50 protein-coding genes (1 of these 50 only partly in view) are annotated in these 56,544 nt (G+C 67.3%); 22 read left to right on the top strand and 28 right to left on the bottom strand.

The annotated features are described in order from the left end of the window. From U5A56_RS34470 to U5A56_RS34435, 8 genes are all read right to left on the bottom strand, one after another. Window positions 1–254 carry the 5' portion of a DUF3022 domain-containing protein gene (locus tag U5A56_RS34470; RefSeq protein ID WP_044848245.1) on the bottom strand. Its footprint begins 109 nt before the window's first position, so the window shows 254 of its 363 coding nt (coding positions 1–254); it begins with the start codon at window positions 252–254; its stop codon lies off the left edge, out of view. Window positions 255–267: 13 nt separating this feature from the next. Next, window positions 268–1,056, bottom strand: a complete 789-nt coding sequence (locus U5A56_RS34465) for a YhfC family intramembrane metalloprotease (protein ID WP_321927013.1) — start codon at window positions 1,054–1,056, stop codon at window positions 268–270. 54 nt (window positions 1,057–1,110) lie between these two features. Beyond that, entirely contained in the window at window positions 1,111–2,154 is a 1,044-nt protein-coding gene (locus U5A56_RS34460) for a LacI family DNA-binding transcriptional regulator (RefSeq protein ID WP_124485442.1), read from the bottom strand. A gap of 322 nt (window positions 2,155–2,476) precedes the next feature. Next, window positions 2,477–3,442, bottom strand: a complete 966-nt coding sequence (locus tag U5A56_RS34455) for an NAD(P)-dependent oxidoreductase (protein ID WP_044848268.1) — start codon at window positions 3,440–3,442, stop codon at window positions 2,477–2,479. A gap of 5 nt (window positions 3,443–3,447) precedes the next feature. Then, a complete protein-coding gene (locus U5A56_RS34450; protein WP_044848248.1) occupies window positions 3,448–4,728 on the bottom strand; it encodes an MFS transporter in 1,281 nt (426 codons plus the stop codon). A 165-nt stretch (window positions 4,729–4,893) separates the two neighbouring features. After that, window positions 4,894–5,886 carry a sugar kinase gene (locus U5A56_RS34445; protein ID WP_321927010.1) on the bottom strand — a complete coding sequence of 331 codons (993 nt, stop codon included), beginning with the start codon at window positions 5,884–5,886 and terminating at the stop codon, window positions 4,894–4,896. A gap of 28 nt (window positions 5,887–5,914) precedes the next feature. Continuing rightward, window positions 5,915–6,679 carry a sugar phosphate isomerase/epimerase gene (locus U5A56_RS34440; protein WP_321927008.1) on the bottom strand — a complete coding sequence of 255 codons (765 nt, stop codon included), beginning with the start codon at window positions 6,677–6,679 and terminating at the stop codon, window positions 5,915–5,917. Between the two features lie 162 nt (window positions 6,680–6,841). Next, window positions 6,842–7,735, bottom strand: a complete 894-nt coding sequence (locus tag U5A56_RS34435) for a LysR family transcriptional regulator (RefSeq protein WP_321812178.1) — start codon at window positions 7,733–7,735, stop codon at window positions 6,842–6,844. 111 nt (window positions 7,736–7,846) lie between these two features. Here U5A56_RS34435 and U5A56_RS34430 point away from each other — a divergent pair, with 111 nt between their 5' ends. Both U5A56_RS34430 and U5A56_RS34425 read left to right on the top strand, forming a co-directional pair. Then, complete coding sequence (locus U5A56_RS34430; RefSeq protein WP_321927006.1) at window positions 7,847–8,923, top strand: YeiH family protein; 1,077 nt, start codon at window positions 7,847–7,849, stop codon at window positions 8,921–8,923. Window positions 8,924–9,038: 115 nt separating this feature from the next. After that, the gene (locus U5A56_RS34425) at window positions 9,039–10,772 is read left to right on the top strand and encodes a ClcB-like voltage-gated chloride channel protein (RefSeq protein ID WP_321812180.1); all 1,734 of its coding nucleotides are present in this window, start codon (window positions 9,039–9,041) and stop codon (window positions 10,770–10,772) included. A gap of 106 nt (window positions 10,773–10,878) precedes the next feature. On the opposite strand, the gene U5A56_RS34420 is transcribed toward U5A56_RS34425, so the two are convergent. Continuing rightward, window positions 10,879–11,499, bottom strand: coding sequence for a TetR/AcrR family transcriptional regulator (locus U5A56_RS34420; RefSeq protein WP_321927005.1), 621 nt, complete (start codon window positions 11,497–11,499; stop codon window positions 10,879–10,881). A gap of 191 nt (window positions 11,500–11,690) precedes the next feature. On the opposite strand from U5A56_RS34420, the gene U5A56_RS34415 reads away from it, so the two are divergent. The 4 genes from U5A56_RS34415 to U5A56_RS34400 all read left to right on the top strand — a co-directional run bounded on the left by U5A56_RS34415 (window position 11,691) and on the right by U5A56_RS34400 (window position 18,713). Further along, window positions 11,691–12,800, top strand: coding sequence for an efflux RND transporter periplasmic adaptor subunit (locus tag U5A56_RS34415; RefSeq protein WP_321927004.1), 1,110 nt, complete (start codon window positions 11,691–11,693; stop codon window positions 12,798–12,800). Beyond that, the gene (locus U5A56_RS34410) at window positions 12,797–15,946 is read left to right on the top strand and encodes an efflux RND transporter permease subunit (RefSeq protein WP_321927002.1); all 3,150 of its coding nucleotides are present in this window, start codon (window positions 12,797–12,799) and stop codon (window positions 15,944–15,946) included. The genes U5A56_RS34415 and U5A56_RS34410 overlap by 4 nt, the downstream gene beginning before the upstream one ends. A 2-nt stretch (window positions 15,947–15,948) precedes the next feature. Next, a complete protein-coding gene (locus U5A56_RS34405; RefSeq protein WP_321927000.1) occupies window positions 15,949–17,556 on the top strand; it encodes an efflux transporter outer membrane subunit in 1,608 nt (535 codons plus the stop codon). A 128-nt stretch (window positions 17,557–17,684) separates the two neighbouring features. Next, on the top strand, window positions 17,685–18,713 hold the full coding sequence (locus U5A56_RS34400) for a MerR family transcriptional regulator (protein ID WP_321926999.1): 1,029 nt from the start codon (window positions 17,685–17,687) through the stop codon (window positions 18,711–18,713). 55 nt (window positions 18,714–18,768) lie between these two features. Here the strand turns inward: U5A56_RS34400 and U5A56_RS34395 are convergent, their stop codons facing one another. After that, window positions 18,769–20,166, bottom strand: a complete 1,398-nt coding sequence (locus U5A56_RS34395; RefSeq protein WP_321926997.1) for a sigma-54 interaction domain-containing protein — start codon at window positions 20,164–20,166, stop codon at window positions 18,769–18,771. Between the two features lie 249 nt (window positions 20,167–20,415). Here U5A56_RS34395 and U5A56_RS34390 point away from each other — a divergent pair, with 249 nt between their 5' ends. From U5A56_RS34390 to U5A56_RS34380, 3 genes are read left to right on the top strand one after another with little or no spacing between them, the layout of a single operon-like run. Beyond that, window positions 20,416–21,300, top strand: coding sequence for an MBL fold metallo-hydrolase (locus tag U5A56_RS34390; RefSeq protein WP_044848260.1), 885 nt, complete (start codon window positions 20,416–20,418; stop codon window positions 21,298–21,300). Between the two features lie 28 nt (window positions 21,301–21,328). Beyond that, complete coding sequence (locus U5A56_RS34385) at window positions 21,329–23,008, top strand: TIGR01244 family sulfur transferase (RefSeq protein WP_321926995.1); 1,680 nt, start codon at window positions 21,329–21,331, stop codon at window positions 23,006–23,008. 18 nt (window positions 23,009–23,026) lie between these two features. Beyond that, entirely contained in the window at window positions 23,027–23,833 is an 807-nt protein-coding gene (locus U5A56_RS34380) for a sulfite exporter TauE/SafE family protein (protein WP_044848262.1), read from the top strand. Between the two features lie 104 nt (window positions 23,834–23,937). Here U5A56_RS34380 and U5A56_RS34375 read toward each other — a convergent pair whose 3' ends face one another. From U5A56_RS34375 to U5A56_RS34360, 4 genes are all read right to left on the bottom strand, one after another. After that, a complete protein-coding gene (locus tag U5A56_RS34375) occupies window positions 23,938–24,759 on the bottom strand; it encodes an ABC transporter permease subunit (protein ID WP_321926993.1) in 822 nt (273 codons plus the stop codon). Further along, window positions 24,756–25,685 carry an ABC transporter permease subunit gene (locus tag U5A56_RS34370; protein WP_044848264.1) on the bottom strand — a complete coding sequence of 310 codons (930 nt, stop codon included), beginning with the start codon at window positions 25,683–25,685 and terminating at the stop codon, window positions 24,756–24,758. Before U5A56_RS34370 ends, U5A56_RS34375 begins: the two co-directional genes overlap by 4 nt. After that, window positions 25,682–26,842: an ABC transporter ATP-binding protein gene (locus tag U5A56_RS34365; RefSeq protein ID WP_321926991.1), complete on the bottom strand. Its 1,161-nt coding sequence runs from the start codon at window positions 26,840–26,842 to the stop codon at window positions 25,682–25,684. Before U5A56_RS34365 ends, U5A56_RS34370 begins: the two co-directional genes overlap by 4 nt. A gap of 86 nt (window positions 26,843–26,928) precedes the next feature. Next, a complete protein-coding gene (locus tag U5A56_RS34360) occupies window positions 26,929–28,023 on the bottom strand; it encodes a polyamine ABC transporter substrate-binding protein (protein ID WP_124485422.1) in 1,095 nt (364 codons plus the stop codon). A gap of 554 nt (window positions 28,024–28,577) precedes the next feature. Between U5A56_RS34360 and U5A56_RS34355 the strand changes: the two genes are divergently transcribed. Beyond that, window positions 28,578–28,781: a DUF1289 domain-containing protein gene (locus U5A56_RS34355; RefSeq protein WP_027784516.1), complete on the top strand. Its 204-nt coding sequence runs from the start codon at window positions 28,578–28,580 to the stop codon at window positions 28,779–28,781. Window positions 28,782–28,856: 75 nt separating this feature from the next. Here U5A56_RS34355 and U5A56_RS34350 read toward each other — a convergent pair whose 3' ends face one another. From U5A56_RS34350 to U5A56_RS34340, 3 genes are all read right to left on the bottom strand, one after another. Beyond that, window positions 28,857–29,498 carry an OmpW/AlkL family protein gene (locus U5A56_RS34350; protein ID WP_044848916.1) on the bottom strand — a complete coding sequence of 214 codons (642 nt, stop codon included), beginning with the start codon at window positions 29,496–29,498 and terminating at the stop codon, window positions 28,857–28,859. 65 nt (window positions 29,499–29,563) lie between these two features. After that, window positions 29,564–30,754 carry a nitronate monooxygenase family protein gene (locus U5A56_RS34345; RefSeq protein WP_321926988.1) on the bottom strand — a complete coding sequence of 397 codons (1,191 nt, stop codon included), beginning with the start codon at window positions 30,752–30,754 and terminating at the stop codon, window positions 29,564–29,566. A gap of 128 nt (window positions 30,755–30,882) precedes the next feature. Further along, window positions 30,883–32,319 carry an aldehyde dehydrogenase family protein gene (locus tag U5A56_RS34340; RefSeq protein WP_321926986.1) on the bottom strand — a complete coding sequence of 479 codons (1,437 nt, stop codon included), beginning with the start codon at window positions 32,317–32,319 and terminating at the stop codon, window positions 30,883–30,885. 268 nt (window positions 32,320–32,587) lie between these two features. Between U5A56_RS34340 and U5A56_RS34335 the strand changes: the two genes are divergently transcribed. Next, window positions 32,588–32,953 carry a hypothetical protein gene (locus tag U5A56_RS34335; protein ID WP_044848913.1) on the top strand — a complete coding sequence of 122 codons (366 nt, stop codon included), beginning with the start codon at window positions 32,588–32,590 and terminating at the stop codon, window positions 32,951–32,953. A 250-nt stretch (window positions 32,954–33,203) separates the two neighbouring features. Here U5A56_RS34335 and U5A56_RS34330 read toward each other — a convergent pair whose 3' ends face one another. Both U5A56_RS34330 and U5A56_RS34325 read right to left on the bottom strand, forming a co-directional pair. Beyond that, the gene (locus U5A56_RS34330; RefSeq protein ID WP_044848912.1) at window positions 33,204–34,796 is read right to left on the bottom strand and encodes an ABC-F family ATPase; all 1,593 of its coding nucleotides are present in this window, start codon (window positions 34,794–34,796) and stop codon (window positions 33,204–33,206) included. A 133-nt stretch (window positions 34,797–34,929) separates the two neighbouring features. After that, window positions 34,930–37,236, bottom strand: coding sequence for an AsmA family protein (locus U5A56_RS34325; protein ID WP_044848911.1), 2,307 nt, complete (start codon window positions 37,234–37,236; stop codon window positions 34,930–34,932). 152 nt (window positions 37,237–37,388) lie between these two features. Here U5A56_RS34325 and U5A56_RS34320 point away from each other — a divergent pair, with 152 nt between their 5' ends. Further along, complete coding sequence (locus U5A56_RS34320; protein WP_321926983.1) at window positions 37,389–38,090, top strand: ATP-binding cassette domain-containing protein; 702 nt, start codon at window positions 37,389–37,391, stop codon at window positions 38,088–38,090. Then, entirely contained in the window at window positions 38,087–38,890 is an 804-nt protein-coding gene (locus U5A56_RS34315) for an ABC transporter permease (protein ID WP_321926982.1), read from the top strand. Before U5A56_RS34320 ends, U5A56_RS34315 begins: the two co-directional genes overlap by 4 nt. Window positions 38,891–38,932: 42 nt before the next feature. On the opposite strand, the gene U5A56_RS34310 is transcribed toward U5A56_RS34315, so the two are convergent. The 3 genes from U5A56_RS34310 to U5A56_RS34300 form a co-directional block, all read right to left on the bottom strand. After that, window positions 38,933–39,406: a PliI family lysozyme inhibitor of I-type lysozyme gene (locus tag U5A56_RS34310; protein ID WP_124485416.1), complete on the bottom strand. Its 474-nt coding sequence runs from the start codon at window positions 39,404–39,406 to the stop codon at window positions 38,933–38,935. Window positions 39,407–39,658: 252 nt separating this feature from the next. After that, on the bottom strand, window positions 39,659–40,210 hold the full coding sequence (locus U5A56_RS34305; protein WP_321926979.1) for a DUF6013 family protein: 552 nt from the start codon (window positions 40,208–40,210) through the stop codon (window positions 39,659–39,661). Between the two features lie 261 nt (window positions 40,211–40,471). After that, window positions 40,472–41,488, bottom strand: a complete 1,017-nt coding sequence (locus tag U5A56_RS34300; protein WP_321926978.1) for a zinc-binding alcohol dehydrogenase family protein — start codon at window positions 41,486–41,488, stop codon at window positions 40,472–40,474. A gap of 123 nt (window positions 41,489–41,611) precedes the next feature. Between U5A56_RS34300 and U5A56_RS34295 the strand changes: the two genes are divergently transcribed. After that, window positions 41,612–42,559, top strand: a complete 948-nt coding sequence (locus tag U5A56_RS34295; RefSeq protein WP_321926976.1) for a LysR family transcriptional regulator — start codon at window positions 41,612–41,614, stop codon at window positions 42,557–42,559. Window positions 42,560–42,774: 215 nt separating this feature from the next. Then, window positions 42,775–43,620 carry a phosphoserine phosphatase SerB gene (gene serB, locus U5A56_RS34290; protein ID WP_321926974.1) on the top strand — a complete coding sequence of 282 codons (846 nt, stop codon included), beginning with the start codon at window positions 42,775–42,777 and terminating at the stop codon, window positions 43,618–43,620. A gap of 88 nt (window positions 43,621–43,708) precedes the next feature. Here the strand turns inward: serB and U5A56_RS34285 are convergent, their stop codons facing one another. The 4 genes from U5A56_RS34285 to rimO all read right to left on the bottom strand — a co-directional run bounded on the left by U5A56_RS34285 (window position 43,709) and on the right by rimO (window position 48,048). Next, complete coding sequence (locus U5A56_RS34285; protein WP_321926972.1) at window positions 43,709–44,890, bottom strand: cystathionine beta-lyase; 1,182 nt, start codon at window positions 44,888–44,890, stop codon at window positions 43,709–43,711. Between the two features lie 117 nt (window positions 44,891–45,007). Then, on the bottom strand, window positions 45,008–45,550 hold the full coding sequence (locus tag U5A56_RS34280; protein WP_321926970.1) for a hypothetical protein: 543 nt from the start codon (window positions 45,548–45,550) through the stop codon (window positions 45,008–45,010). A 206-nt stretch (window positions 45,551–45,756) separates the two neighbouring features. Further along, window positions 45,757–46,683, bottom strand: coding sequence for a sugar kinase (locus tag U5A56_RS34275; RefSeq protein ID WP_321926968.1), 927 nt, complete (start codon window positions 46,681–46,683; stop codon window positions 45,757–45,759). Between the two features lie 3 nt (window positions 46,684–46,686). Continuing rightward, window positions 46,687–48,048 carry a 30S ribosomal protein S12 methylthiotransferase RimO gene (gene rimO, locus U5A56_RS34270; protein ID WP_044848901.1) on the bottom strand — a complete coding sequence of 454 codons (1,362 nt, stop codon included), beginning with the start codon at window positions 48,046–48,048 and terminating at the stop codon, window positions 46,687–46,689. Window positions 48,049–48,573: 525 nt separating this feature from the next. Between rimO and U5A56_RS34265 the strand changes: the two genes are divergently transcribed. The 7 genes from U5A56_RS34265 (at window position 48,574) to U5A56_RS34235 (ending at window position 54,636) form a co-directional block, all read left to right on the top strand. Beyond that, a complete protein-coding gene (locus tag U5A56_RS34265) occupies window positions 48,574–48,828 on the top strand; it encodes a hypothetical protein (RefSeq protein WP_321926966.1) in 255 nt (84 codons plus the stop codon). An 11-nt stretch (window positions 48,829–48,839) separates the two neighbouring features. Then, window positions 48,840–49,226, top strand: a complete 387-nt coding sequence (locus tag U5A56_RS34260) for a hypothetical protein (RefSeq protein ID WP_321927018.1) — start codon at window positions 48,840–48,842, stop codon at window positions 49,224–49,226. 90 nt (window positions 49,227–49,316) lie between these two features. Further along, complete coding sequence (locus tag U5A56_RS34255; protein WP_321926964.1) at window positions 49,317–50,111, top strand: SDR family oxidoreductase; 795 nt, start codon at window positions 49,317–49,319, stop codon at window positions 50,109–50,111. 372 nt (window positions 50,112–50,483) lie between these two features. Continuing rightward, entirely contained in the window at window positions 50,484–51,263 is a 780-nt protein-coding gene (locus tag U5A56_RS34250; protein WP_321926962.1) for a GntR family transcriptional regulator, read from the top strand. A gap of 286 nt (window positions 51,264–51,549) precedes the next feature. Next, the gene (locus U5A56_RS34245; RefSeq protein WP_321926960.1) at window positions 51,550–52,521 is read left to right on the top strand and encodes an MBL fold metallo-hydrolase; all 972 of its coding nucleotides are present in this window, start codon (window positions 51,550–51,552) and stop codon (window positions 52,519–52,521) included. Window positions 52,522–52,705: 184 nt separating this feature from the next. Further along, window positions 52,706–53,899: a porin gene (locus U5A56_RS34240; protein ID WP_321926958.1), complete on the top strand. Its 1,194-nt coding sequence runs from the start codon at window positions 52,706–52,708 to the stop codon at window positions 53,897–53,899. Between the two features lie 482 nt (window positions 53,900–54,381). Beyond that, window positions 54,382–54,636 carry a hypothetical protein gene (locus U5A56_RS34235; protein ID WP_044848895.1) on the top strand — a complete coding sequence of 85 codons (255 nt, stop codon included), beginning with the start codon at window positions 54,382–54,384 and terminating at the stop codon, window positions 54,634–54,636. Between the two features lie 353 nt (window positions 54,637–54,989). Here U5A56_RS34235 and phaR read toward each other — a convergent pair whose 3' ends face one another. Together phaR and U5A56_RS34225 are read right to left on the bottom strand one after the other, a co-directional pair. Next, window positions 54,990–55,556, bottom strand: coding sequence for a polyhydroxyalkanoate synthesis repressor PhaR (gene phaR / locus U5A56_RS34230; RefSeq protein ID WP_006478701.1), 567 nt, complete (start codon window positions 55,554–55,556; stop codon window positions 54,990–54,992). Window positions 55,557–55,674: 118 nt separating this feature from the next. Continuing rightward, window positions 55,675–56,415, bottom strand: a complete 741-nt coding sequence (locus U5A56_RS34225; RefSeq protein WP_044848894.1) for a 3-ketoacyl-ACP reductase — start codon at window positions 56,413–56,415, stop codon at window positions 55,675–55,677. Window positions 56,416–56,544: the final 129 nt, after the last annotated feature.

Below are 56,544 nucleotides of genomic sequence, written 5' to 3'. Positions count from 1 at the left end.
ACCGCGTGGCTGCGGGCGCGCTGCATCGGCCTGAGCGCCAGATAGCGCGCCAGCGCGGCCGGCACGATGCGGATATCGAGCGTCATCCGTTTCGGCGTCGAACCGAAACGCATCGCGAGCCACTGCACGGACAGGAAGCGCCCGCGTTCGTCGCTGCTTTCGGCAAAACGCGTCTGCTCCGGAAAGAGATCGCAGATCACGCGCGCGAGCGCGTCGAATTCGGCGCTTGCGCATTCGATCAGATAGTCGTCCATTCCGCCTCTCCCGTCAGGCCGCCGCACGCGGCGACCGGCACGCCTTCACCAGCACGGCGACCAGGATCGCGGCCAGCACGAAATACACGGCCTCGAGCGATCCGGCCGGCAGCACGCGCACCTGGTACAGCAACGCCGGTACGGCCGCCAGCGCATGCAGCACGATCGCGAGCGGCAGTACGCCCGCGCGGCCGGCACGCACGCCGCGCCAGACCAGCACCGACAGCGCGAGCTGCACCGCGAACGCCGCGCAGCGCTCGATCAGCAACAGCAAGATCGACTGTGCCGACAGCGTCGCCAGCATCACGTGCAGCCGCACGACGGTATCGCCCGGCAGGTCCGCGAGCTGCGTCTCGAGCTGCCCGCGGCTCGCGAGCCACGCGAGATACGACCACTGGCCCCAGACGAGCACGCCGACGAACCAGGCTTCGGCACCGGCATGGCCGATCCCGTAGCCGATGCCGCGCCCGTCGCCGGCCGACGCGCCGTAGCGGCGGTTCAGGAACCGGAACCCGAGATAACGGCCGACTTCCTCGAACACGGCGGTCGCGAGCGCGCTGTACGCGACGAATGCGAGCGGCTGCGTGAGCCAGCCTCCGGCGGGCGTCTGGCTCAGCACGAGGCCATGGAATGCGCGTTCGACGATCATCGCGAACAGCGTGAAGACGGCGACGCCGACGATCGTGTCGCGGCGGTCGAGCGCAAGCGGCTTGCGCAGGGTACGGAAGAGAACGAACGGCAGTAGCGCGATGATCAGCGTGGCGGCGATCAGCACCGCCAGCGTGACGGGAGCGACAGTCATGAATTTCCTTGTTCGGGGCAGCGCACCTGACGCGCCGCGTGCCCCGCATGATACTCAGCTTGCGGTCGACGCGCGCGCGATCAGCTCGCCCGGCAGCATCGCGACGCGCACGTCGCCGACCGCGCCGTCGATGCGCTCGTGCACGAATTCGACGGCCTTGTAGCCGATCTCGTAGGTCGGCTGACGGATCGTCGTGATGCCGATCAGCTCGGCCCACTCCGGATCGTCGATCGACAGCAGCGCGGCCTTTTCCTGCCATGCGGCGCCGAAGCGGGCGCGCAGGTGGCGCGCGATCGCGAGCGCGACCGGCGCGTTCGCGGCGAACAGCGCCGCCCGCACGCCGCGCTGCGTGGCCGCGTCGACACGCGCGTCGAGGTCGGCGAGCGCCACGGCGGCCGCGGCCGGCTCGTTCAGGTCGAGCACGACCGTCGGCGGCACCGGCAGCCCGCGCGCCTCGAGCGCCGCGCGGAACGCGGCCTCGCGCAGGCGCCGCGAGCTGACGCGCTCGAACGGCTGCACGACGAAATGAATCGCATCGAAGCCGCGCGCGATCAGGTGCGCGAGCGCCGTCTCGATCGCATCGGTGTTGTCGAGCCCGATCAGGTCCGCCTCGAAGCCCTCGACCGTCCGGTCGACGAGCACGGCCGGGATGCCGCCGCCGCGCAGCGGGCGCAGCACGTCTTCCTCGGCGCCGAGCGCATTGACGATCAGCCCTTCGACCCGGTAGGTCGTGAGCAGCTGCAGGAAGCGCCGCTCCATCTCGACTTCATTCGCCGCGTGGCAGATGAGCGGCATGTAGCCGAGCGCGTGGCACGCGGCCTCGACGCCCAGCAGCACTTCGACGGTATAGGGATTGGTCAGGTCGGCCGCGAGCATGCCGAGCAGCCGGTTGCGGCCGCGCTTCAACCCGCGCGCCATCTGGTTCGGCCGGTAGTTCAGGCGCGCGATCGCCGTCTCGATCCGCTGGCGCAGATCGGCGGACAGCACGTGCGTCTCGCCGTTCAGATAGCGCGAAACGCTGGTCTTGCCCGTGCCGGCTTCGCGTGCGACGTCGCTGATCGTCGCCGGACGCTGCGTGGAAGGTTGCGAATCGCTCAAGTCGTGCCTCGCGACGTACGATCCGCGCCGCTTCGTGTGCGGACGGACCTTTGTTGTTGGATACGAACGCCCCCCGGCGCACGCCGCCGCTCCCCTGCTTCGCGGTCGATCGAAGCCGGCGCGTTCGCGCCCGCTCCGCTCGCCCGACACGCACGGCGATCGGCCGCACCGGGCTGGCACGGATGCCCGTCGCCGGACGCCGCCGGCCGCGTGGCCGGGTCGTCGATGCGCGACGAGCGGGCGATCATAACGCAGCCTGCCCTCCCGCACCAAGACCATCGACTCTAACGGCAGCGGCGGCCCGCCGGCCGGCCGCCGCCGCTCAGACGCGCGCGAGCGCGTCCGGATTGACGAGATTCGTGCGCAGCGTGCCGGCCAGCGCGCCGACCAGGTTTTCCGCGGCGCAGCGCGCCATCGCATGGCGCGTCTCGTGCGTCGCCGAGCCGATATGCGGCAGCGCGACGACGTTGCTCATCCGCAGCAGCGGCGAGTCCGCCGCCAGCGGCTCCTTCTCGAAGACGTCGAGCCCCGCGCCGCGGATCGTGCCGGCCCGCAGCGCGTCGATCAGCGCAGCCTCGTCGACCACCGGCCCGCGCGACGCGTTGATCAGGATCGCGCCGCGCTTCATCTTCGCGAATTCGGCCGCGCCGATCAGGTGATGCGTTTGCGGCGACAGCGGCACCTGCAGGCACACGAAGTCCGACTGCGCGAGCAACTCGTCGAGCGTCACGCGGCGGGCGCCGTACTGCGTCTCGGCTTCGGCGTGCGCGGCACGGTTCGTGTACAGCACCTGCATCCGGAAGCCGAGCGCCGCGCGGCGCGCGACCGCGCCGCCGATCCGCCCGAGCCCGACGATGCCGAGCGTCTTGCCCTGCACGTCGGTGCCGTACAGATCGGGGCCGATGCTGCGCTGCCAGTGGCCGGCCTTCACCCACTCCGCCAGTTCGACCACCCGCCGCGCGGACGCGAGGATCAACGAGAACACGGTATCGGCGGTCGATTCGGTCAGCACGTCGGGCGTATGCGCGAGCACGATCCCGCGCCGCGTGAGATCCGCGACGTCGAAGTTGTCGTAGCCGACCGAGATCGTCGACCAGGCCTTCAGCCGCGGCGCGCGATCGAGCATCTGCGGCGTGACCTTCAGGCTCGCGCCGATCGCGCCGTCCGCGTCGCCGAGGGCGTCGGCGAGCGCGTCGGCGCCGTCGGCCTGCACGAGCTCCGCATGCTCGCGCAGGTACGCGAGCACGTCATCGGGCAGCGGCTTGTACGCGACGATACGAGGCTTCATCGTTTTCATTTTCCTTGCAGCGGCGTCGCGAGCGGGTGCGCATCGCGCGCCTGGGGTTTGACGGACAGCGTGAGGATCACCGCGGCGACGAGCGCGACGCTCATGAACGCATACGATGCGACGGGCGACCCGGTCGCCCCGTTCAGGTAGCCGACGAAATACGAGCCGACGAACGAGCCGAGCGCGCCCATGCTGTTGATCAGCGCCATCGCGCCGCCGGCGACGTTCCTCGGCAGCAGTTCCGGCACGATCGCGAAGAACGGGCCGTACGGCGCGTACATCGCTGCGCCCGCGACGACCAGCAGCGCATACGAGATCCAGAAATGCGACGAGCCGAGCGCATACGACGCGGCGAACGCGGCCGCGCCGACCAGCAGGAACGGCCACACGAAGCCGCGGCGCGAGCCGACCTTGTCGGACGCCCACGACGCGACCAGCATCGCGATCGTCGCCGCGAGGTACGGCAGCGCCGACAGCCAGCCGGTCGCAACCATCCCGAGCTCGGAGCCGTTCTTGACGATCGACGGCAGCCACAGCACGAAGCCGTACACGCCGATGCTCCAGCAGAAATACTGCGCGCACAGCTTGATCACGGCCGGCGAGCGGAACGCCTCGCCGTAGTTGCGCACGGGCTTGATCGCCGCCTGTTCGGCCGCGAGCGCGGCGTCGAGGTCGCGCTTTTCCTGCGCGGTGAGCCACGGCGAATCGGCCGGCTTGTCCTGCACGAGGAACCACCAGCATACGGCCCAGATGATGGCCGGCACGCCTTCGGCGATGAACATGTGGCGCCAGCCGAATTCGTGCACGAGATAGCCCGACACGATCGACATCCACAGCACCGTGACCGGGTTGCCGAGGATCAGGAACGTGTTCGCGCGCGAGCGCTCGTTCTTCGTGAACCAGTTGCTGATGTAGATCAGCATCGCCGGCATCACCGCCGCCTCGACCACGCCGAGCACGAAGCGGATCGCCATCAGCGACGGAATGTTGGTGACCACCCCCGTGAGCGCCGCGCACGCGCCCCACAGCACGAGGCTGGCGAACACGAGCTTCTTGACGCTGCGGCGCTCCGCATAGATCGCGCCCGGAATCTGGAAGAAGAAGTAGCCGAGGAAGAACAGCGCGCCGATCAGCGACGACAGGCCCTTGCTGATCCCGAGGTCCTGGTTGATGCCGGCGGCTGCAGCGAACCCGTAGTTCGCGCGGTCGAGGTAAGCGAGGCTGTAGGTGATGAACACGATCGGCATGATCGTCCACCAGCGTCGTGCTGCGAGATTGGCTGCCATCAGAGTGTCTCCTTGGGTGATCGGAGTGGGCGGGTCAAGCGCCCGGCTCCGCTCCCGTCCTTTCGGGAATCGACCGGCGTCGGCGCGATGGCGCCTGCTCCGGCCTCATGCAAAACCGTGCACGAAGCACGAATTGGGTCCGCGGATTGTGCCGTGTCCGGCCTCTCATTGCGCGGTGACGGTTTCCTCTAGGCGATCGGCGCGATTGCTGACGTTTTCGAGCCGATCGAGCGCCGCGCGGGTCGGCAAGCCTTCCGAATCGCCGATCACCTGGATCGCGAGCGCCCCGATGTGATTGCCGCGCGCGACCGCCTGCTCGACGGAGCGGCCTTCCAGCAGCGCGCTGACCACGCCGACCGCGAAGCCGTCGCCGGCGCCGACCGTGTCGACCACGTTCGCGACACGCTCGCCCGCCACCGTGCCCTCGCGGCCGTCGGCCGTGCGGAAGTACGCGCCGTCGGCGCCCAGCTTGATCACCACGCCGCGCGCGCCCTGTGCCAGGTAGAAGCCCGCGATGTCGGCCGGCATGTCGTGCCCGGTGAGCTGCTGCCCTTCGGCCAAGCCCGGCAGCACCCAGTCGGCGAGCGACGCGAGCGCGTTCAGCGTCTTCGCCATCACGTCGGCGGACGGCCACAGCGTCGGGCGCAGGTTCGGATCGAACGAGATCGTCTTGCCGGTCGCACGCATCTCGTGCGCCAGCCGGAACGCAAGCTCGCACGACGTCGCGGAGATCGCAGGTGCGACACCCGTCAAATGCAGGTGCCGTGCGCCGAGCACGTAGTCGGCCACGTAGTCGTCGCACGACAGGTGGCTCGCGGCCGAGCCCTTGCGGAAATATTCGACGGTCGGGTCGCTGCCGTCGTCGTTGCGCGACTTCAGCTGGAAGCCGGTCGGATAGCGCGGATCGACGGTCACGCACGACGCGTCGATGCCTTCGCGCGCGAGCGTGTCGAGCACGTAGCCGCCGAACGAATCGCGGCCCACCCGGCTCATCCAGCCGACCCGGAAGCCGAGCCGCGACAGGCCGATCGCGACATTCAGGTCCGCGCCCGCGATCCGTTTCGTGAATTGCGCGGCGTGCGCGAGGTGGCCGGGCTCGGCGGCGACGAACATCGCCATCGCCTCGCCGTAGGTCACGACATCGAGTGCTGCCTTCATGAGTGCATTCCTCCGTATCCTTCGAGCGTCACGCGGCGGCGAGCCACGCGACGCGCCGGCCGGCATCGCCCGCCAGGTCGGCCGCATCGAACGGGAATTCGATGCCGCGCGGCGCCGCTTGCGGCAGGGCCGCGAGCACGCCAGTCACGAGCGTGTCGCCCGGCGCCGGCGCCACCGCGAAACGGCGCGCGCCCTCGCCAGCGACTGCCTTGCAATGAATGTATTCCACATGCGGCGCGAGTGCGTGCGCGCACGCGAGCGGCGCTTCGCCCGGCCACTGCCAGTTGCCGATGTCGAACGTCATGCCGAGCGCGTCGGGCGCGCCTGCCTCGGCCAGCGCCGCGAACAGACCGCTGAATTGCACGAGCGCGCCGCCCACCGGCAACTGCCCGTTCTCGACCACCACGCGGGCACGCGCGCCGCGCGACAGCGCGACGATCTCGGCCGCGTGCGCGTCGCCGGCGAAGCCGCCGAGCTGGAACTTGACGAAGCGCGCGCCGAGCGCGTCGGCTTCGACGAGCGTGTCGCGCAGCGCGTCGGCGTCGAGCGCGCCGGTTTCCGTGTACAGCGTGGCCGGCGTCGAATAGACCGACCACAGCCCGTGCGCGGCGAGTGCCGTGCCGAGCTCGGCCAGCGCGCCGGGCGTCGCGTCGTCGTCCGATGCGAACAGTTCGCGCCGCACCTCGAAGCCGGTCGCGCCGGATGCCGCCGCGGTCGCGATGAATGCACGGTGGCCCTCCTGACGCACGCGGTCCATCCCGAATGCGCTCGCCACGATCACGATGTCTGCCATGTCTGCCCTTTTTTCTCCGGAATGGAACCGGTTCCATTTGCTTGAGACGGATGGTGCGCTTCGCCCCGGACGCACGCCATAGAGGAAATCCCTAAGGACGGCCGCCGCACGAGCGTGCGCGGGCGGACGGGCATCCGGCGCTCCAGGACCGGCTTCGGACGCCTACCCGGCGTCGTGCGCGAGGCTCGTTTCGAGGAACTGGGCGGCCACGCGCGACGGCGCCGCGCCGTGCGGCACCAGGATCGAGAAATGACGCGTGAGCGGCGCGGGGGCGAGCGAGCGCGGCACGAGCGCCGCCCCCTCGTGACGCAGCGACATCGCGGACACGAAGCCGACGCCCATCCCCGCGCGCACGGCCTCCTTCACGGCCTCGACACCGGCGATCTCGAACGCGACACGCATCGGCGCGCCGCCGTGCGCGAACGCGCGTTCCACGAGTTGCCGCACGCCGGAGCCCTCCTCGCGCAGCACGAGCGGATACGCGGCGAGTGCCTCGAGCGTGACGCCGGCTGCGTACTCGGGCGCGGCGAGCGCATGCCCGGCCGGCACGACCGCGACGATCTCGTCCTCGTGCCAGGCGTGCACGGCGGTGCCGGGCGGCAGCGCCTCGCCGGGCGGCCCTTCGATCATCGCAATGTCGAGCGATGCCAGCGCGGCGACCACGTCGGCCGTGTTGCCGCTCATCGTGTGGATCGCCACCCGCGGCACGCGCGGCTGGAACGCCGCGATCAGGTAAGGCAGCAGGTAGCTGGCCGGCGTCGTGCTCGCGCCGATCCGCAGCGTGCCGGCGTCGAGCCCGCGCACCGCGTCGCGAAACGCGCGCGCCTGCGCGAACGTGTCGCGCTGGGCCTTCGCGTACTGCGCGAGCTGCTCGCCGACCGGCGTCAGGCGGATGCCGCGGCCGTCACGCTGGTACAGCGGCTCGCCGAACTCGTCCTGCAGCAGGCGCAGCTGGCCCGACACGGCCGGCTGCGACAGATGCAGCGCCACGGCAGCGCGGCTGATGTTCAGATGTTCGGCGACGGCCGCGAACGTTATCAGTTGATCCGGGGTCATGAGGATGAATTATCGGCTTCCCGGATAGTTTACGTCACAAATCACAATTTTTCATATCGATATAACCAAATTAGGATTAGACCATCGCAACCTGCTTGATCACGGTGCCCCATGTCCACTGCTCCGACTCCCCATCTAAGCCACGCCGCGCCGTCGCTGCGCGGCCAGTTGAACGGCGTGCTGTTCGTCGCGCTGTTCGCCGCCGCCGTCACCAGCCTGTCGCAACTGCCGGCAGTCGCCGGGCTCGGCCTGTCGCCGCTGATCGTCGGCATCGTCGCCGGTGCGCTGTACGGCAACGCGCTGCGCGACGGCATGCCCGCGAGCTGGGCGGCCGGCGTCAACTTTTCCGCGCGCAAGCTGCTGCGCATCGCGGTCGCGTTCTTCGGCCTGCGCGTGAGCCTGCAGGAAATCGCGCAGGTCGGCCTGCCGGGCCTGACGGTGTCGGTGCTGATCGTCGTCAGCACACTTGCGATCGGCACCTGGGTCGGCATGAAGGTGATGAAGCTCGATCGCGACGCGGCGCTCCTGACCGCCGCCGGCAGTGCGATCTGCGGTGCGGCCGCCGTGCTCGCGTTCGAGTCGACGCTGCAGTCGAAGCCGCACCAGAGCGCGATGGCCGTGGGCAGCGTGGTGCTGTTCGGCACGCTGTCGATGTTCCTGTATCCGTTCGCGTATCACGCCGGCCTGCTCAACCTCGATCCGACCGGCCTCGGCCTGTTCTTCGGCGGCACGATCCACGAGGTCGCGCAGGTGGTCGGCGCGGCGAGCGACATCAGTCCGGAGGTCACGCGCGTCGCGACCATCGTGAAGATGACCCGCGTGATGCTTCTGGTGCCGGTGCTGCTCACGCTCGGCTGGTGGCTCGCCCGCTCCGCGCGCTCGGCCGATGCGACCGCTGAAGGCGCGCAAGGCAAGCGCAAGGTGGCGGTGCCGTGGTTCGCGCTCGGCTTCCTCGGCTTCGTGATCGTCAATTCGCTGAACGTGCTGCCCGCCGACGTCACGCACACGCTGAACCTGCTCGACACCTTCGCGCTGACGATGGCGATGACCGCGCTCGGCATCGAGACCCGCGTGTCGCAGATCCGCGAGGCCGGCCCGCGCGCCTTGACCACCGGCCTGATCCTGTACGTGTGGCTGATCGCCGGCGGCTACGCGATCACCTGGGCGGTACAGCACTGGCTTGGCTGAGCCGCGCAGCCACGCCGCGACACGCGCCGCGCCCGACGGGAAGGTCCCGCGGGCGCGGCGCAGTGCTATGCTTCGCGTCGTTTTCCTTCGTTCTCTTCATCACCCTCTTTCAGCCGTGCTCTCGTTCCTGCTGAAGCTGCGCACTCGCGCCCAGACGCTGTTCCGCCTGTCGGACGCCCATACGATGCTGATCTGGTCGGCCGTCGTCGGCGTCGGCGGCGCCTTCGCCACCATGGCGTTCCGCGAAGGCATCGACCTGATGCAGCGCCTGATCTCGGGGCACAGCGGCAGCTTCGTGGAGATGGCGAAAAGCCTGCCTTGGTACGTGCGCTTCTGGATGCCGGCCGCGGGCGGCTTCCTCGCCGGCTGCGTGCTGTTGCTCGCGACGCGCGGCGACCGAAAATCCGGCAACATCGACTACATGGAAGCCGTCGCGCTCGGCGACGGCGTCGTGCCGGTGCGGCAGAGCCTGTGGCGCAGCGTGTCGTCGCTGCTGACGATCGGCAGCGGCGGCTCGATCGGCCGCGAAGGCCCGATGGTGCAGCTCGCGGCGCTCGCCGCGTCGCTGGTCGGCCGCTTCGTGCACTTCGACCCGCCGCGCCTGCGCCTGCTCGTCGCGTGCGGCGCCGCGGCCGGGATCACGTCCGCGTACAACGCGCCGATCGCCGGCGCGTTCTTCGTCTCCGAAATCGTGCTCGGCACGATCGCGATGGAGAGCTTCGGGCCGATGGTCGTCGCGTCCGTCGTCGCGAACATCGTGATGCGGGAATTCGCCGGCTACCGGCCGCCGTACGAGATGCCGGTGTTCCCGGCCGTGACGGGCGCCGAAGTGCTGCTGTTCGTCGTGCTCGGCACGCTGTGCGGCGTGCTCGCGCCGCAGTTCCTGCACCTGCTCGATGCGTCCAAGAACCAGTTCAAGCGGCTGCCCGTGCCGCTGCCGGTGCGGCTCGCGCTCGGCGGCCTCGTGGTCGGCGTGATCTCGGTGTGGATTCCGGACGTGTGGGGCAACGGCTACAGCGTCGTGAACCACATCCTGCATGCGCCGTGGACCTGGCAGGCGCTGGTCGCGGTGCTGGCGTTCAAGGTGATCGCGACCGCGGCGACCGCAGGCTCCGGCGCGGTCGGCGGCGTGTTTACGCCGACGCTGTTCGTCGGCGCCGTGTTCGGTTCGCTGTTCGGGCTCGCGATGCACGCGCTGTGGCCCGGCCACACGTCCGCGTACTTCGCGTATGCGATGGTCGGGATGGGCGCGTTCCTGGCCGGCGCCACGCAGGCGCCGCTGATGGCGATCCTGATGATCTTCGAGATGACGCTGAGCTACCAGGTCGTGCTGCCGCTGCTGGTGTCGTGCGTGTTCGCGTATTTCGTCGCGCGCGCGACCGGCACGACGTCGATGTACGAGATCACGCTGCACCATCACCAGGACGCACAGGAACGGCTGCGGCTGCGCACCACCCAGATGCGCGAGCTGATCCAGCCCGCGCAGACGATCGTGCCGCTCACCGCGAGCGTCGCCGACATGACGCGCGTGTTTCTCGAATACCCGGTGAAGTATCTGTACGTGACCGACGACGCCGGGCGCTTCCGCGGCGCGGTCGCGCTGAAGGACATCACGTCCGACCTGCTCGACAAGCGCGACACGACCGACAAGACGGCCGCGCACTACACGCATACGCCGTTTCCGCTGCTCACGCCCGACATGCCGCTCGCGACCGCGCTCGAACGCTTCATGGCGTTCCAGGGCGAACGGCTGCCGGTGATCGAAAGCGAAGCCGAGCCGACGCTCGCGGGCGTCGTCTACAAGACGTCGCTGCTCGACGCGTACCGGCGGATGACCGGCGAGCGGTGACGGCGCCGGTGCGCGACGCCCGATGTGGCGTCGTGGCCTTGTCGGTCGCCGCACCGGCGCACCATCCGTAGGCCGCGCCCGCTTCTCCGTCCGCCCGCCCGGCCGTTCAGTCCGGCGCGCGCCCCAGCACGACCCGTGCGAAGAACCCCGCGAGCACCGATTCAGCCACGTCGGCCGACACGTGCTGCGGGTCGGCCGTGTAGTACGACTGCACGCCGTCGCACAGGCACATCAATCCGAACGCGAGCGTGTCGGCCGGCAGCAGCAGCGGCGTGCCCGCGCGCTCGGCGAAGCGCTGGATGAATTCGGCCATCTGCAGCCGCTTGCCGTGCAGGAACTGGTTGAAGCGCACGCGGAACTTCGCGTCGCGCGCCGCCTGCAGTTTCGCCTCGCCCCACAGCAGCGAATATTCGTCGTCGCGAAACAGCGTCCGGTAGTACGCGAGCGCCATCGACTCCATCTGCTCGCGCGACCCGCCTATCTCGAAGATCGCCTCGAAATCGGCCCGCACCGAATCGTGGTCGCGCTCGAGCAATTCGAGCAGCAGTTCCGACTTGCTGCGGAAGTTCGAGTAGAACGCGCCGCGCGTGTAGCCGGCCGCCGCGGCGATGTCCTCGACGCTCGCCGCGACAAAGCCTTTCTTCATAAAAATGCGGTGCGCGGCAGTCAGCAGACGTTCGCGCGTCTGGTCCCTGCTCTGCTCGCGAGTTAAGCGCTGAGGTTTCATGGCGCGCAGTCTAGCACCAACTTCCTTTCAGATTCATTTTTGCATTCAGATACAGCACTGTATTAGAATCCACCGCAGTTTCCGAACGACCTCGTTCGGCTGTGTTCGTGTGCGCCGGACTGGCGCCACTCGGGGCAAGCGCCCGCCGCGCTTGCCGGCCTCGTTCCGCTCTCACCTCATCTGGGGGTTTCGTGAATCGCTCCGGTTCCCGCGCCGTGCTGCTGGTCGGCACCGCGCTCGTCCTCGCCGCCTGTCATCCGAAGGAAGCCGCGCCGCCCGCGCCGCGCCCGGTCGTCGCGCTGCCCGCGCGCGCCGACGGCGCCGCGGCCGCCGCCACGCTGCCCGGCGAGATCCAGCCACGTTATGCGACGCCGCTGTCGTTCCGCATCGCGGGCAAGATCGTCGAGCGCAAGGTGCGGCTCGGCGATACCGTCAAGGCCGGCCAGGTCGTCGCGCTGCTCGATCCGTCCGACGTCGAGAAGAACGCCGCGAGCGCGCAGGCGCAATTCGATGCCGCGTCGCACAGCCTCGCGTTCGCGAAGCAGCAGCGCGATCGCGATCGCGCGCAGGCGCGCGAGAACCTGATCGCAACGGCGCAGCTGGAGCAGACCGAGAACAGCTACACGTCCGCGCTCGCGCAGCGCGACCAAGCGCAGCAGCAGCTCGCGCTCGCGAAGAACCAGCTCCGCTATGCGACGCTCGTCGCCGATCACGCCGGCACCATTACCGCCGAGCAGGCCGACACCGGCCAGAACGTATCGGCCGGCCAGGCCGTCTACCAGCTCGCGTGGTCGGGCGACGTCGACGTCGTTAGCGACGTGCCCGAGGCCGCGCTCGCGTCGCTCGCGCCCGGTCACGCGGCGAGCGTCACGCTGCCGTCGCTGCCGGGTCGCCAGTTCGCCGCGAAGGTGCGCGAAATCGCGCCGGCCGCCGATCCGCAAAGCCGCACCTGGCGTGTGAAGCTCACGCTCGCCGCACCCGATCCGGCCGTGCGCCTCGGGATGACCGCGAACGTCGCGTTCGACGGCGCGCCGGTTGCCGGCAACGCGCCGAGCATCACGCTGCCCGCGACCGCGCTGTTCCACGACGGCCCGCATCCGGCCCTGTGGGTCGTGCGCGCGAAGGACGACACGCTCGAGCTGCGCCGCGTCGACGTCGCGCGCTTCAACGAACGCACCGTCACCGTGTCGAGCGGGCTGCAGCCGGGCGAGCGCGTCGTGCTGCAAGGCGTGCATACGGTCAGCGCGGGCGAGAAGGTGCGGCCGGTCGCCCCGCTGCACGCGGAGGACTTCGCGTCATGAGCAGCCCCCGCGAAGAAGGCCGCTTCAACCTGTCGGCATGGGCGCTGCGCCACCAGGCGCTGGTCGTCTACCTGATCGCGCTCGCGACGCTCGCGGGCATCCTCGCGTACACGCGGCTCGCGCAATCCGAAGACCCGCCGTTCACGTTCCGCGTGATGGTGATCCGCACGTTCTGGCCCGGCGCGAGCGCGCGGCAGGTGCAGGAACAGGTGACCGACCGGATCGGCCGCAAGCTGCAGGAAACGCCGGCCATCGACTTCCTGCGCAGCTATTCGCGGCCCGGCGAATCGCTGATCTTCTTCACGATGAAGGACTCGGCGCCCGTGCAGGACGTGCCCGAGACCTGGTACCAGATCCGCAAGAAGGTCGGCGACATCGGCCATACGCTGCCGCCCGGCGTGCAGGGCCCGTTCTTCAACGACGAGTTCGGCGACGTCTACACCAACATCTGGACGCTCGAAGGCGACGGCTTCACGCCCGCGCAGCTCCACGACTATGCGGACCAGTTGCGCACCGTGCTGCTGCGCGTGCCCGGCGTCGGCAAGGTCGACTATTTCGGCGATCCCGACCAGCGCATCTTCATCGAAGTGAACAATGCGCAGCTCACGCGCCTCGGCATCTCCCCTCAGCAACTCGGGCAGGCGATCAACGCGCAGAACGACATCTCGTCGGCCGGCGTGCTGACGACCGCCGACGACCGCGTATTCGTGCGGCCGAGCGGCCAGTTCGACAACGTCGCCACGATCGCCGACACGCTGATCCGCATCAACGGCCGCACGTTCCGGCTCGGCGATCTCGCCACCGTGAAGCGCGGCTACGACGATCCGGCCGTCACGCAGATGCGTGCGAACGGTCACGCCGTGCTCGGCATCGGCGTGACGATGCAGCCGGGCGGCGACGTGATCCGGCTCGGCAAGGCGCTCGACGCCGAATCGAAGGATCTGCAGGCGCGGCTGCCGGCCGGCCTCAAGCTGACGCTGGTGTCGAGCATGCCGCATGCGGTCGCGCATTCCGTCGACGACTTCCTCGAAGCCGTCGCCGAAGCGGTCGCGATCGTGCTGGTCGTGAGCCTCGTGTCGCTCGGCCTGCGCACCGGGATGGTCGTCGTGATCTCGATTCCGGTCGTGCTCTCCGTCACGGCCCTGTTCATGTACCTGTTCGACATCGGGCTGCACAAGGTGTCGCTCGGCACGCTCGTGCTCGCGCTCGGGCTGCTCGTCGACGACGCGATCATCGCGGTCGAGATGATGGCCGTGAAGCTCGAGCAGGGCTACAGCCGCGCGCGCGCCGCCGCGTTCGCGTACACGAGCACCGCGTTCCCGATGCTGACGGGCACGCTCGTCACCGTGTCGGGCTTCCTGCCGATCGCGCTCGCGAAATCGAGTACCGGCGAGTACACGCGCTCGATCTTCGAGGTGTCGGCGATCGCGCTGATCGCGTCGTGGTTCGCGGCCGTCGTGCTGATCCCGCTGCTGGGCTTCCACCTGCTGCCCGAACGCAAGAAGCACGCGCACGAAGCGCACCTGCCGGACGATCACGAGCACGACATCTACGACACGCGCTTCTACACGCGCTTGCGCGGCTGGATCGACTGGTGCATCGAGCGGCGCTTCGTCGTGCTGCTGATCACCGGCGCGCTGTTCGTGGTCGCGCTGGCGGGCTTCTCGCTCGTGCCGCAGCAATTCTTCCCGAGCTCCGATCGCCCCGAGCTGCTGATCGACCTGCGGCTGCCCGAAGGCGCGTCGTTCGCGGCGACGCTGCGCGAAACCGAACGCCTCGAGAAGGTGCTCGACAAGCGGCCCGAGATCGACCATTCGGTGAATTTCGTCGGCAGCGGCGCGCCGCGCTTCTACCTGCCGCTCGACCAGCAGCTGCAGTTGCCGAACTTCGCGCAGTTCGTCGTCACCGCGAAATCCGTCGAGGATCGCGAGAAGCTCGCGGCCTGGCTCGAGACCACGCTGCGCGACCGCTTCCCGGCCGTGCGCTGGCGCCTGTCGCGGCTCGAGAACGGGCCGCCCGTCGGCTACCCCGTGCAGTTCCGCGTGAGCGGCGACGACATCGCGACGGTGCGCGCGATCGCCGAGAAGGTCGCGGCGACGATGCGCGGCGACGCGCGCACGGTGAACGTGCAGTTCGACTGGGACGAGCCGGCCGAGCGCTCGGTGCGCTTCGAGCTCGACCAGAAGAAGGCGCGCGAGCTGAACGTCACGTCGCAGGACGTGTCGAGCTTCCTCGCGATGACGCTGTCCGGCACGACCGTCACGCAATACCGCGAACGCGACAAGCTGATCGCGGTCGACCTGCGTGCGCCGCGCGCCGATCGCGTCGATCCCGCGCAACTCGCGGGCCTCGCGATGCCGACGCCGAACGGCCCCGTGCCGCTCGGTTCGCTCGGCCGCTTCACGCCGACGCTCGAATACGGCGTCGTGTGGGAACGCGACCGCCAGCCGACCATCACCGTGCAGTCCGACGTCCGCGCCGGCGCACAGGGCATCGACGTCACGCATGCGATCGACGGCAAGCTGAATGCGTTGCGCGCGCAACTGCCGGTCGGCTACCAGATCAACATCGGCGGGTCGGTCGAGGAAAGTGCGAAGGCGCAGACGTCGATCAACGCGCAGATGCCGCTGATGGCGATCGCCGTGTTCACGCTGCTGATGGTCCAGCTGCAGAGTTTCTCGCGCGTGCTGATGGTCGTGCTGACCGCCCCGCTCGGCCTGATCGGCGTGGTCGGCACGCTGCTGCTGTTCGGCCAGCCGTTCGGCTTCGTCGCGATGCTCGGCGTGATCGCGATGTTCGGGATCATCATGCGCAACTCGGTGATTCTCGTCGACCAGATCGAGCAGGACATCGCGGCCGGCCACGGACGCTTCGACGCGATCGTCGGCGCGACCGTGCGGCGCTTCCGCCCGATCACGCTGACGGCCGCGGCCGCCGTGCTCGCGCTGATCCCGCTGTTGCGCTCGAACTTCTTCGGGCCGATGGCGACCGCGCTGATGGGCGGCATCACGAGCGCGACCGTGCTGACGCTGTTCTACCTGCCCGCGCTGTACGCCGCGTGGTTCCGCGTGAAGCGCGACGAACGCGACCCGCGCGACGCCCCGCCGCACGACGGCGGCACGCCTGCCGCGCCGTCGGGAGCCTGACCATGGAACTGTCGATGAACCTGAAAACGAAGGCCGCGCGGATGCTCGCGGCCGCGAGCCTCGCCGGCCCGCTCGCCGGCTGCGCATGGTTCGCGCCGAGCGGCGAGCCGCCCGCGATGCCGTCGCCCGCGCATTACGGCGCCGCGCCGCAAGTGCCGCAGACCGTCGCCGCGCAAGGCGTCGCGCAGCAGTTCGACGTCGGCGCGCAGCCCGTGCCCGACTGGTGGACGCAGTACCGCTCGGATGCGCTGAACGCACTCGTCGACGAAGGGCTGCGCAACAGCCCGACGCTCAGCGCCGCCGCGCACTCGCTGGATGCCGCGCGCGAGCAGTTGCGCGGGCAGATCGGCAGCTCGATGCTGCCGTCGATCGACGCCGGCGGCCAGGCCACGCGCCAGCGTGCGCTCGGCGTGCCGATCCCCGCGCTCGGCGCGCCGACGTTGCTGTACGACACGTTCGTCGGACAACTGCAGGCGAGCTATACGGTCGACCTGTTCGGCGTATCGCGCTTCGCGAACCGTGCACTCGCGAAACGCGTCGACGTCAGCGCGTTCCAGCTCGAATCGGCACGCCGGGCACTCGCCGCGAACATCGTCACCGCATCGATCACGGTGTCGGTGCTCGACGCGCAGATCGCCACGACCGAACGGCTCGTCGCGCTCGCGAACGACCAGGCGCACGACGCGCAACGCCGCTACGCGCTCGGCTCGGCGTCGCGCAGCGACGCACTGAACGCGCAGCAAAGCGCGGACACCTTCGCCGCGAGCCTGCCCGCGCTGCGCCAGCAGCTGGACTCGGCGCGCCATGCGCTGGCCGTGCTGGTCGGCCGCACGCCCGACCGGCCGCCCACCGATCTCACGCTCGCCGACCTGCACCTGCCGACGCAGGTGCCGGTGGTCGTGCCGTCGGACCTGCTGCAAAGCCGCCCCGACATCCAGGCCGCCGACGCGGGACTGAAGGCGGCCGCCGCCGAAGTCGGTCTCGCGACCGCGCAGCTGTTCCCGCAGCTGTCGCTGTCGGCCGCGATGGGCAAAGGCGGTTTCAGCTGGCCGGCGATGCTGTCGGGCGCCGGTTTGATCTGGAACGTCGGTGCGTCGCTGAGCCAGCCGCTGTTCCACGGCGGCGCGCTGCTCGCGCAGCGCCGTGCGGCGAAGGCGACCTACGAGGCCGCGGTCGACCAGTACAAGCAGACCGTGCTCGCCGCCTTCCAGAACGTCGCGGATTCGCTTGCCGCGCTCGAGCACGACGCTCAGGCGCTCGATGCGTCGTCGCGGGCCGCGCTGTCCGCGCGCGGCGCGTACGACGACGCGGCCGCCCGCGTGCGGCTCGGCGCGCTGCCGCCGTCGGCCGCGCGAGCAAGCGAGCTGCAGTACCGCAACGCGCGGCTCGACGAGATCCGCGCGACCGGCGCACGCTTCGCGGATACCGCGCGGCTCTATCAGGCGATGGGCACGCCGCCGGTCGACCCGGCCGGCAAAGCCGGCAAGGCTGAAAACGCTGAAAAGGCTGGAAAGGCCGACCCGGCCGGCGACATCGGCAACGCGGCTCGAATCGTCCCCACCGCCCAGGCGCGCGCGGCCACGCCCGACGCGCCGCCGTCACCGCAATGACCGCAATAGCGCGCCGTTTGCGTCGTGCGCGCGGGACCACCCCCCGCGCGCCGATCCGCGATCTTCCGCTTGACCCTCACGTAGCGTAACGTTCGAGACTCCAGTGTGCGCACCGAACGGAGGACATCATGCGGCTGAAAGTGGGAGAACTGGCGAAACGCAGCGGCCTGACCGTCCGCACGCTTCATCACTATCACGCGATCGGTCTCCTGACGCCTTCGGCGCGTGCCGACAACGGCTACCGGCTGTACGACCGCGACGACATCGCCCGGCTCCACCAGATCCAGGCCCTGCGTCGCTTCGGACTGTCGCTCGCCGAAATCGGCGACTACCTGAACCGGCCCGGCACCCCGCTCGTCGCGCTCGTCGCGAGGCAGATTGCGTCGCTCGACCACCAGCTCGCGCAGACCGCGCAGCTGCGCGAGCGGCTCGTGCACCTGCACGCGCAGCTCGCCGCGGGCACGGAGCCGGAGCTGGCCGATTGGCTCACCACACTGGAGTTGATGACCGTGTACGACAAATACTTTTCCGAGGAAGAACTCGCGCGCCTGCCGATGTATCGCAAGAGCCAGGCCGGCGATGCGGAATGGACGGCGCTCGTCGCCGACGTGCGTGCGCTGCACGACGCGGGCGTGCCGCCGGAGGACGAGCGCGCTCGCGCGCTTGCCGGCCGCTGGATGGCGTTGCTCGTGCGCGACACGAACAACGATCCGCGGCTGCTGGCGAAGCTCAACCTGATGCACGAGCGCGAACCGTCGATGCAGTCGAAACTCGGCATCTCGACCGTGCTGCGCGACTATGTGCTGCGCGCGTCCGCGGAAACGAAGATGCGGATCTTCGAGAAGTATCTCGCGCCGGACGAGATCCGCTTCATGCGGGCGCACTTCGGTGAACGCTCGATGGAATGGCCGCAACTGATGGGCGACGTGCGCGACGCGATCGATGCGGGCGCGCAGCCCGATTCGCCGGAAGGCCGCGCGCTCGCGCAACGCTGGCTCGACCTGTTCCGCAGCTACGCGGGCGACGACCCGGCCACGCACGCGAAATTCCGCATCGCGATGATGACCGAGCCGGCGCTGACGAACGACTCATGGGTCGACGACACGCTGCTCGGCTTCATGCGCGAGGCGATGGCGCAGCTTGCGCCGGCGCGTTGAGCGCATGACGGCCAGGCGGCGCGTGACCGTTGCGCGCGCCGCCCGCCACCTTCGCTCACCGGTCGCGCACCCCGAGCCCGAGCGCCTTCATCCGCCGGTACAGCGTGCGCTCGCTCATCCCGACGTGCTCGGCCAGTTGCTTGCGCGTACCGTCGAACGTGCCCGCAAGCCGCACGAGCTCCGCGTCCGACACGCCGCGCGCGTCCGCCGCACGCGCCGGTGGCGTCGCCGACGCCGCGACCAGCTCGGCCGGCAGATGCTCGACGCGAATCGTGCCGTCGTCCGCGAACAGGCACGCGCGCTCGAGCACGTTGCGCAGCTCGCGGATGTTGCCCGGCCATGCATACGCGTCGAGGCACGCGCGCGCGCGCTCGGTCAGCACGAACGGCCGGGCCGCGAACGGCCGCGCGCTCGCGTCGCCCGTGCCGGCGCGCGCGTTCGCGATGCGCCGCAGGATCGACTCGGCCAGCAGCGCGACGTCGCCACGCCGCTCGCGCAGCGCAGGCAGCGGAATCGGGAACGCGTTGATCCGGTAGTACAGGTCCTGGCGGAACCGGCCGTCGTCGATCATCTCGCGCAGCGGCTTGTGGGTCGCCGCGACGAGCCGGAAATCCGCGCGCAGCGCCTCGACGCCGCCGACGCGCCGGAACGTCCCCGACTCGATCAGCCGCAGCAGCTTCACCTGCATCGGCAGCGGCACGTCGCCGATCTCGTCGAGAAACAGCGTGCCGCCCTGCGCGGTCTCGACGAGGCCCGGCTTGCGCTGGTTCGCGCCGGTAAACGCGCCCTTCTCGTAGCCGAACAGTTCGCTCTCGAACAGCGTCTCGGCGATGCCCGAACAGTCGACCACCACGAACGGCCCCATCGCACGCTCGCTCGCCTCGTGCAGCGCCCGCGCGAACAGTTCCTTGCCGGTACCCGATTCGCCGAGCAGCAGCACGGGCAGCATCGACGGCGCGACGCGCTGCAGCGCGCCGAGCGCCGCATTGAACGCGTCGGCGCCGCCGACGAGCCCTTCCGCGCTCGGCTGCGCCGACGCGCTGCGCACCGTCGTCAGCCGCTCGACGTAGGCGATCACGTCGCCGCGCGCATCGAAGATCGGCCGCAACTCCACGTCGACGTGCTCGGGGCCGCGCGGCGTATGGTGAATGTGCAGCACGCGGTTCAGGCTGCGCGACTCGCGCGCCTGCTTCATCGGGCAATGCTCGCCCGCCTGGTCGCACGGCACGTCGTAATGATGCGAAACCTGGAAGCAGTGCCGGCCGACGTGCTCGACGCCCGCCACGCCGAACTGGCGCCGATACGCATCGTTCGCGGCGAGGATGCGGTAGTCGGGATCGACGACGATCATCGGCTGCGGATCCTGTTCCAGATACGCGACGAGCGCGCGCACGTCGGGCATGACGTCGCGCGACGGCGCGGGAACGATCGGAATGGTGTCGTGCGGATTCATCGGGAGGCTCGGAAACGGATGGGCGGACGGACTGCCAAGTGGGCTGCCAATTCTGCCACGACACTGCCAGATATGGCAGTCGTCATCGACGGCACCCCGTCGCCGGTGCCCGCGACACACCGCGGCCCCGCCAAAAATCCGAACCGAATCAATCACCTGCCACATCATCCGGCAGCGCGGCGCGAATTGGCACGCTTCTTGAACATGGGATGCCCGATTGCAGACGCAGAACCCGATCGAGGACATCCCGTGAGCCATGCCCCCCAGCTGTCGGTCGAAGGCTTTTTCGACCCGGCGACCCACACCGTCAGCTATCTGCTGCTCGACACCGAAAGCCGCGCATGCGCGCTGATCGACAGCGTGCTCGACTACGACCCGAAATCCGGCCGCACGCACACCGCCAGCGCCGACCGGCTGATCGCGCGCGTCGCCGAACTCGGCGCGACCGTCCACTGGCTGCTGGAAACGCACGTGCATGCCGACCATCTGTCGGCCGCGCCGTACCTGAAGGCGCATGTCGGCGGACAGATCGCGATCGGCTCGCACGTGCGCCGCGTGCAGCACGTATTCGGCACGCTGTTCAATGCCGGCCCCGGCTTCGCGCAGGACGGCCGCCAGTTCGACCGCCTGCTCGACGACGGCGACACGCTCGCGCTCGGCGCGCTGACGATCCGCGCGCTGCACACGCCGGGCCATACGCCCGCGTGCCTGACCTACTGCGTCGACGACGCGACGCAGCGCGCGGCGTTCGTCGGCGACACGCTGTTCATGCCCGACTACGGCACCGCCCGCTGCGACTTCCCGGGCGGCGACGCGCGCACGCTGTACCGTTCGATCGCGCGCGTGCTCGCCCTGCCGCCCGACACGCGCCTGTATCTGTGCCACGACTACCAGCCGGGCGGCCGCGACGTGCAATTCGTGACGACGGTGGCCGAACAGCGTCGCGCGAACGTGCACGTGAAGGACGGCGTGACCGAGGACGATTTCGTCGCCATGCGCACCGCGCGCGACGCGACGCTCGACATGCCCGTGCTGATGCTGCCGTCGGTGCAGGTCAACATGCGGGCCGGCCACCTGCCCGAGCCCGAAAACAATGGCGTGCGCTACCTGAAGATCCCGCTCGACGCGATCTGAGCCGCCGCCCCGACCGGAGAATCCCGACATGACCATCCGCCCGCTGACCGACCTGCTGTCGGTCTCGCCCCAGATCGCCGCGACCGACCTGCCCGCACTGCACGCGGCCGGCATCCGCACGATCGTCTGCAACCGCCCGGACGGCGAAGGCGCCGACCAGCCGACCGTCGCCGAGATCCGCGCCGCCGCCGCGCCGCTCGGCATCGCCGTGCACTACCTGCCCGTCGACACCGGCAAGGTCACCGACGACCAGGCCGCGCAGTTCGGCACGCTCGTCGCGTCGCTCGCCGGCCCGGTACTCGCGTACTGCCGCAGCGGCACGCGTTCGGCGACGCTGTGGGCGCTGTCGCAGGCAGGCCGGCGTCCTGCCGGCGACATCGTCGCGATCGCCGCCACGGCCGGCTACGACCTCGGCGCGCTCGCACCGCGTCTCATGCGAGATCTCGCGCAAGACGGCCGCCAGGCCGCGCCGGCCGTGGACGCGCGGCACGACATCGTGATCGTCGGCGCGGGTGCGGCCGGCGTCGCGGTCGCGTCGAGCCTGCTGGCACGCGACGCATCGCTCGATATCGCGGTGATCGACCCGGCCGATACGCACTACTACCAGCCGGGCTGGACGATGGTCGGCGCGGGCGTGTTCCGGCCCGACACGACCGCGCGCCCGATCGTCGACCTGCTGCCGCGCGGCGTGAAATGGATCCGGGCCGCCGTCGCCGGCTTCGAGCCCGACACGCACACGGTGGTGCTCGACGGCTGCCGGCGCATCGGCTACCTCAAGCTGGTCGTGTGCCCGGGCCTCAAGCTCGACTGGCACGCGATCGACGGCCTCGCTCAAACGCTCGGCCGCAACGGCGTCACGTCGAACTATCGCTACGATCTCGCGCCGCACACGTGGGAACTGGTGCAGGCGTTCCGCGGCGGCAATGCGCTGTTCACGCAGCCGCCGATGCCGATCAAGTGCGCGGGCGCCCCGCAAAAGGCGATGTACCTGTCGTGCGATCACTGGCGGCGCGCGGGCCGCCTCGGTGCCGCGAACGTCGAGTTCCTGAACGCGGGCGGCGCGCTGTTCGGGGTCGCCGACTACGTGCCCGCGCTGATGGAGTACGTGAAACGCTACGACATCGCGCTGTCGTTCGGCCACAACCTCGTCGCGATCGACGGGCAGGCGCGGCGCGCGACGTTCAAGCGCGCGCTGCCCGACGGCGGCACGGAAACCGTCGAGCGCCCGTTCGACATGATCCACGTCGTGCCGCCGCAGAAGGCGCCCGATTTCGTGCGCGCGAGCCCGCTCGCCGACGCGGCCGGCTGGATCGACGTCGATCCGACGACGCTGCGGCACAAGCAGTTCGCGGACATCTTCGCGCTCGGCGACGTCACCAACACGACCAATGCGAAAACCGCCGCCGCGGCCCGCAAGCAGGCGCCCGTGGTCGCGCACAACGTGCTCGCGTCGCTGGGCCGCGCGCGCGGCGACGCCGCGTACGACGGCTACGGCTCGTGCCCGCTCACCGTCGAGCGCGGCAAGATCGTGCTCGCGGAATTCCTGTACGGCGGCAAGGTCGCGCCGACCTTCCCCGCGTGGCTGATCGACGGCCGGCGCCCGTCGCGGCTCGCGTGGCTGCTCAAGGAGCGCGTGCTGCCGCCGCTCTACTGGAAGGCGATGCTCAAGGGCCGCGAATGGCTCGCGAAGCCCGCGATCGCACGTTGACCGGAATCCGATGACACCATGCTGATTTCCCTCGTACTCGGCAGTCTCGTCGGCGCCGTGCTCGGCCTCACCGGCGCGGGCGGCGGCATTCTCGCGGTGCCCGCGCTCGTCGTCGGGATGGGCTGGCCGATGCAGCAGGCCACGCCCGTCGCGCTCGTCGCGGTCGCGGGCAGCGCCGCGCTCGGCGCGCTCGAAGGGTTTCGCCGCGGGCTCGTGCGCTATCGCGCGGCGTTGCTGATGGCCGTCGCCGGCGTGCCGCTCACGACGCTCGGCGTCAAGCTCGCGCACGTGCTGCCGCAACGCGTGCTGCTGGCGCTGTTCGCGCTGACGATGCTGGTCGTCGCGGGCCGCCTGCTGCGGCAGGCGCTGCGTCATGCGCCCGGCGACGCGGACGCGTCGCCGCTGTGCGTCGGCCGCGTGAATCCCGACACGGGCCGGCTCGTCTGGTCGTGGCCGGTCGGGCTCGCGCTCGCGTCGACCGGCGCGGTGACGGGGCTGATGACGGGCTTGCTCGGTGTCGGCGGCGGTTTCGTGATCGTGCCGATGCTGCGCAAGTTCACGAACGTGTCGATGCACGGCGTGGTCGCGACGTCGCTGATGGTGATCGCGCTGGTCGGCACCGGCGGCGTGTTCGCGACGCTCGTGTCGGGCACGCGCGCGCCGCTCGACATGACGCTGTGGTTCACGGTCGCGACGGCAATCGGGATGGCGATCGGCCGCAGCGCGTCCCGGCACCTGTCCGCGCGGCACGTGCAGGCCGGCTTCGCTGCCGTGCTCGTGTGCGTGGCGCTCGGGTTGCTCGCGAAGGCGGCGTTCGGCGCATAAGCCGCACGCGGCTCGCATGCCAAACAAAACGCCCGGGCCGACTCGTCGTCGGCACCGGGCGTTATTCGTTGCGTCGGCAACCCGTGCGCGAGCGCGTGAGCACGTCAGGTCGCGAACGCGGCCATCCGCTTGCGTTCCTGGCGCAGCATCACGAAGTTAGCGATCACGACGCCCGCCGTCACCGCGACGATGAACAGCGTCGCGAGCGCATTCATCTCCGGGTTCAGGCCGAGGCGCACGCGCGAGAACACGACGAGCGGCAGCGTCGTCGAGCCGGGGCCCGACAGGAACGCCGACAGCACGAGGTCGTCGATCGACAGCGTGAACGACAGCAGCCAGCCCGCGATCAGCGCCTGCGAGATCAACGGCAGCGTGATCGTGAAGAACACCTTCAGCGGCGTCGCGCCGAGATCGAGCGCCGCTTCCTCGAGCGACGGGTTCAACTCGCGCACGCGCGACTGCACGATGATCGCGACGTACGAGATGCACAGCATCACGTGGCCCAGCCAGATCGTGAACACGCCGCGCTCGGCGGGCCAGCCGATCCACTTCGCGAGCTCGATGAACAGCAGCAGTAGCGAGATCCCCTGGATCACCTCGGGGATCACCAGCGGCGCGTTGATCATCCCGCTGAACAGCGCAAAGCCGCGAAAGCGCCCCATCCGCGCGAGCACGAAGCCGGCCCACGTGCCGATGAACACCGACGCGAACGCGGTCAGCACGCCGATCTTCAACGACAGCCACGCGGCCGTCAGCAGCTCGTCGTCCTCCGCGAGCGTCGAGTACCAGCGGAACGAGAAGCCCGACCACACGGTGACGAGCTTCGACTCGTTGAACGAATAGACGATCAGGCTGATGATCGGGATGTACAGGAACGCGAAGCCGGCGAACAGCGCCGCGAACTGCAGGTAACGATTCGGCTTCATCGACGGCGGCCCTCCTGCTCCTTCGCCTGGAAGTGCTGGAACATCGCCATCGGCACGAGCAGCAGCAGCACCATCGCACAGGTCACGGCCGACGCCATCGGCCAGTCTGCGTTGTTGAAGAACTCGTTCCACATCACGCGGCCGATCATCAGCGTGTTCGCGCCGCCGAGCAGTTCCGGAATCACGTACTCGCCGACCGCCGGAATGAACACCAGCAGGCAGCCCGCGATGATCCCGTTCTTCGACAGCGGCAGCGTGATCTGCACGAACGCCTTCCACGGCTTCGCACCGAGATCGTACGCGGCTTCGAGCAGGCGCAGGTCCATCTTCACGAGATGCGCGTACAGCGGCATCACGAGGAACGGCAGGTACGAATACACCATCCCGATGTACACCGCGTAGTTCGTGCGGTACAGCTCGATCGGCGTATGGGTCAGGCCGATCCACATCAGGAAGTTGTTCAGGAGCCCGTTGTTCTTCAGGATCCCGATCCACGCGTACACGCGGATCAGGAACGACGTCCAGAACGGCAGCATCACGCCCATCATCAGCAGGTTGCGGGTCGCCGGGTTCGAACGCGCGATGTAGTACGCCATCGGATAACCGATCAGCAGGCACAGCAGCGTCGTGATCGCCGCGACCACCACCGAATTCACGTAGGTCGCGAAATACAGGCTGTCGGTGAGCAGGAACGCGTAGTGCGACAGGTTCAGCGCGATGTGCACCACGCCGTCCGCATACGACGCGAGTTCCGTATACGGCGGGATGCCGAGCTGCAGCTCCGCGAAGCTGATCTTCACGACCAGCACGAACGGCACCAGGAAGAACAGCACGAGCCACGTGTACGGCCCCGCGACGACCGCCGAGCCGCCGGTCAGGTTGAAGCGTCGCACGGGCCATGCGAGCAGGGACTTGAGCGTGCTCATGACGTCAGCACCACGCCGGCCGTCGCGCTCCAGCGCACGTAGATCTCGTCGCCGAGCGCCGGCGTCTCGAGCTCGGAAATCGCGAGGCTCGACACGTTCGCGATCACCGTCTTGCCCGCGTCGAGCTTCACGTGATACAGCGAGTAGCCGCCCATGTACGCGACGTTGGTGATCTTCCCGTGCGCCCAGTTGAACGCGCCTTCGGGCGGCTTGCGGGTGAGCGCGATCCGCTCGGGGCGCACCGACACCGTGACCGGCATCCCGAGCGGGCCCGTGATCCCGTGGCTCACGTACAGCCGGCTCGGCAGCTCCGGCGATTCGATGTACACGTAATCGGGTTCGTCCTCGACGGTGACGCCTTCGAACAGGTTGGTCGAGCCGATGAACTCGGCCGAGAAGCGGCTGTTCGGATATTCGTAGACTTCGTTCGGCGAGCCGATCTGCACGATCTGCCCTTCGCTCATCACGGCGAGCCGGTTCGCCATCGTCATCGCCTCTTCCTGGTCGTGCGTGACCATGATGCAGGTGACGCCGACCTTGTTCAGGATGTTGACGAGCTCGATCTGCGTGCGCTGGCGGATCTGCTTGTCGAGCGCCGACATCGGCTCGTCGAGCAGCAGCACCTTCGGGCGCTTGACGAGCGAACGCGCGAGCGCGACGCGCTGCTGCTGGCCGCCCGACAGCTGGTGCGGCTTGCGCTTCGCGTACTTGCTCATCTGCACGAGCTCGAGCGCCGCGGCGACGCGCTCCTTCAGCTCCGCCTTCGGCGTGCCTTCCTGCTTCAGGCCGTAGGCGACGTTCGATTCGACCGACATGTGCGGGAACAGCGCATACGACTGGAACATCATGTTCACGGGCCGCTTGTACGGCGGCATCTGTGCGAGGTCCTCGCCGTCGATCAGGATCTTGCCCGACGTGACCGTCTCGAGGCCCGCCAGCATGCGCAGCAGCGTCGACTTTCCGGAACCCGAGCTGCCGAGCAGCGCGAACAGCTCGCCCTGGCGCACCGTCAGGTTCACGTTGCGAACCACTTCGGTGTCGCCGAATTTCTTGACGACGTCGACGATCTGGACAAAATTCTCGGCGCGCGTATCGGCGCCGGACGAAGGAACGAAGGACGGTGCGCCCGCGACCGGCGCACCCGACTGGCTATTCATGATGTGCTGCTTCTCTCCTGCGTTTGACGAACAAAGCCCCCGGGGACACCAGGGGCTTCATGACTGCTGGCTGACTCCGGCTCGCTTCAGCGGCCCGATTTCAGCTCGGTCCACAGACGCGTCTGCAGACGCTGGATTTCAGGCGGCAGCGGCTTGAGCAGGAACAGCGTCTTCACGACGTCGGCCGGCGGATAGACGGCCGGGTCGTTCGCGACGTCGGGCCGCACGTACTTGCGCGACTCGGCGTTCGCGCTCGGGTAGTACACGGCGTTCGTGATCGCCGCGTGCACCTTCGGATCCTCGATGTAGTTGATCCACTGCAGCGCGGCGTCCTTGTTCTTCGCGTCCTTCGGGATCGCCATCACGTCGAACCACACCGGCGCGCCGCCCTTCGGAATGTAGTACTCGACCTTGTACGGCTTCTTCGCCTCGATCGCGCGATGCTTCGCGATCACGACGTCGCCCGACCAGCCGAACGCGAAGCAGATGTCGCCGCCGACCAGATCGTTGATGTAGCCCGACGAGTTGAACTGCGTGATGTACGGGCGGATCTTCTTCAGCACCTCCATCGCGGCCTTGTAGTCGGCCGGGTTCGTGCTCATCGGATCCTTGCCGATGTAGTGCAGCGCCGCCGCGAACATCTGGTCCGGCGCGTCGAGCACCGACACGCCGCAGGTCTTCAGCTTCGAGATGTTTTCCGGCTTGAACAGGATGTCCCAGTTGTCGAGCGGGACCTTGCCGAGCGCCTGCTGCGCCTTCGTCAGGTTGTATGCGAGACCGGTCGTGCCGTACGCCCAGGGCACCGAGTACTTGTTGCCCGGGTCCGCGCCGGCGACGAGCGCCATCAGTTGCGGATCGAGGTACTTGAGGTTCGGCAGCTTCGACTTGTCGAGCGGCGTGAAGATGCCGGCGGCGATCTGCTTGCCCGCGTAGTTGCTGGTCGGCACGACGATGTCGTAGCCCGAGCTGCCCGTCAGCAGCTTCGCCTGCAGCGTGTCGTCGCTGTCGTAATTGTCGTAGCGGACCTTGATGCCCGCCTGCTTCTCGAAGTTCGGGATCGTGTCCTTCGCAATGTAGTCCGACCAGTTATAGACATTGAGCTGCGTATCCTTCGCCGCCGCCGCCGATGCACCCACGCACAGCGCGAGCGCTGCGAACCGGCCCACTACGTTTGCTTTCATCCCGTTCTCCCTCCGGCCGGACCGCTTGTCCGGCTGCCGTCTGCCTCGTCATGGCGGCGCGTTCCGGCACGCCGCCCCTCGAAAACCCCGAACGCTACCACCATTCGCGCTCCGTCACAAAAAAATCATGCCCGTGTCGCGCAAACGGAACAGATTCCCGCCGCCAGCCGCTCGGGCGGCCCGCGCAGCGGGGCGTTCCGGGGGAATTCTATCGGGTAATCGGCGTCTGTCCATCGGGAAAAGAAAGCGGTGGCGAAACCGCGTGCCGCATGCAGCACAAGCGGCCCGCACGACGCGCGGTGCATGCGGCCGTTTCACCGGTGAAATCGCGACGCGCTGCGACACGCGCCACGCGCCGCGCGCCGTGCCCGGCCCTGTCCGGCACGGCGGGCCAGCCGTCGCCGACGGCGATCCGGCCATCGTCCAACCGTTCGGCCGACCGGCCGCACCGTCACGGCAACGCGACCGTACGGCACGCTAGCGGCGTCCGCCGGCCGCCCCGTTCCGATGCATTAAAATGACGCCCTGACGATTTCACTGCGCGAACCCTCCCGATGGCCTCCAATCTCCACGACCTGCCCGACAGCCCCTGCATCGGCGTGTGCTCGACCCTCTTCGACGAAGTCTGCAAGGGCTGCGGCCGCACGGCCGGCGAAGTGTCGAACTGGGTGTTCCTGAGCGACGACGAGAAGCGGGCGGTGTGGGAGCGCATTACGCGCGAAGGCACCGCGATGCGCTTCCAGTACGACAAGCTGTAAGCCGGCCGCACAAAAAAAGAGCGGCATGCCGACTGCCATGCCGCCAACCCCAACTCTGTTCTTGTCCGCGAACCGTTAGAACTTCATCCCGACGCCCACGCCGACGATCAGCGGATCGATGTGCAGCGTGCCGATGCCCTTGTCGCCGAGCGTCGCATCGGTGCTCATCCAGATCTTCTTCACGTCGACGTTCATGAACACCTTCTTCGTCAACTGCACGTCGACGCCGAACTGCAGCGCCGGACCGAAGCTGCTCTTGTTGATCGACACGCCTTCCCCGCCGACGTTGAGCCCGTTGTTGTAGAAGTACGTGTAGTTCAGGCCCGCGCCGACGTACGGACGCACCTTGCCGGCATGGTTGAAGTGGTACTGCAGCAGCAGCGTCGGCGGCAGCACGCCCACGCCGCCCAGGTTGCCGAGGCTCGAGGTCATCTGGTGCCGCGACGTGCCGAGGATCAGCTCCACGCCGAGGTAGTCGCGGATCATGTAGGTGAAGTCGAGTTCCGGCACGATCGCGTTGTTCACGCCGGTATTGATCGCGCCGAGCGTGTCGCTCGCGCGCTCGTTCGGCTGGATGCTGATCGCGCGCAGGCGGACCAGTACGTCACCCTGGTTGATCCCGTCGCCCGGCGACGCCGCGTGCGACAGCGTGGGCATCGTGACCAGACTCGCCGCGACGGCGGCAGCGGTGACACATGTTCGAATCGTTTTATGCATGGTAAAGACCCCTGAAGAATGCATTCCATTTTCCTCGTAGGGTCTTTTCGTCGTTTTGATATCCGTCAAGCCAGCGTAAACCTCGGACGGTTTGTCGCAGTCGCCGCGGCACGGCCCGTCAGCAGCAGGTCGAGCAGATCGCGCACGCTGCGGATCGCGTTGCCGAACGGCAGCGCTTCGCGGCCGCGGAAGAACAGGCCGTTCGCGACGTCGCCCCGCAACGCGGCCGCGAGCCGCGTGTCGATGCAGAAATGGCCGAACTTTTCGATGCCGTCGCGCAGCCCGCGGACGCTCAGGCACTCGAGCGCGGTCGGGCAGCGCTGCCTGAACGCGCCGAGCTTGTCGCGAATGCGCGTTTCGTTGCGCAGGTAACGATCGAGCCACGGTGTCTTCACCGCGCGCGCCGGCAGCCCCGTCACGCTGACGAATTCGACGATGTCGTCGGGCAGCGCGTCGGCCAGTACGCGCTTGAAGTTCGGATGCGCGTCACCTTCCTCCGTCACCGCGAACGGCGTTCCGACCTGCACGCCGTTCGCGCCGGCCGCGAGCGCCGCACGCACCGAGTCGTGACTGTTGATCCCGCCCGCGACGATCAGCGGGATCGTGTCGCGCGCCAGGCCGAGCGACGCCATCACCTGCGCGGCCTCGTCGAGCACGCGCGCGAAATCGAAGCGCGCATCGTGCATGTCGTCGATCTGCGTGACCCCGAGGTGGCCGCCCGCATGCGCGGGATGCTCGATCACGATCGCATCCGGCAAGCGCCCCTTCGTCATCCACTTCTTCAGCACCAGCGCGATCCCGCGGCTGTCCGACAGGATCGGGATCAGCGCGATGTCGCGTCCCTGCGTGAGATCGGGCAGATCGAGCGGCAGGCCCGCGCCCATCACGATCGCGTCCGCGCCTTCGTCGCACGCGACGCGCACGTAGTCCGCATGCGCGCGCACCGCCTTCATCACGTTGACCGCAATCATCCCGCGGCCTTCGCCGTAGGTCTTCGCGAGGCGAATCTCGCGCGCGAGCGCGTCGAGGTTCGCGGCCTCGAGCGTCGCGCGGTCGGGATTCGCACGACAGCGCGCGAGCAGGTCCGCGTGGTGGTGACGCAGGTCGATGCTCGCGATCGTGCCGAGCGCGCCTTCGCGCGCGACGCTGCCCGCGAGGCGGTGCGCGGAGATGCCGACGCCCATGCCGCCCTGCACCACGGGCAGCAACGCGCGGCCGCGAATCGTGAGCGGCGGGAAGGAAGTGCGTGCGGTCATCTGAACCTCGTCGAAACATCGGAAATCGGAAACGCGATGATCGACGATCCACCGACGCGCATCTTGACGGCCGTCAATAAAAAAACGGCACGCGAGCGTGCCGTTTCGGGTCAGGCGGGGTGAGACGCTCAGGCCGGATTCGCCGGCTTGAGCTGCATCGACTTGTATTCGAGATACTCTTCGAGCCCGTACACACCGTTCTCGCGGCCGTGCCCCGACTGCTTGTAGCCGCCGAACGGCGCGGCGCTGTTCCACGTGCCTCCGTTGATGTCGACCTGCCCCGTGCGGATGCGGCGCGCGACGCGCATCGCGCGTTCGTCGCTGCCCGCCCACACCGCGCCGCCGAGCCCATAAGGCGAATCGTTCGCGATGCGCACGGCTTCGTCTTCGTCGCGATACGTGATGATCGACAGCACCGGCCCGAAGATTTCTTCCTGCGCGATCGTCGATTTCGGATCGACGCGGCCGAACACCGTCGGCTTCACGAAGAAGCCCTTCGCGAGCCCTTCCGGCAGGCCCGTGCCGCCCGTCACGAGTTCCGCGCCGTCGTCGATCCCGCGCTGGATGTAGGCCTGCACGCGCTGCTGCTGCGCGGCCGATGCGAGTGCGCCGAGGCGCGTCGTTTCCTGGCGCGGGTCGCCCGCGACATACGCTTCGGCCGCCGCCTTCGCGAGCGCGCGCGCCTCGTCGTAGCGCGCTTCCGGCACCAGCATCCGCGTGTGCGCCGAACAGGTCTGGCCCGCGTTCAGGTAGCACGCGTTGACCGTGCCCTTCACCGCCGTCGCGAAATCGGCATCGTCGAGAATCACCGACGCCGACTTGCCGCCCAGTTCGAGCGCGACGCGTTTCACGCCCGCGGCCGCGAGTTCGGCCACGCGCTTGCCGGCGCGCGTCGAACCCGTGAACGACACCATGTCGACGTCCGGATCGGTCGCCAGCACCTCGCCGACGACCGGGCCGTAACCGCATACGAGGTTGAACACGCCCGGCGGCAGGCCCGCTTCGTGAATCGCCTCCGCGAGCATGAACGCGTTGAGCGGCGCGACTTCGGATGGCTTCAGGACGACCGTGCAGCCGGCCGCGAGCGCCGGCGCGACCTTCAGCGTGACCTGGTTGAGCGGGTAGTTCCACGGCGTGATCGCCGCGACGACGCCGACCGGCTCGCGCACCACCAGCGAGTTGCCGACCGTCGCCTCGAATTCGAACGATTCGGCGAGTTTCGCGTATGCCTTCCAGTTGTAGATCGGGCCGCCGACCTGGATCGCACGCGACAGCTTGATCGGCATCCCGACTTCGCCGGTGATCGACTGCGCGAGTTCCTCGCTGCGCGCCTGCAGACGCTCGACGATCTTGCGCAGGTAGCCCGCGCGCGTCGCGGCCGGCGTCGCGGCCCACGCGTCGAACGCCGCGCGCGCCGCGCGGATCGCGTCCTGCGCGTCCGAGGCCGTGCCCTCCGGAATCCGGCCGATCACGGCCTCGGTGCCCGAGTCGATCACGTCGATCGTGCCCGTTCCAGCCGGCTTGCGCCATGCACCGCCGATGTAGAACTGGTTGTAGATTTTCATCGCTTCCTGTCTCCCGGAAAACGGCCATTCTAACGAGTGTGGCGCGGCCCGGCGATGACGTCGGACCAGACCGCGAGCGCCGCCGAACGGTCCGCACGGGCGCCGGCGAGCGGGTGCCGAATACCGGACGCCCGCGGCTGCGGCATCCGCGCCACGCCGGCACGCCACGAGGCCGCACGACGTGGCCCGCATCGTGCTATGTTTTTAGTATCGGCGCCGGCCGCTGCAGGCCGCGCCACCCGGAATCGATGCCTTCGTGAGCGCTGCCATGACCGACGCATCCCATATCCTCGGCTCGCAAGATCGCCTGGAGCTGCTGTGCTGGCTCACCTGCGGCAATCTCGGCGCGTTTTACCTGAACGAAACCTGGCCGGACGCATCGTTCCAGGTGCAGGCCGCGCACCGCTGGCTCGACCGCCATCACCGGCAGGCCGACTGGCTCGCGATCGCGAAGCTGGCCGCGCTGGCGCAGGACATCGCCAAGCGGCACGCCGACTTCGTCGACGCGTCGTGGGCGCGCGACGCGGTCGAGGAAATCGTCGATACCGACGATCTCGATTACCGGGCGAAACTCGTGCAATGGGTGTACGAAGACTGCTGCAAGGCGCTTGCCGACAAGCGGCTCGCGGATTGACGCGGCGGCACCGGGCGGCGGGCGGTGCGCGAGGTGATGCGCCTGTTGCGGTCGCGGCGGCTGCCGGCCGGAAACGGCGCCGCCGCGACGAATCGTCATCGAGGGTGCCGCACCCGACCTGACATTTTCCCTTCAATGGCCGTCGTGCCGATCCGGTAACGGCGAACATCTGCCCGGATACGAAAAAACCCGCCAGGCTTGCGCCTGGCGGGCTTCCGGTACATCAGGTCGGGCATGGCCGCCCGGGCAATTACTCCTGCCCCTGACTCGTCAGGAACTCCTCGTAATTCCCGCCGAAGTCGAACAGCGTGCCGTCCGTGCGCACTTCGATGATCCGGTTCGCCAGCCCGCTCACGAATTCGCGGTCGTGCGACACGAAGATCAGCGTGCCTTCGAACTGCTCGAGCGCGATCTGCAGCGACTCGATCGACTCCATGTCCATGTGGTTGGTCGGCTCGTCCATCAGCAGCACGTTGTGGCGGCCGAGCATCAGCTTGCCCCAGATCATGCGGCCCTTCTCGCCGCCCGACAGCACCTTCACCGACTTCTTGATGTCGTCCGACGAGAACAGCAGGCGGCCCAGCGTGCCGCGCACCATCGTTTCGTCGTCGCCGTCCTTGCGGTACTGGTCGATCCAGTCCATCAGCGTGATGTCGTTCGGGAACTCCTCGTACGTATCCTGCGGCATGTAGCCGACGTTCGCGTTCTCCGACCACTTCACCGTGCCGTGATCGAGCTGCAGCGCGCCGAGCAGCGAACGCAGCAGCGTCGTCTTGCCCGCGCCGTTCTCGCCGATGATCGCGATGCGCTCGCCCGGCTGCACCGACAGGTTGAAGTTCTGGAAGATCGTGCGCTCGTACTTCTTCGTGATGTCTTCGGCGACCACCGCGACGTTGTGCAGCTTCTTCTCGAACTCGAAGCGGATGAACGGGTTCTGACGCGACGACGGCTTGAATTCCTCGATCTTGATCTTGTCGATCTGCTTCGCGCGGCTCGTTGCCTGGCGGGCCTTCGACTTGTTCGCCGAGAAGCGGCGCACGAAGTCCTGCAGCTCGGCCACGCGCTCCTTCGCGCGCGCGTTCGCCGCGGCCTGGCGCTCGCGCGCCTGCGCCGATGCGAGCATGTAGTCGTCGTAGTTGCCCGGCCAGACCTTCAGCGTGCCGTAGTCCATGTCGGCCATGTGCGTGCACACCGAGTTCAGGAAGTGACGATCGTGCGAGATGATGATCATCGTCGAGTTGTACTCGTTGAGCGTGTGCTCGAGCCAACGGATCGAGTTGATGTCCAGGTTGTTGGTCGGTTCGTCGAGCAGCAGCACGTCCGGCTTCGAGAACAGCGCCTGCGCGAGCAGCACGCGCAACTTCCAGCCCGGCGCGACGTCGGCCATCGTGCCGTTGTGGAACTTCTCCTCGATGCCGATGCCGAGCAGCAGCGCGCCCGCGCGCGCCTCGGCGTCGTAGCCGCCGTATTCGGCGAACTTGCCTTCGAGCTCGGCCGCGTGCATGTAGTCGTCGTCGGTGGCTTCCGGGTTCGCGTAGATCGCGTCGCGCTCGGTCATCGCGGCCCACATTTCGGTGTGGCCCATCATCACGACGTCGAGCACGCGCACGTCTTCGTACGCGAACTGGTCCTGGCGCAGCTTGCCCAGGCGCACGTTCGGCTCCAGCGCGACGTTGCCGGCGCTCGGCTCGAGGTCGCCGCCCAGGATCTTCATGAAGGTCGACTTGCCGCAGCCGTTCGCGCCGATCAGACCATAGCGGTTGCCCTCGCCGAATTTGACCGAGATATTCTCGAACAAGGGCTTCGGCCCGAATTGCATCGTGATGTTGGCAGTAGAAAGCACGGCAGGTCCCGTAAGAGAGAAATCGACGGAAAACCGTGTATTTTAGCAGGTGTCGGAGAAACTGCCGACCGCACTGTTCCGGCCCCGCCAGCCGGGCCGCCGCGCGCGGCGCCGGCGCCTCCCTTCGTGGCCCCTACTTGCCTTCCTTCGCCGCGCGCTTCTGCGCCGCCTTCTCCTTCATTTGCCCGAACAGCTCCGCGCACGGCACGTCGCGGTTGTTGCTCGGCGCGATCAGCGGAACCAGCGCCGCGAACGGGTTGATCAGGCCGAGCCCGACCATCGCGCCGGCGCGCAGCGCGAGCGCGCCCGCGTCGACGCCGACCTTCGGGTTCTTGAACGTGCCCTTCGCATACAGCGGCGAGCGCAGCGAGAAGACCCGGAAACCCTTCGTGTGCGGGTGGATCTTGAGGTCGATCGATTCGTCGCGCAAGTTGACCGGGCCGTCGACGTTGATCAGCGCATCGTCCGTATCGAGCGCGAAAACCCTCGGGTCGAGCATCCCGTCGGTCGCGACGAAGTCGATCGCCGCGCAGTTGATGTTCACGTCGCGGGTGCCGAACAGCTTCTCGTAGACGACGTTCGCGACGTTCAGCCCCGCCGCCTCCATCAGCAGCAGGCTGATGCGGCCATCCGTGATGAGCGCCTTCACTTCGCCGGTCGAGGTACCCGCGAGCGCGGCCGGCGAGTTGCCGGTCGCCGACAGCGACGCGTCGCCGTTGATCTCGCCGAGCGCGGTCTGCATCACCTTCTGCGTCGGGAACAGCTGCTTGAGCCTCAGGTGACGCGCGGACAGCGTGAAGCGGCCCTTGAGCGGCGTGCGGCTGCCGTCCAGATGCGCGGTGGTCGCGAGCGTGCCGCCCGCGACGCCGAACTTCAGCGGCTCGAGCGTCAGCACGCCGTCCTGCAGCAGAACGTGCGTGTACAGGTCGGTAATCGGCAGCTGCGGGCTCTTGATCAGCTTGCGGCCGGTGAACTTCACGTCCGCGTCGATCGCGCTCCAGCGCTCGGTGCGGAACCTCGAAACCGGCAGCACGCGGTCCGGCGGCTGGCGCGTCGTGTCGCCGCGCTTCGCCTTGCTCGCGGCCGTGTCGGCGCCGATCACCGGCGCGAGGTCGGAGAACTGCAGCAGTTTCGACTCGAGCTCGCCCGACAGCTTCGGCCGCGGCTCGCGCTGCGCCCAGGTGAGCGTGCCGCGCAGATCGCTGCCGCCCACGCGGCCGTTGAAGTCCTCGTAGCGGAACGTGCTGGCGCCCTGCTTGATGTTGCCGATCAGCCGCCCTTCGGTCGCATACGGCGGCGTGTCGGGCAGCGTGATGCCGGTAATCTGGTAGAGGTGCGACATCGACGTGCCCTGCAGCCATAACCGCAGGTCGAGCGCCGCGAGATGCATCGGGTCGGTCAGCGTGCCGACGATCGCGAGCCGCGTGTCGCCGGCCTTCACGTCGGCCTGCAGCGGGAACGGCTGCGTCGACTTCTCGATCGCCAGCACGCCGCCCACCTTGCCGGTGCCGCTGATCGGCACGTTCTTGTAGCGGCCGTCGACCTTGAGCCCGAACGCATAGGTCGGGCCGGACGGCTTCGCGGGCGCGGCGGCCGCCGACGCACCGGATGCACCTGACGCACCGCTCGCGCCGGATGCCGGCGCGGCCGTCGATGCAGAGGAAACCGAAGTAGCCGGAGCGGCGCCGGACACTCCCGACGCCGCAACGGCAGACGCCCCGCTCGCCGCCTGCGGCGCCGACGCACCCGATGCGGCTTCCGCATTCGCCTTCGCGCTCAATTGCGCGGCGCCGTGCTTGCCGACGCGCTGGGCCGATGCCGCACGCGACCTCTGTTCCTGTTCCTTCAGCACGTCGCCGAGCGGAATCGGCTGGCCGAGCGTATCGATCGCGACCGTGAGATCGGCCTTCGTGATCGCATCGCGATACGTGACGATGCCCTTCGCGAACCCGAAGCTGTCGAGCCGCACCTTCCACGGCGACGGCTGCGCGGATTGCTTGAACTGGAAGGTCCACGTATTGCGTCCGTCGGCGAGCCGCTCGAGGTCGACTGCGGGATTGACGACATCGATCGACGGAATGACGATTTCGTGCGCGAGGAGCGGCAGGATGGCGAGATCGAAATGCGCGGCATCGACCGTGACGAACCTGGGCCCCTTCGCCCAGTCCGGATTGCCGATCTCGAGTTGCGTGGCCGAGAAGCTCGGCCAGGGTACCCATGCGCGCCAGCCGGTCTCGCCGTCGGGGCGACGCCAGCCGACCTTGAGATCGCCGTTGATCGCAAACGAACGGCCAAGCGCGGTACTCACATGTTCGTTGACCCACGGTTTCGCGCGGTTCCAGTCGAACGTGACGATAAAAATGCCGGCGGCCGCGATGATCAGTGCGACGATGCAGACGATCCATGCAGCCGATTTGCCGATGGCTCGGGCTAGCGTCATGGCGATTCCGTTGTTGTTATGCAGAGTGTGCACGCCATGTCGGGCCACGTGCGTGAATGAACGAAGCACGACACTGGCGGCTTTTCAATCTGTATTATGACGCACGCTCCGACGACGCCTCGGCGCCATTAACGCTTTTTTTCATTTTCGACATGACAGCCCCGACCGGTCTCATCGATGCGCAGCACATCACGCGCCGCGACGCCAGCAGCGGCAAGACTTTGCTGGCGCCGACCGACTTCAGCCTCGCCGCGGGATCGCGAATTGCTATCACCGGACCATCGGGTTCCGGCAAGAGCGTGCTGCTGCGCGCGCTCGCGCTGCTCGATCCGCTCGACGGCGGTCAGATCCTGTGGCGCGGCAAGCGGATCAGGCGCGGCGCGATTCCGCGCTACCGGCGCAGCGTCGCCTACGTGCGCCAGCGACCCGCACAGATGGACGGCACCGTCGAAGCGCAATTGCGCTATCCGTACTCGCTCGCGATCTATCGCGACGCGACGTTCGACCGTGCGCGCGCCGAGGCGCTCGCGGCCCGCGCCGGTCGCGGCGCCGATTTTCTCGACAAGCGCGCGAGCGAACTGTCGGGCGGCGAAGCGCAGATCGCCGCGCTGCTGCGCGTGCTGCAACTCGACCCCGACGTGCTGCTGCTCGACGAGCCGACGTCCGCGCTCGACCCCGACTCCACGCGCGCGATCGAAGCGCTCGTCGGCGCCTGGTTCGACGCGGCGGCCGATGCGCGCGCCTATATGTGGATCTCGCACGATCCGGCGCAGGCCGCACGGATCAGCACGATGCGGCTCGTGATGCAGGCCGGCGTGCTGCACGCCGCGAGCGCGACGGAGGCGGCACGATGAGCCCGGCACTGCAGGATCTGAGTCTCGTCGACGTCGGCATCGCCGCCGCGCTCGTCGCGGTCAACGGCGCGATCTCCGCGGCGCTGTCGCTCGGCCTCGGGCGCAAGCTCGCGCTCGCCGCCGCGCGCACCGTCGTGCAGCTGCTCGCGATCGGCTACGTGCTCGGCTGGGTGTTCGGCCATCCGCACTGGACCGTCGTGCTGCCGCTGACCGCGTTGATGACGCTGATCGCGGGCTTTGCGGGCGCCGGCCGCGGCAAGCGCACGTATCGCGGACAGCGCGTCGACAGCATCGCGTCCATCTGGTTCAGCAGTTGGTTCGTCGCGGCGATCGGGCTGTTCGCCGTGATCCGCATTCATCCGTGGTACACGCCGCAGTATGCGATCCCGATCCTCGGGATGATCCTCGGCAATACGCTCACGGGCGTGTCCCTCGGCGTCGAACGGATGATGGAGGAACTGACGGCACGGCGCGACCGCGTCGAGACCGCGCTCGCGCTCGGCGCGACGCGCTGGGAAGCCGCGCAGGATGCCGCGCGCCAGGCCGTGCGTGCGGGCATGCTGCCGACGCTCAACCAGATGGCCGTCGTCGGTGTCGTGAGCCTGCCGGGGATGATGACCGGCCAGGTGCTGGCCGGCCAGTCGCCGCTGCAGGCCGTGCGCTACCAGATCGTGATCATGTTCCTGATCGCCGCGGCGTCCGCGCTCGGCACGGTCGGCGCGGTGCTGATGACGTATCGCCGGCTGTTCTCCGCCGATCACCGCTTTCTCGCATCGCGGCTCGAGGAACGCGCGCATTGACGCGCGGCGCCGCGACCCGCGCGGCATTGGCGCGGCGTGCGGTCAGCGGGCGCTGCGGCGTTTGCCGAGGGCCTGGCGCAACGCGGCCTTGACGTCGGCATCGGGCGCCAGCCCGTCGACCGACGCGACGAGCCGCACCGCGCGCGGTGTCGTCACATAGGCCTGCGCGCCGACATAACCGCCGCTGCCGGCCGAGCGCGTCGTGACGACGAGCGCCTGCGGCGCACGCGCACCGAGGTCGGCCGTGAAGGCGTCGGCGACGGTGCCGTCACGCGCATGCAGCACGCCGGTTACGTAGTCGTCCGTATCGAAGCCGGGCGCGGCATGCGCGGTCGAATACACGCGCACCGCATAGCTGCCGGTCGAGCACGGTTCGAGTGCGCCGCTCGACACGACGGCGACCTGCTGTCGCGACGGCAGCTCGACTTTCTTCGCGAAGCTGCAATCGTCGGCCGCCTGCGCATGGGTGGCGACGAACGCAGCGGCCGACAGCAGCGCGCGCATGCAATGTTTCATCGGGATGTCGTTCGGGGAAGAGGGAGAAGCCCACGAGGATAGCGCGACATCCGCATCACGTCACGCGCGCCGCGGGGCGAATGGCCGCGCTGTCGGTGCGCGCCGGACACGACGCACATCAAACCTCAAACAACGGAAATACGCGAAGCCGCGCGCCACGAAACCGTCACGCGCGGCACTGCCCGGATCACCGGATACGCATCGCGGTTGGTTGCGCACGCACCGGACGCCTTGCCGGCCCGCGCGCACCGCTCAGCGCTTGATCGACACCGTCACTTTCGTGCCGTCGCTCATCGAGACGGACTTCGAGCCGCCATTGGTCGAAATCGACACCCACTTGACCTGGCTCACCGACACGACATCCGGGCACTGCAGCGACTTGCCGCCCGCGCTCACGTTGCGCGTGCCTTTCGGCGCGGCGGCCTGGAAGCTCATCTGCACGTTCGCGATCCCCTTCGCGTCGACCGACGGCGCGAGCCGCACCTGGGTCTGGCGCACCATCGCGCCGTTCGCGTCGCGCGGCAGGTTGTCGGCGTTCGGGCAACCGTCCGGCATCGCGACCGCGCCGCCCGGCGGCACCGACTTCCAGTTGAAGTCGTCCGTTTCGCCCGAGCGGATCTTGCGGGTCTCCTGCGTATTGCCGAAGGTCTTCGAATCGACCTTGACGGTGTATTCGAGCTGCCCTGTCCCGCCGCCCTTCAGGCTGCCCTTGACCGGCGGCGCCGCGAATACGCTCGCGCTGACGCACGCCGCGGCGAACACGACGGACCACGATGCGGCGACTGACAAGCTGCGTTGGCTCATGCTGACCTCCTTGTAATGCGGCGGCACGCGCGTGCCGCGCGGTTTTCGATGCATGATGCGTTGCCAGTCTACCGCCAAGCGGCATGCAATGCGCCGCAAACGCATCGGGTGTTACCCCGCTTGCGTTCGCGACGCGGCATCCCGTACGCGCGACGCCGGCGCTCGGGAACACGCCGGGCAGACCCAGGTTTTCCGCCCCGAAGGAAGTCCACTTCGGGGATGCCCATCGGCGCCTGGCGCGAAGCGACGCGTCTGCGGCACTCAGAAGCCGCTCAGCACCAGCTTGCCGATCGCGCGCCCGGCTTCGAGCAGCTGATGCGCGCGCCGCACGTTGGCGGCGTTGATCGTGCCGAGCTGTTCGCCGAGCGTCGTGCGCAGCGTGCCGCCGTCGACGAGCCGCGCCACCTCGCTCAGGATCTTGTGCTGCTCGATCATGTCCGGCGTCTCGAACATCGCACGCGTGAACATGAATTCCCAGTGAAACGCGGCGCTCTTCGCCTTCAGTTGCTCGACCGGAATCGGCTTCTCGTTCTCGACGATCGTGCAAATGCCGCCCTGCGGGCGGATTACTTCCGCCGCGGCAGGGAAATGACGGTCCGTGTCGTTGAAGATCAGCACGTAGTCGACGCTCGCGTGGCCGATTTCACGCAGTTGCGCGGGCAGGTCGCCGAAATGATCGACCACGTCGTCCGCGCCGAGCGAGCGCACCCATTCGGCCGACGCCGGCCGCGACGCGGTCGCGATCACGCGCAGCCCGGCGAGCGTCTTCGCGATCTGGATCGCGATCGAACCCACCCCGCCCGCGCCGCCGATGATCAGCACCGACTTGCCCGCGTCGGCGCCCTGCGGCGACACGCGCAGCCGGTCGAACAGCGCCTCCCAGGCGGTCAGCGCGGTGAGCGGCAACGCGGCCGATGCCGCGAAATCGAGCGAGCGCGGCTTGAGCGCGGCGATCCGCTCGTCGACCGCGTGGAATTCGCTGTTCGCGCCGGGCCGCGTGATGCTGCCCGCGTAGAACACCTCGTCGCCCGGCCGGAACAGCGTGACCTCGGCACCGACCGCGACGACCGTGCCGGCCGCATCCCAGCCGAGCACGCGCGGCGTCTCCTCGATCTGCGGTTTCGGCGCGCGCACCTTGGTGTCGACCGGGTTCACGGAGATCGCCTCGACCTTCACGAGCAGGTCGCGCGGGCCCGGCACCGGTTGCGCCAGTTCCACGTCGACGAGCGCCTGCGGGTCGTCGATCGGCAGGTAACGGGTCAGTCCAACGGCTTTCATCACGAAACTCCTTCAGGGAAATCGGGCGGGCCGCGGCGCGGCCCCATGCATGCCATCGTAGGCGCCCCGATCCTTCGAGAAAACCGCTATATTTCCTGAAACATTTTCAGGAATTTCAGAATAATGACGTCCGATCCGATTCCAGCCCCCGACAAGCCGCTCGACCTGCTCGATGTCGGCCTGTTCGTGCGCGCCGCGCTGCTCGCGAACGTGAGCGCGGCCGGGCGCGAGTTCGGCGTATCGGCCGCGGTCGCGAGCGCACGCATCGCGCAGCTGGAGCGCCAGCTCGGCGCGCGGTTGCTGCATCGCACCACGCGCCGCATCAGCCTGACGCAGGACGGCGAAGTCTTCATGGCCCGCGCCGAGGCGCTGCTGTCGGCCGCCGACGCCGCGCGCGCCTCGGTCGGCCACGGCCGCAGCGAGCCGTACGGGCGGCTGAAGGTGTCGATGTCGTCGTCGTTCGGCCGCCAGCACGTCGCGCCCGTGATTCCCGCGTTCCTGCGCCGCTACCCATCCGTGTCGCTCGACCTGCGGCTGTCCGACGAGATCGTCGACCTCGTCGACGACGGCTACGACGTCGCGATCCGCCTCGGCGCGCTGAAGGATTCGACGCTGGTCGCACGCAGGCTCGCCGCGAACCGGCGCGTGCTGTGCTGCTCGCCCGCGTATCTCGCCGAACACGGCACACCGCGCCATCCGGCCGACCTCGCGCAGCACGAATGCGTGATCCTCGGCGACCAGCGCGACTGGTCGTTCGTCACGCCGCAAGGCCCGCTCACCGTGCGGGTCGGCGGCCGGCTCGTCGCGAGCAACGGCGAGGCGATCCGCGAAGCGCTCGTCGACGGCTTCGGCATCGCGATCAAGTCGACCTGGGACGTCGGCCCGCTGCTCGCGAGCGGCGCGCTCGTCACCGTGCTCGACGACTACCCGTTCGCGAACGACGTCGCGATCTGGGCCGTCTATCCGAGCCGCGCGCACGTGCCGCTGAAGACGCTCGCGTTCATCGCGTTCCTGGCCGAACACTTCGGCGATCCGCCTTACTGGGATCGCGACCGGCAATCGCCCGAATGACTCGAATAGCCCGCACCGTCCGCCGAATCGCCGTGTGTGCGGCACCCGGCACGGCGCCCGCGCCGGCTCCCGGCGGCGATCCGGTCGCGCCCGGATACCAACCGGCTACAATGGCGCGTTCGCGACGCAACGGCCCGACGCCGAACGGGGCCCGCGCTCGCAGGCGGCCGCATGCCGGCCGCGCACGCGTTTCGTTCGCTTCCAACCATTCCGTCATGACCCACAACCTCGTCATCCAGAGTCTCGCGCCGTTGTCGGACGCGCATCACAAACCGCTGCTCGCGCTGTCGCGCGGCACCCGCATCGTGCAGACCGACGATCACGCGCTGCGCATCGAAAACGCCAACCCCGCGCAGCGTCTCGACATCGACGCGTACTGCGGCACGCATGCGCTCGACTTCGGCTTCGTCGAAGCCGGCCGCGCGCTGAGCGATTTCGGGCTCGTCGTGATGGACATGGACTCGACGCTGATCACGATCGAATGCATCGACGAGATCGCCGATTTCTGCGGGCTGAAGACGCAGGTCGCCGAGATCACCGAGGCGGCGATGCGCGGCGAGATCCGCGATTTCAACGAAAGCCTCACGCGCCGCGTCGCGCTGCTCGCGGGGCTCGACGCGCAGGCGCTCGAGCGCGTGTACGAGGAACGGCTGCAGCTGTCGCCGGGCGCGGAGACGATGCTCGCCGGCGTGAAGGCCGCGGGCCTGAAGACGCTGCTCGTGTCGGGCGGCTTCACGTTCTTCACCGAGCGCCTGAAGGCGCGCCTCGGCCTCGACTTCGCGCACGCGAACACGCTCGAGATCGTCGACGGCAAGCTGACCGGCAAGGTGCTCGGCGAGATCGTCAACGCCGACGTCAAGGCGCGCCTGCTGCGCGACACCTGCGCATCGCTCGGCATCGAGCCGAGCCGCGCGATCGCGATGGGCGACGGCTCGAACGACCTGAAGATGATGGCCGAAGCCGGGCTGTCGGTCGCGTTCCACGCGAAGCCCGTCGTGCGCGATGCGGCCACCGCCGCATTCGACCACGTCGGCCTCGACGGGCTGCTGCGGCTGTTCTGATTTCCGATCCGCGCAAGCCGCCCATGAAAAACGCCCGCGCGATGTTGCATCGCGCGGGCGTTTTGTTGTTCCGCTCGGGGTTCGGTGCTCAGCCGAGCGTGGATTGCATCGCGCGCTCGATATCCGCGCGCAGGTCGGCTTCGTCTTCGAGACCGACGTAGAAGCGTACCAGCGTGCCGCGATGCGGCCAGTCCGGGCGCATCGACGCCACGTCGTAAGGCATCGCGAGGCTGCACGCGCCGCCCCAGCTCCAGCCGATCGCGAACAGCTCGAGCGCCTCGACGAAACGATCGATCTGCTCGGCACTGTAGCGCTCGTCGAACACCACCGAGAACAGCCCGCCCGCGCCGGTGAAGTCGCGCATGAACGATGCGTGCCCCGGACAGTCCGGCAGTTGCGGATGCAGCACGGCCGCGATCTCCGGACGCGCCTTCAGCCATTGCGCGAGCGCGAGCGCGCTCTTGCTGTGCGCATCGAAGCGCACCTGCATGCTCGGCAGGCTGCGCAGCACGAGCGAGCAGTCGTCGACCGACACGCCGATCCCGCAGCGCATCCGGGCGAGCTTCAGTTGCGCCTGCAGCGCCGCGCTCGCGGTGATCGTCGCGCCCATCAGCACGTCGCTGCCGCCCGATTGATACTTGGTCAGCGCCTGCACCGAGATGTCGACGCCATGCTCGAACGGCTTGAACGCGAGCCCGGCCGAATACGTGTTGTCGATCGCGGTGACGATGCCGCGCGCCTGCGCGACCGCCGTGATCGCACGCACGTCGGGCACTTCCATCGTCACCGAGCCCGGCGCCTCGATCCAGATCAGCCGCGTGTTCGGCTGGATCAGGTCGGCGATGCCGGCGCCGACGAGCGGATCGTAGAAGCGCGCGGTGATGCCGAAATCTTTCGCGAGCCAGTTGCCGAGATCGGCGTTCGGCCCGTAGACGTTGTGCGGGATCAACACGTCGTCGCCCGCCTTCACGATCCCGAAATAGACGTTCATGATCGCCGCGAGACCCGACGGCTGCAGCAGCGCATGCGTGCCGCCTTCGATCTCGGCGAGCCGCTGCGCGAGCGCGAGCGACGTCGGGGTCGCATGCAGCCCGTAGCGCCACTGGTTGTCGTCATGCCAGACCAGCGCGCGCATCGTCGCGAGATCGGGGAACACGACCGTCGACGCACGCTCGACCGGCGGCACGAACGAACGGAAGCCATCCGGGATGTTGTCGTCGGGTTGAACGATGCGGGTCTGGAGTGCGCGCTTCGGAGTGGATGCAGTCATGGCAGGAGGCCCGGAGAAAGGCCGTTCGGTTGCGGAATGAATAGGTGGCTAGGTTAGCCAAAATCGGCGCGGTTGGCCCGGTACAATGCGCGCCGCATGCGCCGAGCCAGCGCGCGCTCAGTCGTCGGTGCGCAGATTGACCACGTTCCCGACCGTCTCGATTTCCTGCACGCGGCCGTCGCGTACCTGCAGCGCCGCGCGCTTGCCCGGCGCCAGGCGCAGCACGACGGGTTGCGGATCCGATTCGTCCGAGTTCATCCGGTCGGCCTTCAGCTCGCCCGTCGCGTCGAAGCGGCCGATCCACACGCCCGTGATGTTCGTGCCGTCGTTCGATTCCTCGATCTCGAGCGTGTCGCCGTCGCGATCGCCGGCGAGCAGCACTACCTCGCCCGTGTCCGCGAACTGGTATTCGCCGTGCACGCCTTCCTCGTCCGTCTTCGGGCCGAGATGCACGACGATCGGCCGATCGCCGAGCGTGCCTTCGTAACGCGGCAGGCGGGCGAATTCCGGATTCGGCCGCAGCGGCCGGGCGGGTGCCGCTTCATCCTGCTGCGCGCCCGACGCGGCAGCCTGTGCCGCGACCACGCCCGGCATCGTGAGGCCCGCCGCCAGCGCGCCGGCCATCACCAGCGCCCGTTGCCATTGCGAATATCGACCCACCTTGTGTTGCTCCTTGCTTCAGATTCGCTCGAAAATCGCGGCGACATGCTGCGCGTCGCCGCTGCACATCGATCGCCACGCGCACGTGGCGACCGCCGATGCGCAGGCGCCGAGCGCGGTACGCACACCGCTCGCCAGCCGTTCACGTCGCCCGTCATCCGGGCGTTCGAGTGAACACGTCGCGTCGCCGGCGTGCGGGAGCCGCGTCAGCCCTGCATCAGGCGTTCCACCGCGTCGCGGCGCGGAATCGGCGCGACCGCGCCGTAGCCGGTCGTCGACAGTGCCGCCGCCGCGTTCGCATAACGCGCGGCCGCGAACGGATCGTCGCCTGCGACGATCCGCGCAACGAACGCACCGCCGAAGCAGTCGCCCGCGCCCGTCGCGTCGACGGCCGCGACCGCGAAGCCCGGCACCACGCGCCGTTCGTTCGGCGTCGCGACATACGCGCCTTCCTTGCCGAGTTTCAGCGCGACGACCCGCGGCCCGTGCTCGAGCATCGCATCGACGATCGCGTCGCGATCGTTCGCACCGGTGAGCGCCGTGACGTCGTCCCAGCTCGGCAGGCAGATGTCCGTCTGGCGCAGCGCTTCGCGCATTACCGCGCGGGCGCGTGGCAGCGGCCACAGCTTCAGGCGCAGGTTCGTGTCGAAGCTGACCTGCGCGCCGTTGCTGCGCGCGTGGTCGATCGCCGCGAACGCGGCGTCGCACGCGGCCGTGCCGATCGCGAGGCTGATGCCCGACAGGTGCACGGCCCGCGCCGCGGCCAGCGCATCGAGCGGCAAGTCGGCCACCGCGTAGCGGCTCGCCGCGGAACCCGCGCGCAGATAGTCGAACTGGTGGCCGTCAGCACCGTGCGTGACGAAATACACGCCGGTCGGCGCCGTGCGGTCGATCCGTACGTACGTCGTATCGACGTGCTCCGCCGCCCACATGTCGGTCAGCAGGCGGCCGAACGGATCGTCGCCGATCGCCGACACGAAGCCCGTCGACGCGCCCTGGCGCGCCGCGGCGATGCAGAAGTTCGACGTGTCGCCGCCGAAGCCTTGCAGGAACTCCGGCCGGCCCGGCTGCGACTGGTTGAATTCGATCATCGCCTCGCCGAGCGCGAGGATCTGCGGCAGTGCGGCGGTCATCGCTTAAACCTCGCCCCACAGGTCGTGGCCGTCCGCGCCCGTGATCTTCACCGACACGAAATCGCCGACCTTGTAGCGCTTCGACGCCTTGGTCGCCGGCTCGACGTAGACGACGCCGTCGATCTCCGGCGCATCGGCCGCCGTGCGGCCGATGCCGCCTTCCTCGCCGACTTCGTCGATCAGCACCTTGAGGGTCTTGCCGACCTTGCGCTGGATGCGCCGCGCCGACACTTCCTCGGCCACTTCCATGAAGCGCGCGCGGCGTTCTTCGCGCACCTCGTCCGGCAGCGCGCCGTCAAGTTCGTTCGCGGTCGCGCCTTCGACCGGCGAATACGCAAAGCAGCCGACGCGATCGAGCTCCGCCTCGCGGATGAAGTCGAGCAGCGTTTCGAACTGTTCTTCCGTCTCGCCGGGGAAGCCGGCGATGAACGTGCTGCGGATCGTCAGGTCCGGGCAGATCTCGCGCCACTTCTGCACGCGCTCGAGCACCTTCTCGGCGTTCGCCGGGCGCTTCATGCGCTTCAGCACGTCCGGATGCGCGTGCTGGAACGGCACGTCGAGATACGGCAGCACATGGCCCTTGAACGGGCCTTCGGCCATCAGCGGAATGACTTCGTCGACGCTCGGATACGGATACACGTAGTGCAGGCGCACCCATGCGCCGTACTGCGCGGCGAGTTCGCCGAGCGCGGCGACCAGGTCGGTCATGCGCGTCTTGATCGGCTTGCCGTTCCAGAAGCCGGTGCGGTACTTCACGTCGACGCCGTATGCGCTCGTGTCCTGCGAGATCACGAGCAGTTCCTTCACGCCGGACTTGAAGAGGTTCTCGGCTTCCAGCATCACTTCGGCGACCGGGCGCGACACGAGGTCGCCGCGCATCGACGGGATGATGCAGAACGTGCAACGGTGGTTGCAGCCTTCGGAAATCTTCAGGTATGCGTAGTGACGCGGCGTGAGCTTGATGCCGGCCGCCGGCACCAGGTCGGTGAACGGGTCGTGCGGCTTCGGCAGGTGCGAATGCACGGCCTGCATCACTTCGCCCACCGCGTGCGGGCCGGTGACGGCGAGCACCTTCGGGTGGACTTCCTCGATCAGGTTCGAGCCGCTCGCGCTCGACTTCGCGCCGAGGCAGCCGGTGACGATCACCTTGCCGTTCTCGGTCAGCGCTTCGCCGATCGCGTCGAGGCTTTCCTGCACGGCTTCGTCGATGAAGCCGCAGGTGTTCACGACAACGAGGTCGGCGCCGTCGTAGGTGCCGGAGATTTCATAACCTTCGGCACGCAGCTGCGTGATGATTTGTTCGGAGTCGACGAGGGCTTTCGGGCAGCCGAGCGACACGAAGCCTACTTTGGGGGACTGGGACATCTGGATGTGTGGGGGCGTGGCGGCAAAAGCGTGAGTTTACAGCTATTTATGGGTCAGCGAGGCAAAAACGGCGGTTGGTGGCGGTGCCGGCGGCCTGCTCGAATGAGCTGGCCGGCGGGCGGCCGACTCCGTCGCGCTTGATGCGTCCCTTTCAGTTCGGGGCGAATGGGGGTGGTCTCCGTCGCCGGCACCAGCGCCAAGGGCCTCGCGGGTGTTCCCTGCGCGTAGCCGGGATTGCCACATGCCGAACACGTCCGCCGTGCGCGGAGGGTCGGATCCATCGAGCCGAGTTGGGCCTAACCCGTTTCGGCCTTCCGTCGTTACCGATGCGGACGCAGTCCCCCCAAGCTCGTCACCGACGGCATCACCGTCGCGTCGACAGCACCAACCTAGGGGCTCCTTGCAGATGGAAAGTCGGCGCCGATCGGCCGCACATCCACTTTCGCCCCGCTTCTCGGCCTGACCACCGTGTTCGGCGGTCATCCTCGACATTCTGTTGGCCACCCACTAACCGACCTAACCATCATGCCCGATCACTACCTTGCCGAAATGAGCCTCGCCCTCCAGATTGCGATAAGCGTCCGGCGCTCGCCAAACGAAAACCCGATTACCGGGCGCAGACGATGCTGCTCGATGGCCCGATTCATTGCTTCGAAACTTGCCCGGCTGCCAGCGTGTACCGAAACGACGGTGAAATCGCGCACGATCATCGTTCAATGCATTCGCGCGCACGCGAACCAGAACCTGATTGACTCCGTGTCCGGGTCGGCCGCCCGCTGAATTTGAAGGAAGTGGCGCTCGCGTATCCGCCACCGGATCCGTTGCATCAATTGATCGACGTGTTCGACGCGCCGCTGTGCTTCGATCAGCCGGTCAACTCGTTCAGCTTCCCTGCTCGTCTGCTGAACCATAAGGTGGTCCGTTCGTATTCCGAGCTGGAAGCCATCATCGACTACTTTCCATTCGATTTCGGTCTGGCAGCGATTCCCGACGCCTGCTATTGCTCACGCACTGCAGCACCGAGGGGGCGCACCCAGCTGCGAAACCGTGGCACAACTGTTCCCTATAAGCACGGCGACACTGCGTCGGCGCCTGCCAACCGAGGACAGCTCGTACGGCGCATTGCGCGCGCTGTTTCCGCCGTCTGCGAACTCTCCAGTGCGATATCGCCGAAGTAGTCCATTTGAGTGAAGATTTGAAATCGTCATTGAGGCAGCCTGTCCGCACGTTCCTGAGTAAAGATGGATACACATCGAAGGAGTAAGCAGATGGGTACGATTGCAGTGACGGGAACCGCTTCCGGCATCGGAGCGGCAACGCAAGCGCGCCTGGTCAGTGAAGGGCATCGAGTCATCAGCGTCGACCGTCACCAGGCCGATGTTGTCTGCGACCTGGGTTCCGAGCCGGGTCGACGGTTCGCCATCGAACGCATCAACGCGCTTTCGGACGGTCGCCTCGACGGCCTGGTGACCTGTGCCGGGGTCGGCGGCTTCCCACATCGTCGTGGCGCGGAAGTCGCCGCGATCAATTACTTCGGCACGGCCGTTCTGTTGTCCGGACTGAGGCCGGCTCTCGCGGCGTCGGGAAATGCGTCGGTCGTCGCCATCAGTTCCAACTCGTCTACGGCCCAACCCGGGTGGCCCGAAGCACTGGCCGCCGCGTGTCTGTCCGGGGATGAAACGCTCGCCTGCACGATGGCCGACACGTTCGGACCCGTATTGACCTATCCCGCGACAAAGGCCGCGATTGCCCGACTTGTCAGGCGTTTGGCGCCAGGGAAGGACTGGATCGGAAGCGGAATCCGATTAAACGCGATTGCACCGGGATTGATCGAGACGGCGCTCACGACTGAAGGTCGTAGCGATCCCGACATCGCACGTCAGCTCGACGCCTTTCCGATACCCGTTGGCCGCCCGGGAACACCTGAAGAAGTCGCCTCGCTCATCGCGTTCTTGCTCGGAACGGAGTCCCGATTCATGTGCGGCTCGGTGATCTGGCTCGACGGTGGTACGGATGCCCTGCTCCGGCCGGACGACTGGCCAGTGCCGATGCAGTTGGCGTGAGCGAGGCTGGCAGATGTGGGCAACGCAATCAAACAGATGCTGCAAACAGTAGGTTGCCAAGCATCGCATATGGTTTTCAGCGTCGCTGAACGAAAAACAGACATCATCAAACAAAATCGCTCAGCTCGAACGCGGATTGCTGACGCTCAGCGCGCGCCACCCCAAAAAGCATCGGATCTGTATACATTTACGATGCCACCCCTCTCAAAATGACCACCACATCACAATAAAACCCAGATCTCATCTCAAAAATATGAGGTTTACACTCATTTTCATGCATTTCTTACATCTTCATAATTATCACTGTATACAGAAAGCATTCAGCAAGCCCATACGGCTCTGGCCAACCACTCCGTTATGCGGAACCACCCGATGAACCACGACGATCCGGGATTTGACGACAGCAAGGAAACCCATGCGCAATCGCAGACGGTCAAGGCGTTGCTGGGGATGCGCGAGTTGGTACTGAGTGGTGAGCTGGCACCACGCACGAGGATTTCCGAACTCTGGGTCGTCGAGCGTTTGAACGTCTCGCGCACACCGGTGCGAGCCGCATTGATTCGACTGCATCACGAAGGTTTGCTCGAACAAATCCCTTCGGGAGGCTTTGCGGTTCGCTCCTTCGAAGAGAGCGAAATATGCGATTCAATCGAGCTGCGCGGTACGCTCGAAGGACTGGCTGCACGTCTCGCCGCGGAACGCGGTGTGGAAGCATCAGTGCTCGATGCTTTGCAAATGTGTGTCGCGCAAATCGACGAGGTGCTTGCCACCAAACTCAATTCCGAGAAGTTCTCTCAATACGTTGAAATTAACCGGCAGTTTCACAAATTGCTCGCGCAAGCATCTGGCAGCGCGGTGGTGTGTCATCAGATCGAGCAGGTGATGCATCTGCCGTTTGCGTCTGCAAGCGCATTCATCATGGTGCAGTCGATCGATGACGACGCACGAGACATGCTCCTGCTGGCACAAGCGCAGCATCGCGCCGTGGTTGATGCACTGGTACGCCGGGAAGGCACCCGCGCTGAAAGCTTGATGCGCGAACACAGTCGCATTGCGCAACAGAACCTGCAACTCGCCTTGCACAACCACAAGGCGATGGCTCAGTTACTCGGCGGCAACCTCATCCGCCTGCGCGAACGATCGACTGAATAGATTTCCCCCAACCTGAGGAGTGACATGTGCTTGATGAACAGGTGGTCCGTCGCGTCCACCTCGGACGAACTCGCCAGTTCGGCCCCGGGGCAGAACATCGGTTGTCGCGATCGCAAGCGTTTGACTACTTCGTCAGAGAACCTTGACTCCGGGCTTGATTCGAGCGCCGTCTCCTAACGTTGAAAATCTTCACGGGAGCGCGTGCGTCCTGGCGTCCCTGTGATACGAAGTGCATATGTCCGTTTACCCCTTCAATCCGTAGAAATTCTCTTTAGGATAACCAATTATGTCCACGAATAAACGCAGAGATGTCTTGAAGATGGGCCTGGCCGGCCTCGGAAGTGCATTGCTTCCTACTGTCGTACCGACACTGGCTGCCGCTCAAGATTCGGTGGCTGCCGCCCCAAAAACGACCGGAACGCGCCTGATCCTGCTCGGCACAAAAGGCGGCCCCAGGGTTGGGCTGGGGCGTTCGAATCCGGCAAATTTGCTGGTCATCAACGATGTCCCCTACGTTATCGACTGCGGCATGGGTGTCTCCCGGCAGTTCGTGAAGACCGGCATCCCGTTGTCGCGCCTGCGCTACGTGTTCATCACCCATCACCACTCCGACCACAACCTCGAATACGGCAACCTGCTCTACAACGCGTGGGCGACCGGCCTGAAGGCACGGATAGACGCGTATGGTCCGAGTGGACTTGAACGCATGACGCGGAATTATTGGGACCTCAACCGCTTCGATATCGAGACGCGCATCGACGATGAGCAGAAGCCCGATCTTCGCAAGTTGGTCGTTGCCCATGACGTCACAAAGGACGGTGTTGTGCTGGAAAACGCTGACGTGCGCGTAACCGCTCTGCGCACCCCCCATCCTCCGATCGCCGATGCCTTTGCATACCGATTCGAGACGCGAGACCGCGTCGTGGTTTTCTCCGGTGACACGGCCTACAACCCCAAGCTTGCAAATTTTGCGCACGGCGCGGATGTGCTGGTACACGAAGTGCTTTATCCCCCCGGCGTCGACGCCTTGGCTGCCCGTATCGGCAATGCCGCCACCGCGAAGAAGCACTTGATCGACAGCCATACGTCAACGGATGAGTTGGGTCGCTTGGCGGCGGAAGCACAGGTCAAGATGCTAGTCCTCAGTCATTTGGTGCCGGGCGATGACGAGAAGATCACTGACGAATTGTGGACGCGCGACATCCGCAAACACTACAAAGGGCCGATCGTCGTCGGTCGCGACATGATGGAAATCTGATCGGCATTGCCCACGAATGATGGCGATATAGGAGCCCTCACTTCTCGCCGCCATCGTCGCACGACATATCGTCTTTCCACATTCACGACAATTAATTCGCTATCCAAATCACTTTACATACCGCAAATCGAGAATGCAGAGAGTGAGATGGATCCCGTTGCACCCAACATGACGGAGACTATTCATGAACCCCAAAACCGCCGCCGTCGCGACTGCCTTGCTCGCCCTGTCGATTCAGCATGTTGCCGCTGCGCAAGGCACCGTGACCCTTTACGGCATCATCGATCACGGAATAGCCTACGTGAATCGTGTCGCGTCCGAATCGACGGCGCCGAGTGCCAGCCGTGTGTCAGCCGTCGCGGGATTTGGGTCCGGCAATCGCTTCGGCTTGATCGGCAAAGAACCGTTAGGGGGTGGGTTGCGGGCGATTTTCACGCTCGAAAACGGGTTTAACGGCTTCAACGGAGCCGCATTGCAGGGCGGCAAGATGTTCGGCAGGCAGGCCTTTGTCGGCCTGGAGAGCGACACGTTCGGCACGGTGACGCTCGGCCGGCAGTACGACTTCAACCTTGAGTATCTCGCGCCGTTCCTCGCCTGGCTGCAGTTCGGCAGTATTTACGGCGCGCACATCGGTGACGTGGACAACACCTTCGCCAGTTTTCGTCACAACAACATGGCCAAGTATCAATTCACACCGCTCGCCGGTCTCAAGCTGGGTGCCTTCTATTCGTTCAGCAATCAAGCAGCCGGCCCGCAGGGTGCAGGATTTGCAAACAATCGTGCCTATGGCATGGGTGCAACGTACAAGCATGGCGACTGGAGTGCCGCGTTGACGTGGCTTCACTTGAGCAATCCGTCGGCATCGTCATCGAGCAACGGCAACCCCAACGGCGCAGTCGGGGACGGTTACGCTAGTGCGACAGGGCTTTTCTACAACCTGGGGTTTGTTCAACGGCAGAGTGTCTATGGGGCCGCGCTCGGTTATCAGATGCGTAAGTCACGCATCAATTTTGCGGTTACCCATACGCGTCTCGCCTATGACGGAGGAAGAGACATCCGTGTGGTGAACTACGAGCTCAACGGTCGTTATTCCGTCACGCCAGCGCTGATGTTGGGTGCAGCGTACATCTTCACCAATGCCAACGGGTACACCGGTGTCCGAGCCACGGCGATCGGTTCCGGAAACCACCCCAAATGGCACCAAGTCGACCTGGGCGCCACCTATTCACTTTCGAAACGCACGGACATCCACATGTCGTGCATTTATCAACGTGCGGCCGGCGACGCGCAGGCCGTGGCGCTCAACGTACTCGGACAGGGCGGAGCCGGCGCGACGAGCCAACTTGCGTTGGTAACCGGACTGCGCCACCGATTCTAGACAAACTGGTGGAGGAGGCCTTTGCCGTCCCCAGCTCCATCCCAGCTGCGCGGGTCGTCCGCCTACAATCACGCCGAATACCCTGATTCACTTTAACGAGGGAAACTAAAGATGGCATGAGAGGAGATACACAAGTTCGCTGGTGGAGGCCCTCACAGATCGCGTCAAGCCGAGTGGTCGCGGCGCACGCTTTCATTTCTCCGGTCGGTTTGTGCTCAAGCAACCGACTCGCCGATTCAAGTCGTCACGCCTAAACCGCGACGGCGCAAACCAACTGTCGGAACACCGTGAGTAGCGGCCCCCAATTGTCAGCTCGCTGGCGCATCGAGTCGGAACGAATCACCGATCCGCCGCTTTCAGACCGACGGTGCGGAAACAACGGGCGCGATGCCCCACACCGCCACACAACAATCACGCAGCCCCACCCCGTCGCTATGCGAAAATCGCGACATCCGCTTCTTCACCTACCCAACGGGGCTCGCATGACCACCCACATCACGATCGAATTCACCGAGCACGCCGCCGAAACCATCGGCGAGCAGACCAGCACCAGCTTTTCCTATGACCAGGGCGCCCACGTGCCGCAGCCTGGCGATTTCGTCGAGATCGAGAACTCGCAGCAAACGTTCCTCGTGATCGGCCGCGTGTTTTCGCTGAAGGCGAACTACTGCGCGGTGAAGCTCGTGCTCGACCTGCCGCCGGCGGACGATCAACAGGATTTCGATCGCGCGCTTTGAGCGAAGCCGGCGCGCCATGCCGGCATTGAGGCGGCGCGTCGTCGCGCCGTCCGACACAACGGCGTCCGCCCGCGCCCGCGCACGCACGCGCGCCATCAGGCGCGACATGCTCCGCTTGTATTTCGCTGCTTGCCTGGAATTCGATCGACCGGACGACGGTCACGCCCGCCCCCACCCAGGGGCACGGGCATTCGGTGCCGACGATCAGGGACGACCGTCGGCGACATCTCGCGGCAGCGAGCCGCCAATCATCGTCGTGCCCGGGCACGCGACCGGCCGCATCGCACCCGCCGCACGTCGCGGTACCGACGCCCGACGGCTCGCGCCGCCGCGGCCGGCCTGCCGCGACATCGTTACTTCTTCTCCGGCTCCGGCGTGCCCGGTTGCTTGAACGGGAACGTGCTGAACATCGACTTCGCCTGATTCTGCATCTGCTCCTGCATCTGCACGAACATGTTCTTCGACTGCTCGATGTAGCTCGTCATCATCCCTTGCATCATCGGCGCCTGCATGTTCATGAACTGCGACCAGACTTCCGGATTCATCGCGTTGCCTTCGTACAGGTTCTTCGATTGATCCGCGAGCTTGTTCTGGATGTCGATGAACGCCTGGATGTTCTTTTCCAGGTACGTGCCCATCATGCCCTGCATCGCATGACCGTAGAAACGGATGATCTGCGACAACATCGACGACGAGAACATCGGCACGCCGCCGCTCTCTTCCTCGAGGATGATCTGCAGCAGGATGCTGCGCGTCAGGTCTTCGTTCGATTTCGCGTCGACGACCTTGAAGTCCTCCTGTTCCAGCACGAGTTGCTTGACGTCGGTCAGCGTGATGTACGTGCTCGTCTCGGTATCGTAGAGCCGGCGGTTCGGGTACTTCTTGATGAGCCGCTCGGCCGTTTTCTTTGTAGTAGTCATGTAACGCCTTTGGGTGCAGCGTAGCGCAAGTGACAAATCCCCGCCTCCCGGATCCGGGAGGCGGGGGCCTTCGGAAACGCCAGGCTGCGCGGCCGGTCCGGCCTGCGCAGCCGGACGTTCAGCCCATGTGCAGGCCGCCGTTCAGCGAGAAGTCGGCGCCGGTCGAGAAGCCGGAATCGTTCGACGCGAGCCACGCGACGATCGAGCCGATTTCCTCCGGCGCACCGAGACGCCGCACCGGAATCGTCGCGACGATCTTCTCGAGCACGTCCGGACGGATCGCCTTCACCATGTCGGTGCCGATGTAGCCCGGCGACACGGTGTTGACCGTCACGCCCTTCGTGGCGACTTCCTGCGCGAGCGACATCGTGAAACCGTGGATGCCGGCCTTCGCGGTCGAGTAGTTCGTCTGGCCGAATTGCCCCTTCTGGCCGTTCACCGACGAAATGTTGATGATCCGGCCCCAGCCGCGCTCGACCATCCCGTCGATCACCTGCTTCGTCACGTTGAACAGGCTCGTCAGGTTGGTGTCGATCACGGCCGTCCAGTCTTCATGCGTCATCTTGCGGAACACGACGTCGCGCGTGATGCCCGCGTTGTTGACCAGCACGTCGATCTCGCCGACTTCGGCCTTGACCTTGTCGAACGCTGCCTTGGTCGAGTCCCAGTCGCCGACGTTACCTTCCGACGCGATGAAATCATAGCCGAGCGCCTTCTGGTCCTCGAGCCACTTCACCCGACGCGGCGAGTTCGGGCCGCAACCCGCGACCACCTTGAAGCCGTCTTTCGACAGACGCTGGCAGATGCTGGTGCCGATGCCGCCCATCCCGCCCGTTACGTACGCAATTCGCTGAGACATAAATCTCACTCCATTTTTTGGTTTCGAGAGCCGCCGGAGGCCCCTCTGACTTCACGTGGCACCGGCCGAAGCCGCAATCGGCCGGCGCCCGGATTGGTTTGGCAGTGACGAACGACCGGTTACGGACGT

Source organism: Burkholderia sp. BCC1998, assembly GCF_905339875.1.
In the GTDB taxonomy this organism is placed as follows: Bacteria; Pseudomonadota; Gammaproteobacteria; order Burkholderiales; family Burkholderiaceae; genus Burkholderia.
The sequence above is the reverse complement of the archived record's forward strand: the minus strand, read 5'-3'. Positions and strand labels throughout refer to the sequence as shown.

What these genes read in the sequence shown, in the direction of transcription:
- U5A56_RS34465 (WP_321927013.1), bottom strand. Translation starts at nt 1,056, where the DNA reads ATGACTGTCGCTCCCGTCACGCTGGCGGTGCTGATCGCCGCCACGCTG.
- U5A56_RS34455 (WP_044848268.1), bottom strand. Translation starts at nt 3,442, where the DNA reads ATGAAGCCTCGTATCGTCGCGTACAAGCCGCTGCCCGATGACGTGCTC.
- U5A56_RS34450 (WP_044848248.1), bottom strand. Translation starts at nt 4,728, where the DNA reads ATGGCAGCCAATCTCGCAGCACGACGCTGGTGGACGATCATGCCGATC.
- U5A56_RS34445 (WP_321927010.1), bottom strand. Translation starts at nt 5,886, where the DNA reads ATGAAGGCAGCACTCGATGTCGTGACCTACGGCGAGGCGATGGCGATG.
- U5A56_RS34440 (WP_321927008.1), bottom strand. Translation starts at nt 6,679, where the DNA reads ATGGCAGACATCGTGATCGTGGCGAGCGCATTCGGGATGGACCGCGTG.
- U5A56_RS34435 (WP_321812178.1), bottom strand. Translation starts at nt 7,735, where the DNA reads ATGACCCCGGATCAACTGATAACGTTCGCGGCCGTCGCCGAACATCTG.
- U5A56_RS34430 (WP_321927006.1), top strand. Translation starts at nt 7,847, where the DNA reads ATGTCCACTGCTCCGACTCCCCATCTAAGCCACGCCGCGCCGTCGCTG.
- U5A56_RS34420 (WP_321927005.1), bottom strand. Translation starts at nt 11,499, where the DNA reads ATGAAACCTCAGCGCTTAACTCGCGAGCAGAGCAGGGACCAGACGCGC.
- U5A56_RS34410 (WP_321927002.1), top strand. Translation starts at nt 12,797, where the DNA reads ATGAGCAGCCCCCGCGAAGAAGGCCGCTTCAACCTGTCGGCATGGGCG.
- U5A56_RS34405 (WP_321927000.1), top strand. Translation starts at nt 15,949, where the DNA reads ATGGAACTGTCGATGAACCTGAAAACGAAGGCCGCGCGGATGCTCGCG.
- U5A56_RS34400 (WP_321926999.1), top strand. Translation starts at nt 17,685, where the DNA reads ATGCGGCTGAAAGTGGGAGAACTGGCGAAACGCAGCGGCCTGACCGTC.
- U5A56_RS34395 (WP_321926997.1), bottom strand. Translation starts at nt 20,166, where the DNA reads ATGAATCCGCACGACACCATTCCGATCGTTCCCGCGCCGTCGCGCGAC.
- U5A56_RS34385 (WP_321926995.1), top strand. Translation starts at nt 21,329, where the DNA reads ATGACCATCCGCCCGCTGACCGACCTGCTGTCGGTCTCGCCCCAGATC.
- U5A56_RS34380 (WP_044848262.1), top strand. Translation starts at nt 23,027, where the DNA reads ATGCTGATTTCCCTCGTACTCGGCAGTCTCGTCGGCGCCGTGCTCGGC.
- U5A56_RS34375 (WP_321926993.1), bottom strand. Translation starts at nt 24,759, where the DNA reads ATGAAGCCGAATCGTTACCTGCAGTTCGCGGCGCTGTTCGCCGGCTTC.
- U5A56_RS34370 (WP_044848264.1), bottom strand. Translation starts at nt 25,685, where the DNA reads ATGAGCACGCTCAAGTCCCTGCTCGCATGGCCCGTGCGACGCTTCAAC.
- U5A56_RS34365 (WP_321926991.1), bottom strand. Translation starts at nt 26,842, where the DNA reads ATGAATAGCCAGTCGGGTGCGCCGGTCGCGGGCGCACCGTCCTTCGTT.
- U5A56_RS34360 (WP_124485422.1), bottom strand. Translation starts at nt 28,023, where the DNA reads ATGAAAGCAAACGTAGTGGGCCGGTTCGCAGCGCTCGCGCTGTGCGTG.
- U5A56_RS34355 (WP_027784516.1), top strand. Translation starts at nt 28,578, where the DNA reads ATGGCCTCCAATCTCCACGACCTGCCCGACAGCCCCTGCATCGGCGTG.
- U5A56_RS34350 (WP_044848916.1), bottom strand. Translation starts at nt 29,498, where the DNA reads ATGCATAAAACGATTCGAACATGTGTCACCGCTGCCGCCGTCGCGGCG.
- U5A56_RS34345 (WP_321926988.1), bottom strand. Translation starts at nt 30,754, where the DNA reads ATGACCGCACGCACTTCCTTCCCGCCGCTCACGATTCGCGGCCGCGCG.
- U5A56_RS34340 (WP_321926986.1), bottom strand. Translation starts at nt 32,319, where the DNA reads ATGAAAATCTACAACCAGTTCTACATCGGCGGTGCATGGCGCAAGCCG.
- U5A56_RS34335 (WP_044848913.1), top strand. Translation starts at nt 32,588, where the DNA reads ATGACCGACGCATCCCATATCCTCGGCTCGCAAGATCGCCTGGAGCTG.
- U5A56_RS34325 (WP_044848911.1), bottom strand. Translation starts at nt 37,236, where the DNA reads ATGACGCTAGCCCGAGCCATCGGCAAATCGGCTGCATGGATCGTCTGC.
- U5A56_RS34320 (WP_321926983.1), top strand. Translation starts at nt 37,389, where the DNA reads ATGACAGCCCCGACCGGTCTCATCGATGCGCAGCACATCACGCGCCGC.
- U5A56_RS34315 (WP_321926982.1), top strand. Translation starts at nt 38,087, where the DNA reads ATGAGCCCGGCACTGCAGGATCTGAGTCTCGTCGACGTCGGCATCGCC.
- U5A56_RS34310 (WP_124485416.1), bottom strand. Translation starts at nt 39,406, where the DNA reads ATGAAACATTGCATGCGCGCGCTGCTGTCGGCCGCTGCGTTCGTCGCC.
- U5A56_RS34305 (WP_321926979.1), bottom strand. Translation starts at nt 40,210, where the DNA reads ATGAGCCAACGCAGCTTGTCAGTCGCCGCATCGTGGTCCGTCGTGTTC.
- U5A56_RS34300 (WP_321926978.1), bottom strand. Translation starts at nt 41,488, where the DNA reads ATGAAAGCCGTTGGACTGACCCGTTACCTGCCGATCGACGACCCGCAG.
- U5A56_RS34295 (WP_321926976.1), top strand. Translation starts at nt 41,612, where the DNA reads ATGACGTCCGATCCGATTCCAGCCCCCGACAAGCCGCTCGACCTGCTC.
- serB (WP_321926974.1), top strand. Translation starts at nt 42,775, where the DNA reads ATGACCCACAACCTCGTCATCCAGAGTCTCGCGCCGTTGTCGGACGCG.
- U5A56_RS34285 (WP_321926972.1), bottom strand. Translation starts at nt 44,890, where the DNA reads ATGACTGCATCCACTCCGAAGCGCGCACTCCAGACCCGCATCGTTCAA.
- U5A56_RS34275 (WP_321926968.1), bottom strand. Translation starts at nt 46,683, where the DNA reads ATGACCGCCGCACTGCCGCAGATCCTCGCGCTCGGCGAGGCGATGATC.
- rimO (WP_044848901.1), bottom strand. Translation starts at nt 48,048, where the DNA reads ATGTCCCAGTCCCCCAAAGTAGGCTTCGTGTCGCTCGGCTGCCCGAAA.
- U5A56_RS34265 (WP_321926966.1), top strand. Translation starts at nt 48,574, where the DNA reads ATGCCCGATCACTACCTTGCCGAAATGAGCCTCGCCCTCCAGATTGCG.
- U5A56_RS34255 (WP_321926964.1), top strand. Translation starts at nt 49,317, where the DNA reads ATGGGTACGATTGCAGTGACGGGAACCGCTTCCGGCATCGGAGCGGCA.
- U5A56_RS34250 (WP_321926962.1), top strand. Translation starts at nt 50,484, where the DNA reads ATGAACCACGACGATCCGGGATTTGACGACAGCAAGGAAACCCATGCG.
- U5A56_RS34245 (WP_321926960.1), top strand. Translation starts at nt 51,550, where the DNA reads ATGTCCACGAATAAACGCAGAGATGTCTTGAAGATGGGCCTGGCCGGC.
- U5A56_RS34240 (WP_321926958.1), top strand. Translation starts at nt 52,706, where the DNA reads ATGAACCCCAAAACCGCCGCCGTCGCGACTGCCTTGCTCGCCCTGTCG.
- U5A56_RS34235 (WP_044848895.1), top strand. Translation starts at nt 54,382, where the DNA reads ATGACCACCCACATCACGATCGAATTCACCGAGCACGCCGCCGAAACC.
- phaR (WP_006478701.1), bottom strand. Translation starts at nt 55,556, where the DNA reads ATGACTACTACAAAGAAAACGGCCGAGCGGCTCATCAAGAAGTACCCG.
- U5A56_RS34225 (WP_044848894.1), bottom strand. Translation starts at nt 56,415, where the DNA reads ATGTCTCAGCGAATTGCGTACGTAACGGGCGGGATGGGCGGCATCGGC.